Source organism: Streptomyces montanisoli, from assembly GCF_017813245.1.
Taxonomy (GTDB): domain Bacteria; phylum Actinomycetota; class Actinomycetes; order Streptomycetales; family Streptomycetaceae; genus Streptomyces; species Streptomyces montanisoli.
Genome location: NZ_JAGIQL010000016.1, coordinates 1 through 55,616 on the forward strand (window position 1 = coordinate 1; position 55,616 = coordinate 55,616).

Below are 55,616 nucleotides of genomic sequence, written 5' to 3' on the forward strand. Positions count from 1 at the left end.
TCGGCCGCCGCCCCCGACCACCCGAGATACCGCAGGCGGCCTGGATCAACGACCCGGCCAAACGCAGGGAACCCGCACCACAAACCTCATAGCCTCACGACCGTCTCACTGGACTTGAAATCTTCCGGGCCCCCCTGCCTGCTTGGCGTGGGTGGGCCGTCGGGGCCTTCCGTCGAAGGGTTGCCCCCGATGTTCGACACCAGTTTCGCGTTCCCGCCCGCCCTCCTGCGGCCGGTGGCCGGCCCGGGCGGCCGGGTGGTCGTGGTCGGGGCGGGCATCGCGGGTCTGGTGTGCGCCTACGAACTTCAGCGGCGCGGTTTCGACGTGGCTGTCTACGAACGCGGTAACCGGCCGGGTGGGCGCGTGCGCACGCACCGGTTCTGGGACGGCGTCCACGCCGACCTCGGAGCGATGCGTATCCCCGCGAACCACCACTGCGTTCTGCACTACGTTTCGCGGTTCCGTCTGGCGACCAGACCCTTCGTCAACGCCAACCCACAGGCCTACTATCACCTGCGTGGCCATCGGGTCCGGCGTACGCGAGGTCGCGTCGCTGTTTCCCGCCTTCACTCTGCGGCCGGAGGAGCATCTTGAGCCGTCCGTCCTGCTGGAGCGGATCCTCCGCCCCGTCTGGCAGGCCTTGACCGTCGATCAGCAGCGACGCGCACTGGAAGGCGACTGGGACGGACCCGCACTGGAACACGCGGCCTCGCTGTCCTTGTGGCAGTTCGTCCGCGAGCATCTCTCCCAGGACGCCTGGGACCTGTTCGGCCACGCCAGTGGCCTGTTCCACTACGAACACTCCTCCCTGCTGGAGGTCCTCGTCGACTACTTCGGTCTCTTCCACCGCGGGCAGGTCGAACTCGCCGACGGCCTGGACTCCCTCATCCACGCCTTCGCCCGCGCACTGCGACCCGGCACGCTGCGCCTGTCGACCCGGATCGACGAGCTCGCCCTGACACCAGGCGGCGTCCGCGTGCACGGCCGGCGCATCGGAGGCCGGCTCGACGACATCGCCGACTTCGTCGTCTGCTGTGTCCCCGCTCCCGCGCTTGACCAGATCACCCTCACGCCCGGCCTGCCCCACCCGCAGCGCCACGCCGTGCGCGGCATCAGCTACGCCAGCAGCGCCAAGACCGTGCTCCACGTGACCCGCCGCCGCTGGGAGAGCGAGGACGGCATCCACGGCGGCGGCAGCTTCACCGACCTGCCCATCCAGCAGGTCTGGTACCCCTCCGACAACGCCGTCCGCGTCGACGGCAACGTCAACGGCACGGGCACGCCCCGCTGGGGCTCCCACGACCCGCGGCGCTCGGCCGAGCCCGCCGCGCTGCTCGGCGCATACCTGTGGGGAGCCAACGCCCGCCGGTTCGCCGCACTGGAACAGGCCGACCGCGAGACCCTGGTCCTGAAGTGCCTGGAAAAGCTGCACCCCGGCATCACCGCGGACGTCGACGACGTCGTCCACTGCAACTGGGACACGCAGACCGGCATGGGCGGTGGCGCGTTCGCACACCTCACCCCCGGCGAGCACCTTCGCTACCTGTCCGTACTCGGCGCCCCGCACCCGGCCGAGCAGCCACGGATCTTCTTCGCGGGCGAGCACCTGTCCGGCGCACACGCCTGGTGTCAGGGCGCGGCGCAGTCCGCGCTCAGCGCCGTCGGCAAGCTGCTCGAACAGGCCCGGCAGACACGCACCTCAGCGTCGGTGACGACCCGATGAGTCAGCGGAGGCCACTCGACGAAGCAGCCCTGCGTACGCCGCTGACACCGGCCCCGCACGCCGTGGAGCAGGTCGGCGTGGAAGTCGAATGCGCACTGCTCGACCCGGAGACCGGAATCCCGGCCCGCTACCACGGCCGATGCGGCGTACGCGCGGTCCTGAAGGCAGTGCTGCGAGACTGGGGCGGCGAACCCGCGTACGACGCCGGGCAGTTGACTGGCGTCCACCTGCCCGGCGGCGGCAGCGTCACGTTGGAGCACGGCGGCCAGATCGAGTACTCCTCGAGGCCCGCGCCGGGCGTGGGCAGAGCCGTGGACGAAGTGCGGGCGGCGCTGGCCCGGCTCGCCGACCTGGCCGCACGATTCGACCTGGCTCTCGTCCCGGGCGGCAACATGCCCTTCGGACGGCTCGCCGACGTCGATTGGGTACCCATGACGCGCGGAGCCATCATGCGCCAGTACTTCGCCGACCTCGGCCCGTCCGGCGCCCGGGCCCCCCATGTGATGGCGCAGTCGCTGTCCACCCAGGTCACCCTCGACTTCGTCAGCCCCGGGGACTTCACCCACAAACTACGGATGCAGACCGCCGCCGCGCCCGTCGTGTCCGCCCTCCTCGTCAACTCCCCGATCCACGAGGGCCGTCCGTGCGGCCTGCTGTCCCACCGGTCCTGGGCGTGGCTGAGGATGGACCCACGCCGCCATGGCCTGCTGACCCCGGCCCTTCGGCCCGACGTCACCGCCGAAGACATCGTCGACTGGGCCCTTCGCATCCCGCTGATCCACTACCGCACCGACGACGGCAGCTACCACCGCGCTCCCGGCAGCACTTTCGCCGACCTGCTTCGAGACGGCCTGCACGACGGCGCACCCCCCACCCCGGACGACTGGGCCGGCCACCTCGACCAGCTGTGGACGGACACTCGGGTACGCCGCACCCTGGAGCTGCGCGGAGCCGACGGCCCGCCCCAACAGCACATCGCAGCCCTGCCCGCACTGTGGACAGGCCTGACCTACCACCCCGAGTCCTGCCAAGCGGCCTGGGATTTGCTGGCACATCACACCGCTGACGACCACCGAGCAGCCCGCATCGAACTGCCGGCCCGCGGCCTGGACACCCGCCTCGGCAACACCCCGGTCCGCCCCCTGGCCGCCGAACTGCTCCGCCTCGCCCGCGTCGGTCTCAACGCCCGCGTCACCGCCGGCCTGGAACCGCCGCACGTCCCCGCCTACCTCGACCCACTGGACGAGATCGTCACCACAGGCCGCACCTTCGCTGAACAGTGCCTCACTCGCCGGCACGGCGAACTGGACACCAACCCCGCCCGTTACGTCGCCGCTTACCGGATCTGACACCATCCGCCGATCCGACGGACCGCAAGGCACGGTTCCACGGGAGGGAAACCTGAGGGCCCGGCCCGCGGAACGTCCGAGCGGGGACGAGGCAGCGGGAGGTCGTCGCGACATGACGGCCTCAGAGGGTGGTGCCGGCACCACCTCCCGATTCGGGGCCTGCGCCACCTGCTTCCCCGACGGTCGCGGAGGAGGGTTGGTCCCGCACCACCAATCCGGCCGGCAGGCCGGCACCTGCGACGGAGCGAGGAAGCATGATGGCCAGTCACACGCGGCGGAGACTTCTCAAGGGCGCAGCGGTCGCGGCAGCGGGCAGTGTGGTCGGGAGCGGTCTGGGGACCGGGTTCTTCACGGCCGCGGCACAGGCGAGTCCCGTGGCCTCGACGAGCGGCGGGACGGGGGCGACCCCGTTCCTGGACGGGGCCTTCGCGCCGGTCACCGAGGAGCTGACCGCCTTCGACCTCAAGGTCACCGGACGCATCCCGCGTGACCTGGACGGCCGCTACCTGCGTAACGGCCCGAACGCGCTGGCCCTCGAGGATGTACGTGCCCATCACTGGATGATCGGCGACGGGATGGTGCACGGTGTCCGGCTGCGCGGCGGGCGCGCGGAGTGGTACCGCAACCGCTGGGTGCGGTCCTCGCAGGTGACGGCGAAGCTGGGGGAGGCCTACCCGGGCCGGGTACCGCCGGACGACTTCGCGTGCAACACGCACGTGATCCCCTACAAGGGCCGCATCCTGGCGATGCAGGAAGGCGGGCCGCTGCCGTACGAGCTGGACGGCGAACTCGGCACCGTGCGCCCGTACGACTTCCGCTCCACGCTCACGGGCGCTTTCGCCGCGCACACGAAGTACGACGCGGCGGCCGACGAGTTGCACGCGATCGCGTACTACCCCACCTGGGACCACGTGCGCCACATCATGATCGACCGGACCGGCAGGGTGGCGCGGACCACGCGGGTCCCCGTCGCGGACGCGCCGATGATGCACGACTTCGCACTCACCGAGAAGTACGTGGTGATCGTGGACGTGCCGATCACTTTCGACGGTGCCGCCGCGGAGGCGGGCGCGATCGTGCCGTACGTGTGGAACGACAGGCATCCCATGCGCATCGGGCTGTTGCCGCGCGCCGGCGGTACCACGCGCTGGTTCGAGATCGATCCCGTGTACTACTCGCACACCCTCAACGCCTACGACCAGGGTGACACGGTCGTGGTGGAGTACATCGGGTTCCCCGCGCCGTTCTACGCCGCCGGGCGCGGCATGGGCGGGCCCACCGCGACCGGGTCCCCGACGCTGGATCGATGGACGATCGACCTGCGCGCCGACCGCGTCAGCAGCGCTCGGCTGGACGACCGTCCGCAGGAATTCCCCCGCATCAACGAGTCCCTGGTGTCGCGACGGCACCGCTATGCCTACACCGCGAGCGCGGCCGAGATGTGGCGCGCGTACGAGACCGTCGACGGGGTGCCGCCGGACGAGAAGTTCACCAACTACCTGATGAAGCACGACATGCTGCGAGGCAGCAGGCAGGTCCGCCGCTTCGCCGGGGACGCGGCGGTCAGTGAGCCGGTGTTCGTCCCGCGGCGCGGGGCGCGCGACGAGGACGACGGTTACGTCCTCTCGTACGTGAACGACCCCGATCGCGGCGCGACCGACTTGGTGATCCTCGCGGCCCAGGACTTCGCCGGTCACCCGCTGGCCCGCGTTCAGCTGCCCGGCCGGGTACCGCTGGGATTCCACGGCAGCTGGATCGCGGACGCCTAGCCGCCAAGCATCCGAGCCCCTGCCCGAGCTCTGGCACTGTCACATATGCCATTGCGAGCCGGCGAATGAGGGCCGGTCGGTATTCGGCAACGCCGTTCATGTGCCGGCTGCTCTCTGTCCTGTGCGCTGCAGGACGAGCTGTTGCGTCAGGTCGTGCAGGAAGGTGAGGACCACGTTCTGTGCGTCCGCGTCCATGCCGTCGAGGGCGGTTCTGAGGCTGTGTGCCAGCGGTTCGAAGTAGGCGCGGGCCATGTCGGCGGCGGCGGGTTCGTACGTCAGGTGGACGACCCTGCGGTCCTGGCTGTCGCGCGTCCGCCGCACGTGCCCGGCCCTCTCCAGCCTGTCGAGGCATGCGCTGACCGCTCCGGACGTGAGGCTCAGCCGTTCGCGGAGCCTCCCGGGTGTCATGGGGGCGCCGTCCGTGGAAGGCGCGTCCATGATGGCCACCAGCGCCTGCACATCGGTCGGGTGCAGTTCCTGCGCGTGCGCGAAGCCGTGGGCCACCCGATTGAACTCCGCGTTCATCGCGCGTAGTTGCACGGCATAGGCGCGCAGGTCGGGGCCGTTGCCCGGCGAAGGCTCAGCTGGTTCCCGTGGTGGCATGCGGGCAGTCTATAACCTCAATCATTGAGATACTTTATGGTTGAGATATATCGTCGTCTGTCGAGGAGTCGAGGAGCTTCCATGGCCGGTGCACGCTCTCGTCTGCGGTGGCTCGTGCCCGCGCTCCTCGTCGTCGCCTGGCTGGCCGTCGGCGGCACCCTCGGCCCCTACGCGGGAAAGCTCGGCCAGGTGGCGACCAACGATCAGGCCGCCTTCCTCCCCAAGAGCGCGGAGTCGACCAAGGTCCTGCACGCGCAGAAGGCCTTCGACCAGCGCCAGACGCTGCCCGCGATCGCCGTGTGGAGCACCGGCGACTCACCGGTCACCCCGGCGCAGCGGGCCCAGGCGGCTGACGCGCTGTCGGCCATGAGTGACGTCCCCGGTGTCGTGGGGGCGCCGTCGCCGCCGATGCTCTCGAAGGACGGCCGCGCGCTGGAGGGTGTCGTGAACGTCCGTTCCGATCTCGGTGACCGGCTGGCCCCGGCCGTCACGTCCCTGCGGCACCGCGCGGACCACGTCGACGGGGCGCGGGCCGAGATCGCCGGGCCGGCCGCGAGCCAGGCCGACCTGTCCGACGCCTTCGCCGGCATCGACGGGCTGCTGCTCGGTGTCGCCCTCCTCGCGGTCCTGCTGATCCTCGTCCTCGTGTACCGAAGCGTGCTCATGCCGTTCGTCGTGATCATCAGTGCGGTGTTCGCGCTCGGTGTCGCCTCCGCGGTCGTGTACGCGCTCGCCCGGCACGGCGTCGTCCATGTCGACGGGCAGGTGCAGGGCATTCTGTCCATCCTCGTCATCGGTGCGTCGACGGACTACGCACTCCTGCTGACGGCCCGTTTCCGCGAGGAACTCGCCAGAGCCGGAGACCGGTTCGCGGCCGTGCGGGCAGCGGTGCGCAGGTCCGTCGCTGCCATCACCGCCAGCGCGGCGACCGTCGCGCTCGCCCTGCTCGCTCTCCTGCTGAGCGACCTGTCCAACAACCGCGCCCTGGGGCCGGTCGGCGCCATCGGCATCGTCTGCGCGGTGGTGTCCACCCTCACCTTCGTACCCGCCGTACTCGTCCTGCTCGGGCGGGCCGCCTACTGGCCCACCAAACCCCGCGCCGCCTCCACCGGCCGTCGCGGAAGCGGGATCTGGAACCGCGTGGCCGGCCAGGTCGACCGCCACCCACGCCGCATCTGGGCCGGGGCGCTCGTGCTACTGTGCGCCTGCGCCGCCTTCGCGCCCACTCTCGACTCCCGGGGCGTCCCGCTGGACGAGACCTTCACCGGGACCGCGCCGTCCGTGCAGGCACAGAAGACCCTCGACGCCCACTTTCCCGGCGGCTCGGGACAGCCTGCCGTGGTGATCGCCGCTGCCGGCAGCGCGAAGCGGACCACCGCGGCGGCGGCCGCGACGCCCGGCGTGACCGGCGCGGCGCCCGTCTCCGCCGGCGGCCGGCCCGGCGGCACGCCCAAGGTCGTCGGCGGAAAGGTCAGCATCGAGGCGACACTCGCCGCCGCGCCCGACAGCGATGCCGCCAAAGCCACCATCGTGCGGCTGCGCGAGCGCGTCCGCGCCGTGCCCGGCGCGCACGCCCTCGTCGGGGGCTACACGGCCCAGCAGTACGACACCCAGACGACCGCGGAACACGACAGGACACTCATCATCCCGGTGGTGCTCCTGATCATCCTCGTCATCCTCTTCGGGCTGCTCCGCTCCGTACTGCTGCCGCTGCTGCTCGTCGCCACCGTCGCGCTGAACTACGGCGCCACTCTCGGCGTCTCCTCGCTGGTCTTCCAGCACCTTCTCGGCTTCACCGGCACCGACGCGTCCGTCCCGTTGTACGGGTTCGTCTTCCTCGTGGCCCTCGGCGTCGACTACAACATCTTCCTGATGACGCGCGTGCGCGAGGAGTCCCTGCGGCTCGGCTCGCGCGAAGGCGTGCTGCGCGGACTGACCGCGACCGGAGGCGTGATCACCTCAGCGGGAGTCGTCCTGGCCGTCACCTTCGCGGCGCTCGCCGTCATCCCCCTGTCCTTCCTCGTGCAGATCGCGTTCATCGTCGCCTTCGGCGTCCTGCTCGACACCCTGCTGGTCCGCTCGCTGCTCGTGCCGGCGCTCGTACGGGAACTGGGCGATCACGCCTGGTGGCCGGCTCGCCCGCGGACTCGAACGGACGCGCACAACGGGTCGGCCCAGTGACCGGATGCTCCGATTGAGGCAGTATCCAGAAGAAAGGGCTGCTTACATGATCGTTAAGACCCTCCACGAGAACGGGCTGCGCAGCGAGCACTGCTACCTGGCCGCCTTCGCGTCCATCGCGGCGTCCTACGTGGCGTGGGGCATCTCCCAGCAGGCCGAGGACGCCGACGTGGACCGCGCGGACCGTTGGGGCATCTTCATCGGCCACTGGGCCCCCTCGTTCTTCGGCCTCGGCCTCGCCCTCGCGAACTACGAGAAGAAGTAGACGGGCGGCAGTGGAAGGCGCCCGCGGCCACCTCCGCGCCTTCCACCGGCCGGCCGGTGGCTCGGCCGGCCGGTGGCTCGATGAGGGACGGAGGACAATTGGTCGCACGATGACCCGACGGGACATCCTCAACCGTCCGGAAGCATGATGCCCCCACCTTCTGATGACCACACCGCGGGCCAGGGCGCGCTCTTCCCCGCGGAAGCGCTCTCGCCCCACCCGGAGCCCTCACCGCCGTCGTCGGCCGCCGCCCGGTTGTTCGACATCCGCGAGATCTACGCCGAGCCCGACGCCGCGGCTTCTCCCCGCGGCCGCGCCGTCCTGGATCGCTTCCCGGATGCTCGCGTCATCGAAGTGGACTCCCACTGGCGCATTCCTCATCTCCACGGCAATGAGGGCAACGTCGAGCGATGGGTGCGAGTGAAGACGGAGACACTCGTGCTGGGAGTACGCAAAACCCTCACCGTACGCCCCAACGGCCGCTCCGCGGACTGGATCGCCCCCGGCGCCTCCAACGGCTGCGCGATGGCGTGCGCCTACTGCTACGTACCGCGTCGCAAGGGGTACGCCAACCCGATCACGCTGTTCACGAACACCGACCGCATCATCGCCCACCTCGCCAGGCACATCGCCGGCCAAGGCCACAAGGACACGCCGAGTCAGTGCGATCCCAAGGCGTGGGTCTACGACATCGGCGAGAACGGTGACTGCTCCGTCGACGCGCTGATCTGCGACAACACCGCCGACATGATCCGCGCGTTCCGCGGGTGGCCGACGGCGAAGGCATCGTTCGCCACCAAGTTCGTCAACCGCGAGCTGCTCTGCCTCGATCCGCGCGGCCGTACGCGGATCAGGTTCTCGGTGATGCCACCGGAGGACTCCCGGCTGCTCGACATCCGCTCCAGCCCCGTCCCGGAGCGAATCGCCGCCGCCGAGGACTTCCTCGAAGCCGGTTACGAGGTGCACTTCAACCTGTCACCCGTCGTCCTGAGACCCGGCTGGGACAAGGATTGGGCCGTGCTGTTGCGGCACATGGACGACGTCCTGCCGCCCGCGGTCAAGAAACAGGCCGCGGCGGAGGCCATCCTGCTGACGCACAACAAGGCGCTGCACGAGGTCAATCTGGGCTGGCACCCGAGCGCCGAGGAACTGCTGTGGCGACCGGACCTGCAACAGGCCAAGCACTCACAGAACGGCGACACCAACGTCCGCTACCGCACCGGCGTCAAAGGCCCCGCCGTGCAACGGCTGCGCGAACTCATCGCGTCACACGCTCCCTGGCTCACCCTGCGCTACGCCTTCTGAGGACGCGTGCGTGCGGGGTCGCCGAGCCCCAGCGTGGTGGCGACCGCGTGGGCCACCCGGCGGCCCGAGTGGAGCGCGCCCTGGATGGAGCTGGTGTCGCGGTGGTCGCCGCAGACGAACACGTCTCCCGCGCGAGCGGGGCGCGTGAAGGGGTGCGGCGCGGTCATCGCGGGCAGGGCGTGCGGGATGTCGTAGGTGGCGACGAGGTCCCAGTCGCGGGTGGGCTCGCGGTACAGCTCGGCGAGCCTGCGCCGCACCACGGCTTCGGCGGCCGCACCGCGCGGCGCGTCTTCGCGGTGGGCGGTGGACGTGGCGACGAGGGCGCGGCCCGGGGGAGCGTAGCCGGGAGCGGCGGCGCTGATGACGATGGTGTTGTCGACGGGGGAGTCGTCGGCGTCCACGAGGAGTGTCGCACCGGTGGCGGGCGGCACGGCCGTGGAGTGGTACCAGGTGGTCACACCGTGCCAGCGGGGTACCGGCAGTCCCGGCAGCAGCCCGGCGGCGGTGTCGGCGTCCGTCGCGACGATCACCGCGCGCGCCCCGACCGTGCCGCTCTCCGTGACGGCGCTGCCTGCCGTCACCTCCCGTACCGGCGTCGACAGGTGCACCGTGCCGGCGGGGAGCCGTGCGGCGAGGCCGCGGGGCAACGCCGCCATCCCGTCGGCGGGCACGGCGACCTCGCCGCGGACGAACATGCGCAGCATGAGGTCGACGAAGCGTCCCGATGTGGTGGCGTCCGGGTCCAGCGTCAGGCCGGTGAAGAAGGGCCGCAGCAGGCGCTCCACGGTCTCGTCGGCCAGCCCCATGGCGCGCCAGTGGCGGCCGGCCGGCACGTCGTGGCGGTGCAGGATTCCCTCCACCGGCAGGAAGGACGTGCGCAGCGCGTACCGGGCCAGTGCCGCCTTCGCCCGTGGCGTGCCGATGGGCGCGCCGATCAGGCGTGGCAGCGCCAGCGGGGCGCGGCGCGGGTCGGCGAGCGTGGCGCGTGCGCCGTTCGTGTGGAGGGCGAGGGCGCGGGTGAACGGCCGCAGGTCGAGCGAGGGCAGGTCGAGCACCTCCTGAGCCTCGGGATACGGGACGTTCAGCACTTGAAAGCCCCGGTCCAGCAGGTAGCCGTCCTTGCGGTCGGTGGCGACCCTGCCCCCGACGTCGGTGCCCGCCTCCAGGAGGGTGACCTCGGCGCCCCGTCCGGTCAGTTCCAGGGCGGCGGCGAGACCGGCGAGACCGGCGCCGACGACGATCACATCGCAGCGTGCGGGCAGGGTGGCCATGGACGTACCTCCGTGTTCGCCGGCTTCCCCGGCGGTGAGGGCCGGGCGAGCGCCTTTACGTGTACCCCTTCGCGTGCGTGTGCCCCGGCCGCGGTCTCCCGAGGGGTACGGACGCGGGGTACGGACGCGCCTCGGTGTGTTGGCCGGTCGTGCCGCGGCCCGTTTCCTAGTCTGGGTGCCGGGGCTTCGCGCGGGCGTGGCCGGCGGGACGCGACGCGGGTGAGACGGGCCGGTGAGGACGTGCTGGGTGCGAGGGACGGCCGGCCCCCGTTCGCCGGCAGCTATCCGGCCGCCGCCGCCATGGCGCTGCTGGCCCTGTGCCCGTTCCTGGTGCTCACCACGGCCACCACGCTCTTCCAGCAGCAGCTGGAGCACGACCTCGGCGCGGGCATGTTCGGGCTGCAGGTCACCAGCGGCCTGGCCAACGCCGGGTACGCGTTCGGCGCGGTCGTCGCGGCCGACGTCTACCACCGCGTCTCCAGGCGCCGCCTGTACCTGGGTTGCGAGATCGGGTTCGTCTGCAGCTCGCTGCTCGCGCTGAGCGCCCAGGGGATCGTCGCTTTCGCCGTGGGCATGATCTTCCAGGGGGTGGCCACCGGCATGCTGCTGGTCGCCGCGCTGCCTCCGCTCGTGACGACGCACGGCGCCAAGAAGCTGCCGGCCACCGCGGCCATCGTCAACCTGGGCCTCTTCGGTGTCGTGACGCTCGGGCCGCTGGTCGGCGGGCTCGCCGGCTCCTTCCACGGCTGGCGGCCGCTGTATGCCGCGGTGGCCGCGCTGGGCGCCGCGGCCGTGGGGGTCGGCCTGCTGGCCTTCGAGGACAGCGAGCCGCCGGAGCCCGGCATGCGCTTCGACTGGCTGGCGATCCCGCTCGCGTTCGGTGGGACGTTCCTTCCGTTCTTCGGCGTGTCCTGGCTGACGCGCGGCTCGTTCGGCTCGCCGCTGTTCATCGGCCCGGTCGTGGTGGGGGTGGGGTGTGTCACCGCGCTCGTCGTCGCCCAGTACCGCAAGGCGGAGCCGCTCATGCCGGTCAAGCTGATCAGCAACACGCTGCCCGTCACCGGCACCGGCGGGGCGATGCTCGTCGGCGCGGCCTTCACAGCGCTGCTCGAACTGGCCGAGCTCTACCTGATGCAAGGGAAGGGCTACGCGCCGGTGCTGGTGGGCCTGCTCGTCACCGCGCAGCTGCCCGGGATCGCCCTCGCCGCCTGGCTGTTCAAGCGCGCCCTGCCCACCCGGTGGACGCCCTGGCTGGCCCTGTCCGGCCTGCTCGCCGTCATGGCGGGGGCGGCACTGCTGCTGTTCCTCTCGCCGGCGAACGCCCAGGTGATCACGCCGGTCGCCGCTGTCCTCCTCGGCTACGGGGCCGGCGCCGGCGTCGCTCCCGGGCTGTTCATGGCGGGGCTCAGCGTGCCCTCCACGAGCATCGGGCCGACCTTCGCGCTCGTCGAGCTGCTGAGGTCGGAAGCGGCGTTCCTGCTGGCGCCCCTGCTGCTCGCCGTCGCGCAGACGGCCGGCTCGCTCGTGGCAGGCGTGCACCTGGCGGTCGTGATCACCCTGGCGGTCTGCGCCGCGGGAGGCTGCGCGCTGGTCGCCGTGTACCTCCTGGGCGGCGCCCGCCCCCACCCGCCCGATCTGGAAGGCTGGATCGACGGCGACGCCACCGCCTACCACTCACCGCCCCTCGCGGACACCGTCCGCGACACCTGACGGCCGACACCTGAGGGCCGACGGCTGCCGGTTGACTGTCGATGGCCGATGGCTGACGGGCGATGTCCGATGCGTCGTGCGCGTCGAAGCTGACGCGTCCGCCTGTCGATGGCATGGTGGACGTATGGGCCCTTCCCATGGCAGGCCACCGCAGCGACCTTTCGCGAGCCGGACGGCCGGCCTGCTGCTGCGGCTGCCGGCGGGGCTGCTGCTGACCACCTGGCGCTATCTGTGGCGGGTCACAGCACTGCACCGCGCGGAGGAGGAGGGGGACGGCAGCGATCTGCCTCCGCCCCTGCCCGCCGATCTCGCGGACGGTGCCGTGCAGCGCCTCGGCGACGGCTTCGGCCCCCTGCTCCACCGGCGCTTCACCGTCCGTATCGAAGAGGCATCCTCGGATCCCGCGGCGCTGCTGGACACCGTCGCGCACAACCTCGACCGCCCAGCGCCCTTCGGCGTCGCCGAGTTCCGCAAGACGCTCGGCGACGAGGAGGACGCACGGGTGGGGCATGAGTACCGGGTCAAGATGCCGGGACCTTGGGACGGCCCGGTGCGCGTGGTGCACCGCGACGCCACCTCGCTCCGCCTGGCCACGTTGAAGGGGCACCTGGAAGCGGGCCAGGTCGAGTTCCGCACCGCGGCACAGGAAGGGTTCTTGTGCTTCGAGGTGGAGGCGTGGGCGCGGGCCGGTGACCGCCTTGCGGACCTCGTCTACGGCCGGCTGCGGGTCGCCAAAGAGGTGCAGTTCAACATGTGGGTGCACTTCTGCCTGCGCGTGGCGCGTATCGCCGGCGGCCGGCCGCACGGCGGTGTCAGCATCCTGACCCGCGTCGTCGATCCCGAACTGTGCCGCGGCGCGGAGGACCGCTGAGCCGGCCACAGCGGCCACGCGGACACGCGGCTACGCGACCACGGGGACACGCGGAAACGGCTCGCTCGCGCGAGCGTCAGCCGCCGCTGGGAGCGACAGCGATCCTCTCGTCGCTCCTGACGGTTTCGACGGGCAGCGGTGGCGCGCCCCGCAGCTGCGCGTCCACAAGATCACGCAGGCGGCGGATGGCCGCCAGGTAGAACAGGTGCTGCATCGTCCGGCCGAAGAGGACGAAGCCGAGGCGGACCACCGGATTGGCGATGGGGCCCCGGCGGGAATGGCCGCGGACGGCGAACGTCACGTCCCCGGTACGCAGGTGCTTGATCACCTCGTAGATGAGTTCGCCCTGTTCGAGGTGGCCTTCGAGGGTCTGGTAGCCCCAGCCCCACACGCGCCGCGCGTTCGTGCCGGTGCCGCGTGTCTCGTCGATGACGGAGGTAACGCGTACCCCCAGGTCGAAGCGGAGAGCGAGAAAGTGCCCCTCCAGGAGCATGTTGCGGCCCAGGAGCGGGCCGTCGCGCCGGTAGAGGGCGCGCAGGATGCGGCGGTCGGGGAACTGGTAGTCGCGCACCAGCCGGCAGGCGATGTCGAACGCACCACCGGGCACGGGCTGCCCCGGCGCCTCGCGGGCCACGGCGATCCGGCGCGAGTCCAGGTGCCAGTGGTGGTTCCAGTCCGGAGCCGATCCCGGTGGCAGGCGGTAGTTCACATCCAGCGGGGTGAGGGCATCGAGTCGTGCCGCGGCCTTGGCGCCGTGGAGGCGTTCCTTACGCAGCACGACCGGCCCACTGACTGGGAGGGCACGCGCCCGTCTCGATCGCCCTGGTCATCGCTCGTAAGCCTCCACGCTTTGGCCCATCAGCCAGAACATCGGCGGCCAGAGTCCGACGAACAGCGCCCGACGCTCGGCGTTGCCCCGCTCGTCCTGGTCGTAGCCCTTCGCGCGGGCCCAGAAGCCGATGCACAGCGCGACCGATCCGAGGGACGCCAGTTGCAGGTGCGTACTACGGACACCCGACCGGTGAAGTACCTGGCCGACAAGCATCTGACCTCCCGTCGTCACGCGCGCACCATGCGGCGCCGTCCCCAGCGACTACCCGTGCACGCCGCTGATACCGCAGCACGCTCACGACTTCAGCGTATGGCCTGGTCACCCGTGGCGCCCTCCGGGCATCGACGCTCCCGTGGCGTCGGGACGTCACTCGGCTCCCGGCGCCGGGTCTTTTCGTTCGGGTGTGGTCGGCTGGCGCGGGAATGTGCGGCGCGATTGCATGGAAAGCGCGTCCTTCCGCTGTCCCAGGTCAGTCCCCGCGTCTTTGCTTGGTCGTGCGAACGGAGAGTTCGGTGTTTCGACGCTCACTCGTACTGGCGGTGGCCGGGATGACCGTCGCATCGGGCTGCGCGGCGGGCGGGAGTGCGGCGGGCGGGAGCGCTTCCGAGACGGGGCAGCGGGTGGCCGTCGTACGGGTGGGGACGACGGTGCGGGCGCCGATCTGGTCGCCCAAGGCGCATGCCGTGCTCGCTCTCGCCGGTGCGGCATCACGCGTCGTGAGGATCACTCCGGTCGTCTCGGCGTGCCGGGTGAGCGCCCGCACCAGCACCTCGCCTCCAATGCCGCGCCTGGGCGAGAATCTGGCGCCCAGCGTCACAGGTGGGACAGCCGTGTATGTGCCAGAGCCGCGCTCGGACCGAATCGCTGTCGTGAACGCCACGACACTGCGCACGGAGAGGCTCCTGCGAGCCGGGCAGGCACCTGCCTTCGTGTCCGCGGACGCCGGTGCGAAGGTGCTGCTGGCCCTGTCCGAGGACGGTTCCCTCGTGACCGGCCTCGACCTCCAGCGCTCGCCCGGTCAGCAGCAGCGCGTGGTGGTACGCAGGCGCGTGGCACTGGGGCCCGGTCCCGACAGGGAGGTCGACGGCCCGGCGCGCAATCGTGTCATCGAATTCCACACGATCGGGCCCCGCCGCGTTTCCCATTACGAAGGCGATGCCGGTCAGGTGAGGGAAACGGCGAGTATCCCTTTCCAGGCCCGCGCCGCCACCGGCGACCTCGTGAAGGTCAGCCGCTTGTACGCCGCCGAAAAGGGGACGGACCGCCTGGTCGCGATCGATGTGGCGCCCGGGGGCGACGAACTCCGGCTGGTCGCCCAGGCGCGTCTCGGCGAACCGGTGCTGTATCTGGGCGCCGACGAGAATCGGCTCTACGCCGTCACGCGTGATCGCCTGGTGGTGCTGAAGACGAACAGTTTCGAGGGCTTCGAGGGCGGACGGTTCACCGTCCTGGCCACGATCGACTTGCGGACGGCGCTGCGCGGCTCTCGGGTGAGGAACGCGCCGGTCTCGGGCATCGCCGTGGGCCCGGACCGCGTCTACCTGACCGTGCAGGGCCGACCGTACGTACTGAGCATCGCAAAACCGGACCTGTGAGCGCGCCTGTGACGAGACTGGGCAAATGGCCGACGCGCACCCCGCGACCGAGGACGCGCCACGCGCCGTCACCTGGCGCTGTAGCGGGGGTGGCGGGCGACCTGGATGTGCTGTTCACGCACGTCGAGCAGCTACGGCAACTCGCCGAGGACTCAGACGGTGCCGCTGACAGCGCGCGGGTCTACGACTTCAGCATCCGATGGGGGGCCGTCTTGCACGGGCGGCTGCTGCGGCTGACGTACTACGACGACCGAGGTGCGCTCGCGCCGGCCGACCATATCCGGTACACGCACCTGTGCGCCGAGTTGCGGGACGTCGCTGCCTTGGCCGACCGACTCGGCCTGGCGCCGCCGCCCCTGGGGAAGAAACCGACCGCTGAGCAGGGGCGCACGACATCTGGGCGAAGGCACACGACGTGACGACAGGCATGCGGTGGGCCGGAGTCGTTGGACCGCACTGGTTGACCGCTTCAGCGTCGCGGCGCGCCCTGAATGCGGGCATGGGGCGAGCGCCGAGGATGGTCGCGGCCGGTGCCGGCACACTGCCGGGCCGGCCGCTGACGCGTGGTGCGGCGCTCGTCGATCGACGAGCCGCTGCCCGCGCCCGCGAGCAGGGGATGGGTCGTGCTGGACAGTCCCGTATCGGTGCCACGAGGCCGCGCTGAACACGCCGGTGCGCGGGTCCTGGCTGGCGTGCTGCTGCTGATCGATGCGGGTATCCACGCGTACGAGGTCATCGACGCGGACGTGCCGTTCCTCGTCGGCGGCTTCATCGCCACGGCCGTCGGCGCCGTCGCGGGCGCCTATCTGCTGCTGACGAGCGGACCGCGGCTCGGCTGGGTGCTGGGCGGGCTGACCACCCTGCTGACGTCGATCGGCTACATCGTCACCCGGGCCACGCCCGTGCCCACCGACGAGGACGACTACGGCAACTGGCTCGAGCCGCTCGGCCTCACGTCCCTGATCCTCCAGATCGTCGTCGTCGCGCTTGCGGTATGGGCGCTGACCGGCAGGCACGGCCTGCGCCCGGCTCACCTCGTCCAGGAGGGCAAGGCCGTCACGCCCGGCATGAACCCGGACGAGCCCGGGCCGCAACGCGGCTCCGGGGACGGCAGACCGCCGCGGAGCTGACCGGCCGGCGCCTGCCCCTTGTGCAGCGGGGGCACGCGCGAGCCGCCTGCCGGGCCGGTGCCTGGCGCTCACAAGAACTCTCCGCCGCGCAGCACGATGCCGCTGCGGCGTGCCGGGCAGCTGCGGCGGGGACAGGTCACCGCGAGCATGTAGGCGTCCGGCGCCTCGTCCAGGAAGAGGAAGCCCAGGTGCAGCGCGTCGCCGATGGCCAGCCGGCGGCTGTTTCCACAACCGGGGCAGGCGGCACCGTGGCGGCGCAGCACGCTGTGCGCCCGCCTGCGCTGCTCCTCGCTGAGCGGTGTGATCTCGGGCCGGAGCGCGCTCCTCACCGGGACGCCGGACGCCGGCGGACGGGGCGTCACACTTCCACGTCCTTGTCGTAGAAGACGTTGTCCTCGCGCCAGCCGCCCATGCCTTCGCCGATGGCCGAGTAGTCGGAGACCACCTCGATGCTCTCGATCCACTTCGCCATCTTGAAGCCGACTTGTGTCTCCAGCCGCAACCGGAGCGGGGCGCCGTACTTGATCGGCAGCGGGCCGCCGTTCATGTCGTAGGCGAGCAGGCATTGCGGGTGTTGCGCCAGACTCAGGTCGATGACCTCGTAGAACCGGCCGGCGCCCTCCGCGCTCGGCTCGTCCCGGCCGGTGTCCTGCATCGTCATGAAGCACAGGAAGCGGGCCCCGGGCAGTGGCCCGACCAGATCGAGCACCGTCCGCAGCGGCACTCCGCCCCACTCGCCGACGCTGGACCAGCCCTGCACGCAGTTGTGCAGCACCCGCTGAGTGCTTGGTCGGCCGAGTTCCCGCAGGTCCTGAAGGCTGAAGGCCATCGGGCGTTCCACCAGTCCGCCGACGTGCAGCCGCCAGTCGACGAAGCCGTGCACGGCCATCGCCTTGTACCGCAGTGAGCACGGCGGTTTGCCGTTGACACGGTGCTCCACGGACACCGCACGGCGCGGGTAGTGCTGCCGGGACTCAAGCGGCCGCAGAAGGACGCGACGGGCCGCGGTGACGACCGCCCCGAGGGCGCGCTGCACCGTACGCGGCCGCCGCAGACTGACCACCGTCGCCGCGACGTGCAGCAGCGCGATGCCGGCGAGGATGGCGAGGGACGCCCCGATGGCCCAGTTCAGATCCTGCACGTGGCCGAAGATCATCAACGCGTTCAGCTCCGGCCAGCCCCACCAGCCGATCATGATGAGGTGCACGGCGATGAACGCGAGAAAGGCCAGGAGGCCGAGGGAGTGCAGGCTGCGCGCGGCCTGCCGGCCGCCCCACAGCCGGACGTACCACGGGAAGCGGGCCTCGATGGCGGGGGACTGGGCAGCGCCCGTGAAGATCAGGAACGGAGCCAGCAGGAAGATGACGACGGCGTAGGCCAGCTTCTGCACCGCGTCGAGGGGCTGGCCCGGCAGCAGGGGCGGCAGCTCGAAGCTGAGGTAGGTCAGTACGTCCTGCCAGGCCGTGGAGAACAGCGACCAGTCGTAGGGGATGTAGCGATGCCACTGGCCTGTCGCGAACAGCAGGGCGTAGTAGGTGATGCCGGTCAGGATCCAGCCGATGACGCTGATGAAGTGCCAGTGTCTGCCCATGCCCAGCTGCTTGTGGCCGGGCAGCGACACGAGGGACGAATAGCTCTCCTCCTCGTCCAGAGTGTCGTACAGGCGGCTCGCCGGCATCGTCTTGCGGGTGAAACGAGCCCACTCGGTGCCCGGGTGGCTGTCGTTGCGCCAGTAGAGCTTCGGATGGGTGGCGAGGATCTCCACACCGCTGCGCAGCAGCAGCGTGAGGAACAGGACGTTCACCCAGTGCTCGACGCGCAGCCACACGGGAAAGTTCAACTGCTGCATCGAAGCTCCTCACGCGGGGCCGCACGGCCCGGCATCAGTCCCGCCATCCACGGCGGTCGGGCGCGGCCACGTTGAGTCCGGTCAGGACCGAGAAGTGCAGCGCGACGAACAGGCCGGCGAGAATCATCGAGAAGGTGCCGAGCGGGTAGTCCCACCGGCCCGTCAACACGTCGAGACCGGGGAGACCCAGCGTGCGGCTCGCGAGGTACATCCCGATCGAAGCAAGCGACGCCAGGCTGCCCAGCGCCCACGCCATGTGGCCGCCCCGCCGGGACACGCCCGAACCTTCCCGGGCGCCCGTGACCCACCGCGCCCCGATCCCCACCGCGGCGAGCAGAGCACCGGCGGCGAGCAACGCCAGGTACGCACGGAAGTAGGCCGGCAGTGAGTAGCCAGCGGACAGCAGCCACAGATGCACAGCGGCGATCCCGAGCAGCAACGCCAACGACACGGCCGTGATGAGCGCCGGCACATTGAAGGCGAAGTAACGGTAGAGGGAGATGAGCCGCGCGATGCCGGGCCGGCTCATCGCCGCTTCCACGAGGAGCCGGCGCCGCCTGACCACCGCTGATCGATGAGTGACCGCCATGCTACCGAGCGTAGGCGCGGGGGCGGCCTTCGGCACGACGGGGCGCGCACCGCGGCGAGGCTGTGCGGTGAGGCGGTGCGGCGATGCTGTGCGGCGCGGTCGTGCGGCGCGGCGCGGCTATTCGGCGAGGGGGTCGTGGCCCCAGTTCATCAGGGAGTGCCGCCAGCGCGAGTCGCGGACGTCGCCGGACGGCCGCTGCGCGCGATGCCGGCGGACGTAGCCGACCACGTCGCTCATGTGGTCGTAGTCCGCCGGGGACAGGTCGCCCTTCTTCTTGCGCAGGATGGAGACGATCCGCCGTCCCGAGGCATGACCGACGGACTCGCCGTCGCCGTCCTTGTGCTGTCCGGCAGCCTGCGACTCATCGGTGTCCAGCCACTTCTCCAGCTCGGACGGGGTCATGTTGACCAGGTCCCGGAACTCGTCCCACGTCCTGCGCTGCTCGTCACTCGCCACGGCGCTACTTCTTCTTTTTCAGCGCCGACGGCTTGTGCACGGCCGACCGGCCGGACTTGTCACTGCGCACCTGGTACTGCGGGTCCTCAGGAGAGGCATCCACCGTGCGCCCCGCGGCCTTCGTGCGCTTGGTGACCTTGTCCTCCACCTTTCCCGTGGTCTCGCTGCCGTGGCTGCTCCAGGCGACTTTGTCGCCCTTGGCCGGCGCCTTCTTCCGCGAGCTGTCCTTGGCCATGACCGTGTTCCTCCCAGGCAGAGATACAGCCCCTCATCCACTGTCACGGCTCGAACAGGACCTCGCACCTCGGCGCCTCACGCCCGGTCGGTGCTGCTGCCCTCCACGACGCGTTTGATGTTCGCGAGGGTCTGTTCGAGGCCGGCGCGGATACCTGGGCCGTACTCGTCGGCCTCCAGCCAGGCTTCGCCTTTCGGGCGGTACCAGGTGTGCTCGGGACGTACCGGTGGCCATCAGGCCATCAGGCACGGTCGGATTCGCCGGCGCGGGAGGCGGCCTCGCGCTCCGTGGCGGCGTCCCCGGTGCTGAGCCGGCCGCCGGCGGTCTCCAGATGGGCGCGGACGAACCACTGGAACAGCTCGAGGTTGCGCAGCTGGCCGATGAGCATGTCCTGAGTGACGGGGTCGGTCTCCTCGGTGGCGTCCACGACGCTTCGGTGCTCGGTGATGACGCCGGTGTACACGAGGTCGAGCGCTCCCAGATGCTCGATGGCACCGGCGCGTCCGATGTCGTAGTCGTCCCACGTGCGCTCGCTCACCAGCGCGCCCGGCGTGCCGTGCGGTGAGCCGCCCAGGGTCGAGATGCGCTCGGCAGTCTCGTCGACCATTCCGCGCACTGCCTCGACCTGCGGATCGAGCATCTCGTGAACGGCGATGAAGTGCGGACCCACCACGTTCCAGTGCACGTGCTTGAGCGTGAGAGCGAGATCGTTGAGGGCGTGCAGACGCAGATTCAGCAGGCGCGTGACCTCGCCGCCCGTTTCGACGGAGAGTCCGGGGACTGTGTAGGCGGGAGTGGATGAGCTCATGGGTTCCTGACCTTTCGCGTCTTTTCGGAAACGGCTAGTTCGAGTGCATGAACGCGACGAGCGCCTTGCCGGGGCGCAGTCTGACGGCGCTGGACGGATCCCCCTCAGCGGGCTCGAAACCGCCGAAGCCCAGGAGCGTGACGTGCTCTCCCGCTTTGACCGCCTCGGCGATCGAACCTGGCGTCTCCACTGTCCCGAAGAGCGCGTCAATGACGGTTTCGACCGCGTCGGCCGAGATGCCGCCACCCGTCTTCGGCAGGGTGGCTTCGATGAGCTCTTTCTTGTCCACGTGCACATCCATTTCAACAAATCGGTCGGCCTGGGCCCGGCACACGGCTCGAGGATCTGCTGGACTGGTGTACCGGGACCGCCCCGGTTGTAAACGTCTTCCTTTCGTGTCGACCCGTGTGCGTGGCCCTCCGATCGAGGCGGCTACGCCACATGTGTACGGCCCGCTGGACATACCGCGTGAAGCCGGTGCGCCCCTCGGGCCTTCGGGGTACGAATCCGCCTCGTCACGGCAGTCCTCTCACTCTGATCGCCTTTTGAGGCGACTCCTGCTGTGATGTCATGACGCATGCCTGCGAAAAGAGCCGTTCCCGACATCGCGGTGGTCGCGGTCGCCGAGGATGCCGCCGTGAGCCGGTCGTTATGCCGCTTCCTCCATGACGTCGGGCTGGCTCCGGGCGACGACGCCGGGTCCGCGGACATCGCTGTCGTGGTCATATCCGAGTCGTCGGTGGACGACCCCGTGTGGCAGGAACGGGTCGACGGCTGCCAGGGCGCGCGCGTGGTGCCGGTGCGGGTCGACGGCGTACGCAGCAGTCGCGCGCCGAAATGGCTGCGGTCGCTCAACTGGGTCAATCTGGACGTGAATTCGCCGGTCGACGCATTCGGCATGGTGTTCGTCGCCGCCGTCAGCGACCCCCGGCACGTGCGCGAGCTGCGCAACCTGCGCGCCCAGGCGGACGCGTGGACCGGGGCGGAGCGCAGTCCTGAGCGCCTTATCGGGGACCACCGGCAGGCGGCCGAGGCTCGTGAACTCCTCGCCCTGCTGCGGGAGGACGGCTATATCGACACCTCGGGTTCCGTCGGGGACTTCGTGCAGGCGTCCTACCGGCACACCGGCAAGCAACGGCGGCGCACGCGGCGCCGCCGCACGGTGGCGACGGTGTTCGCGGTCGCCATGGCGCTGATCGTGGCCGTGACGCTGCCGCGCATCCTGAAGACCAGAGGCACGGACTTCAACGCGCTCGTCTCCTTCGGGGACCCCGCGGTCAGTCGCGTCATGCCGCAGTGGACCTCGCTGCAATCGGCTTCGCTGCTGCTGCGCGGCAACGCACACCAGAAGTCGCTGGCGCGGCAGTCGCTGGCCTCGCTGCTGTCTCTGCCGTGGTCGCTCGGCGAACCCGTCGTGGAAATCGGCGGGCGCTCCGAGACGATCGACGGCGTGGCGCTCCTGCCCGGTGGCGGGCAGGCGGCCCTGCTCGTGCGCGACGTTCCCACCGGCGTCGACAGCCTCGGCCTCTACGACGTCCACCAGGGCGCGGTCCGCCGGCAGATTCGCCTGGGCGCGGGCTACGCCGACATCGCGGCCGGAGGCGACGGCCGTACGGTCGTGGCTGTCGGAAAGAAGGGCACCGCGGTGATCGACCTCCTGTCGCGGAAGGTACGCCGGTTCGCGCACGTGGAGAGCGGATACGCCGTCGCCGGGATGACCCGGCGGGGTGACGTGGTGGTGGGGCGCCGGCACCAACTCGTCGTCGGCTCCGTCCATGACGGGGCCTTCCGCTCCGTCGGTCCACGCTACGACGAACTGCTGGACGTCAGGCCGACCGGCGACGGCGGCGCTCGCGCCCTGGTGGTTGCGGCACCGGGCCACTACCGCTTGCTGAACGCCCTGACCGGTGCGGTCCTGGCGAGCGCCGACACCGGCAAGCCGCTGATCGCGGCAGGCGCGGTCGCGCCCGACGAGGTCTCCGCGGTCTTCGCCGGAGCCGACCGGCAGCTGTGGCGGCTCGTCCCCGGTCACGCGCCCGCCGCCACCGGCGTCGCGGTGCCCGACCGCACCGAGACGATGGGCCTCCTGCGAGACGGGCGCGTGGTCGTGGGCGGGCAGGACCAGCCGGCGCACGTCGTCCGGCTGGCTGACGGCGGCGACCTCGGGACCGTGTGCAGCGACGTGCCGCAGCTGCGGATCCTCGAGATGTCCCTCTACGGCGATCAACTGGGCTGCTGGGGGCTGTACAACACAACCCTGTGGCAGGCGCCCCCCGGGCCACTTCCCGCGCACACCCCACCCCCCGACGCAGGCCTCAGCACAAAAGCGGGCGCCGACGGTCCGACGGCGACGGTACGCGCCGACGGCGGGCGCATCCTGGTCAAGCCGGCCGGGCGCAACGGCTTCTCCCTTCGCCTCTTCAACGACGCCATTTCCGTCATGGCTCTATCGGCGGACGGCTCCCAACTGGTGGCCGCCACTTCGCGCGGCGAGGTGGCGGTGGTCTCGCTGCGGATGGGTGACGATGTCCCACGCGTGGTGGCGAGCTGGCGCATTCCGGGCGGCCAACCGGCCACGGCTGCCGGGTGGTCCGGCACGTCTCCGTTGGTGAGAGCGGGTGACGGTCTGCTCTGGCGGGTGCCGTCCTGCCCCGGCTGCACCACCGACCAGGGGCTCATAGCCCGCCTGAAGGCGCGGCTGAACGGCTGCTGGATCCCTCGCCAGCTCAAGAACGTGGACGCCGCGACCCGGCGCACGCTCGACGCCCACGAGTGCCGGCCGCTGCCGGAACCGTCCACGCCGGTGGAGGACTGACATGCTGCACAGCGTCTTCATCTCCTACAGCAGGCAGGACAGTTCGTGGGCCGATGCGCTGGTCCGCGACCTGACGGGGCAGGGTGTGCGGTGCTGGATCGACCGTGAGGGCATTCCGTTCTCCGTACCGTGGCGGGACGAGGTCGAGGACGCCGTCCAGGCATGCGACCTCTTCCTCGTCTGCGACTCGGAGCACTGGCGTGCCTCGTCGGCCTGCGCCACCGAGGCGGCATACGCCCTGCGGTACGGCAAGGTGCGGCTGGAGGTCCCCGTCGGACGGGACGTCGACACGGCCGCGCAACAAGTCGCCCGCGCCTGGCGGCAGGCCGCCCGCCGGCACGGGACGGCGACCGAACTGTCCGTGAGGGCGCGGGACTGGGACGCCGACGGCCGGTCGCACAAGGGCCTCGCGCCCTGGCGGCTGCGCCGAAAGTTCGACGCCCTGCGCGGCGAACGCGCTTTGTCCGCAGTGGAGTCGGCCTACATCGCGGCGAGCCGACGGCGCACCAGGCGGCAGACCGCGGCGTCCGGTGCCCTGACTCTTCTGCTGCTCGTCGCCTACGTCTCGGGGCAGGTCGCGCCCGGCGTGGAGAAGGAGGTCAACAAGAGGCTGGCGGCGCAGTCCGACCGCTTCAGCGACACCCGTGCCGCGCTCGCCGTGATCGACGCGGACCCCTACCGGGGGCTGCGACTTGCCTCGGGACTCGGCTCCGACGAGTCGGTGGCGGACGCCCAGATCCTCGAAGCCGCACTCGCGGTGGACCTGCCCGACGACGCGTTCACCCTCCCCGTCGCAGGACGGCGGTTCGCCACCCCGACGGTCGGTGCTCTGGTGCGGGTCACCGCAGAGGACGGCTCGACCTGGGCGCGTGGAGCCGCTGACCGCACGCGGCGCTCGGCAACGCGCTCCGGGGCGGGCGGCGTGGGAGAGAAGCCCTCGGCGGACGGTGCCCCGACCGTGACGTCCCGGGCCGGCTCCGCCCGTCTGGAAGTGCTGTCAGGCGACGGCTCCCTGCGCAGGGTCGTCCTGCCTGCCGCCGCCCGCGGGACCGCCCGGCTCTCACCCGACCAGCGGTGGGTGGCGGTACCCACGGATGCCGGGATCGCCCTCGTCGACATCGGCCGTGGCACCGTACGGGACGTCCTGGCCGGAGCACCGGGGCTTGTCACGGACGTGGCGTGGGCGGCGAAGGGGGACAGGATCTGGGGCCTGGCGGGTTCCTCCGTCGTCTCCTGGAAACTCGCCGACGGGAAGCTGCTGCTGGACGAGCCCGGCTCGTGGTTCCAGGACCTCTTCCCCGCGCAGGACACCGCGCATCTGTGGGTCGCGAGCCGGAACGGCGAACTGCGGCTGCTGGCCGCGCACTCGGGCACAGTCGTCCGGACCCTGAAGGTCCACGGCACGATAAGTTTCGCGGCGTCCGACCGGGGTGGCAAGCACGCGGTCGTGGCGGCCGTGGGGGATGCGGCGGGCCGCGTGCGTGTGGTCGACCTGGCGACGGGCGCGACCACGCCCGTCGCCACACCGTCCGGCTGCACACCGGGCAGACCCGTCTACGCCCGCGACGGCCGCCACTTCTACGTGCCGTGTCTGTACTCCGACATCCTCGTGGTCGACGCCGGCTCGCTGCGGGTGACCGGCCGGATCGATGTGCCTCAGCCAGGCGTCACGGCCGTCGCCCTCGACCCGTCGGGCGACGGCCTCTTCCTCACCACGGTCAAGGGCGACGTCGACAGCGCCGTCCCCGGGTCCGCGCCTGTCCTGCTCCACCGGGTGGGCTGTGCGCCAGGCATCGAGGCCATCGCCACCGCACCCGGCCCCCGCATACTGCCCGTCGGTACCGGAACCGGCGTGTCCGGCTGTACGCAGATCGCTCGCCCCGAGGGCCACGACGGCTACCGGTGGGACACTCTCATGGACGCACCACCGGACTCCGTTCTCGCTCTCGCCGCGGCCTACGACCCGACCGGCGCGGCCTTCGCCATCGGATACAGCGACGGCTCCGTCGTCCTTCACCCGAGCGACAACGCCATGCCACGGCAGGTGCTTTCGCACATTCCCGGTGGCGTGAGGTCCCTGCTCACCCTGCCGGCGGCAGCCGGCTCCGGCTCGCTCTACGTGGCCACGAGGGCCGGGGTGCTCGTGCGCGTACCGTGGTGCCCGAGCTGCCTGAGCAACAAGGCCATGGCAAAGGTGGCAGGCCGGCGTCTGCGGCACGCACAGGACTTGGGCCTTGCGCCCACGGGGGCAACGGCTAAGCCTCGGACGTCCACTTGACCATCCAGGTGTCGTTGAGTACCGAGATGACGTGCTCGCACCGGCTCACCAGTGTGTCCTGCGCCGCCGGACCGTGATCGGCCGACACGTCCCACTCGCAGAGTAGCCGCTCCAACTCGGCGGCCGTACGCAGGAACTCCAGCTCCTGGTATTCGTACTTGGCCGCGGTGGCGTAGGCCACGAGCGCCGCCGCCACGGTGGACACCGCCGCGACCCAGGCCGCCAGCTGTTCGACGTGAAAGGCGCCGCTCCCCGCCGCGAGCAGCACTCCCAGGGCGCCGAGCCCCAGTTCCGCGCGGCGCACTGCCCTCAGCCGGCGGTGCATCCGGGCGGCCCGTGGCCGGTAGTAACCGGTGATCTGGCCGCGCAGCCTGACCTGCACGTAGGAGTCGACATCGCTTACCGCCGGGAGCGGCCTGGACGGGTCGAGGGTCATGCCCGCGATGTGCGGCAGCAGGTCGGCGGCCTCCGCGCGTATGCCGTCGACGGTGCGCTGCAGCAGTGCGGGCGCGTCTGCCGTGCTCCGGTAAGGGCCGACGCCGGCGAGGAAGCGGTAGATCTCGGTCTTGTACGCCTCGCTGATCGATCGCAGCCGTGTCCAGTCCTGCACCTGCGTCCGCCCCACCTGCCGGTTGAGCAACGGTACGGCCCCCGCCGCGACAGCCGCGGCGAAGGCGGCCCACCGTGCCGCGTTCGGATGACCGCTCCCGAGCTGGGCGGCCCCCGCTCCCGACACGGCTGCCAGCACTCCGCACAACAGCGCCCAGGCCCGCACCCGTCCGATGGCTCGTTTCTGCCGGTCGGCAGCCTTCGACCACCCGGCCTGCTGGGCCCAGGAGTCCACGGCGAAGTGTGCTGCACCGGCGGTCTGCATGCCACGAATTATCGTGGTACGCACCGGCGGTTGACCACCGTTCCGCCGCGGAGGAACGCGGTGATGTCGTCGGCGGCGCCCCCGCCGGGGTCAGCCGCTGAGGCTCGGCTCGCCTGTTTCGAGGTGGCCCGTGAAGCGCTGGGACCAGCTGGAGTCCGTACTCGCGGTGACGGTGAAGTCGTACCAGCCGTGGCAGTAGTAGACGGTGTTGAAGAAGTCGCTCGTGGACGAGCCGGGCTGGACGGTGTAGGTCCAGGGGCCGTCGGAGCGGTAGGCGTTGGCGGTGATGGTGAAGGTCGTCGACGTGCTGCCGTTGTTCGCAAGCTTGAAGAAGACGGCGAGCTTGCCCGTGGTCGGGGCGTCGGCGTAGTAGGCGGTCACGGCGAGATCGGTGCCCGGCTTGCCGGCGTCGCCGCGGAAGCGGCGCTGGAAGCGGTTGGGGCCGACGACGGTGAGGTCGTAGGGGCCGTCGCCGAAGGCCGGCCCGCAGTTGAAGAAGTCCTCGGTCGTGGCGTTCGGCGCGAGCGTGTACTGCCAGGGGCCGCCGCCGCGGTAGGCGTTGACGTAGGCGGAGAAGTGGGTCGCCGCGGAGCCGCCGTTGGCCATGGCGATCCAGTACTGGACGGCGCCGTTGGAGCCGAAGGTGAAGCGGTCGAGGTTGGCGCTCGGCTGGTACGGCAGCGCCCGGGCGGGCCGGGTGCCCGGCTCCTGGGCGGGCAGCGCGTTGTCCACGGGCGCGGGGTTGGCCACCGGCGCGCAGACGGCCAGACCGATGGTGGCCGAGGTGTCCGGCAGCGACGGCAGGCCGTAGACGGGGTGGGCGAAGTCGAACGCGCTGGTCAGGTCGCCGCAGACCTGGCGGCGCCAGTCGCTGATGTTCGGGCATGTGGCCGGCTTGCCGATGGCCGCGGTCCACTTCTCCAGGAACCGCAGCACCGAGGTGTGGTCGAAGACCTGGGAGTCGACCCAGCCGCCGCGGCTCCACGGGGAGATGACGATCATCGGGACCCGGAAGCCGAGGCCGATGTTGGTGCCGTTCACGAACTCGCCCGCGGTGCCGGACGGGGCCACGGGAGGCGGGACGTGGTCGAAGAAGCCGTCGTTCTCGTCGTAGTTGAGCAGCATGATGGTCGAGTTGAAGACGTCCTCGTCGGCGGCGAGCGCGTTGATCACCTCGTGCACGAAGTGTGCGCCGTCCTCCGGAGTGGCGTAGGGGTGCTCGGAGGAGGCCTGGTCCGAGACGATCCAGGAGACCTGGGGGAGTGTGCCGGCCTTCACGTCGGCCGCGACGGCCGCGGCGATGTCGTCCGGGGTCCTGCCCGTCCTGCGCGGGACCGAGCCCATGCCCTTGGTGGCGAGCGCGCTGCCGGACGGGGCGTCGGCGAACTGCGTGAAGTACGCGAGGGCGTTGTCCGAGAAGTTGTCGTCGGCGTTCTGGTAGAGCTTCCAGCTCACGCCCGCGTCCTCCAGCGCCTCCGCGTACGTCTGCCAGCGCAGGCCGGACTCCGACCCGCCGTCGATGGCAGGACCTCCCGCCGTACCGGCCGGGTCGATCGTGCCGCTCCAGTGGTAGGTGCGGTTCGGGCCGGTCGCGCTGATGACGGAGGAGTGGTAGGCGTCGCAGATGGTCCACGCGTCGGCGAGCGCGTAGTGGAAGGGGATGTCGTCGCGCGTGAGGTGGCCGAGGGTGCGGACGTTGCCCTTGGCGGCCACCCAGGCGTCGAGCTTGCCGCCGTTCCAGGCCGTGTGCTGGTCGGACCAGCCGTGCGCGAGGTCGCCGCTGCACTGCGCCATCCGCTCGGGGTCCGCGCCCCCGGACGGCGATGTCGCGCTGAACTGCCACGGGTACTGGCGTCCTGAGCCGTTGGGCTGGTTGAAGACGCTGTGGCCGCCGGCGATCCGGATCGCGCTGCGGTCGGCGAAGCCGCGTACGCCCTTGAGCGTGCCGAAGTAGTGGTCGAAGCCGCGGTTCTCCTGCATGACGATCACGATGTGCTTGGCGGCGGTCAGGTCGCCGGCGGTGGACCGGGCCGTCTCGGCCGCGGCGGCGGTGCCCGCGCCCACTGCCGAGGCCCCCGCGACCACCGCACCGGCCGCGCCCGCGGAGAGGGCCACGAACTTGCGCCGCGTCAGTTCGGTCATGGTCCTGTCATCCCTCTTCCCGGGCGGCACCGCGGGTGCCGGAAACACGCGTTGGGGTTTGTGTGCAATTGCGTGCTACGTGGAGCCAGCCGAACAGGTTCGAGCGAAAGATCCCATCGGGCCTCTGCGCTGTCAAGGGCGCCAGGGCCGCTGAAGCGGCGGGGAGGTACTGCCGGTACACCCTTCGGCAGTGACTCGGTACACGTGGCCGAAAAGGGTTACCTGGATGACGTGGTGCTTCCGCGCCGGCCACGGACGAGGGCCGACGCGGGCGCGCCCCGCACGCGACCGCACGCGGCGCCCGCCCAGCGGCGCGCCGCCCGCCCCCGAGCACGAAAAGGTGTCCCTCTGATGCGCGGAGCAGTGATTCACGCACCCGGTGACGTCCGCTTCGAGACGCTGGACGACCCGAAGATCCTCCACCCCACGGACGCGATCATCCGTACCGCCGTGACTTGCGTGTGCGGCTCCGATCTGTGGCCCTGGCGCGGTGTCGAGCCGGTCGACGAACCCCATCCGATGGGGCACGAGTACGTCGGCTTCGTCGAGGAGGTCGGCTCCGGGGTCACCGCGGTCGCGCCCGGCCAGTTCGTGGTCGGCTCGTTCGCGACCTCGGACAACACCTGCGCCAACTGCGAGAACGGCTTCCAGTCCAGTTGTCTGAACCGCGAGTTCATGTCCACGTGCCAGGCCGACTACGTGCGGATCCCCAACGCGCAGGGCAGCCTGGTGGCGACCGACGGCGTGCCCGGCGAGGACCTGTGGCCGTCCCTGCTGGCCGTCTCGGACGTCATGGGCACCGGCTGGTGGGCCGCCGACGCCGCCGAGGTCGGGCCCGGCTCGACCGCCGTGGTGGTGGGGGACGGCGCGGTCGGCCTGTGCGGGGTGATCGCGGCCAGGGCGATGGGCGCCGAGCGGATCATCGCCATGTCACGCCATGAGCCCCGGCAGGAGCTGGCCCGGGAGTTCGGCGCGACCGACGTCGTCACCGAGCGCGGGGACGAGGGCGTCCGGCGGATCAAGGAGCTGACCGGCGGGATCGGCGCCGACAGCGTCCTGGAGTGCGTCGGCACGGACGAATCCATGCGGCAGGCCCTGCACTCCGCACGCCCCGGCGGCAACGTCGGGTTCGTCGGCGTCCCCCACGGCGTCGCCGTGGACGGGCAGGAGCTGTTCTTCTCCCACGCCGGCCTGCGCGGCGGCCCCGCCCCCGTGCGCCGCTACCTCCCCGACCTCATCCGCCTCGTCCAGTCGGGACGCATCGACCCGGGCAGGGTCTTCGACCTCACCCTGCCGCTCGACCAGGTCGCCGAGGGCTACAAGGCGATGGACGAGCGCCGCGCCATCAAGACCCTGCTCACTCCCTGACCGGCTCGCCCGTCCGCGCCGCCGTCCTCAGCAGGAGCGCGAGCGGCGCGGAGGCGACGCTGATCGCGGCGATGACGTAGAACGCGACCCGGTAGCCGTCGACGACGGCCGCGGCGCCGGTCGCGGCGCCGGCCGCCCGGCTGTGGTCGGTGACGGTGGACGCGACGGTGACCAGGACCGCGAGGCCCAGGGCCCCGCTGAGCTGGCGACACATGTTGATCAGGCCCGAGGCCACGCCCGCGTCGCGCGGGGCGACGCCGGCCGTCGCCGCGACGATCGCCGGCATCATCATCATGCTCGTACCGGCGCCGACGACCAGGGTGGGCAGCAGGATGTCGCCCACGTAGCCGGGGTCGGCGGGCAGCCGGGCGAGCCACACCAGACCCGCGGCGGTGACCAGGGCGCCGCCCACCACGAGGCGCCGCGGGCCGATCGCGGGGATCAGCCTCTGCGAGACGAGGACCCCGACGCTGATCACGGCGGCCATCGGCAGCAGCGAGAGTCCGGTGCGCAGCGCGCTGTGCCCCAGCACCTGCTGCAGGTAGAGGGAGAGGAAGAACAGCGGCGTCATGATCACCACGCCCAGGCACAGGGTCAGGACGTTGCCGATCCGCACGTTGTGGAGGGCGAACACCGCGGGCGGGACCAGCGGCTCGGCCGCGCGGCGCTCGATCGCGACGAACGCGGCGAGCAGCACGAGCCCGCCGATCAGCAGCGTGAGGACCTCGGCCGAGCCCCAGCCGTGGTCAGGGGCGATCGACACGCCGTAGACGATCGCGGCGGCCGACAGCGTGATCGTCACGGCGCCCGGCAGGTCCACGGGCCGGTTTGTGCCGGATCCGCGCCCGGCGGAGGCGGACGCGGAGGGCCGCAGGCAGGCCAGGCTCGCGGCGAGCAGACCCGCGCCGATCGGGACGTTGACCAGCATCACCCAGCGCCAGCTCAGCGACGCGGTCAGCAGCCCGCCGAGCACGGTGCCCGCGGCTCCCGCGGAGGAGGCCGCGACGCCCCACCACGTCATCGCGCGCGTACGGGCGGCGGGCTCGGTGTGGCTCGCGGTGATCAGGCTCAGGCTCGACGGCGCGAGCGCGGCGGCGCCCGCGCCCTGGACCAGGCGTGCCGCCAGCAGCATCCAGCCGCCCTGGGCGAGCCCACCGAAGAGACTGGCCGCGGTGAAGACCGCGAGACCTGTCTGGAAGACCCGCCGGCGGCCGAACAGGTCGCCGGCGCGCGCGGCGAGCAGCAGCAGGCCGCCGAACGTGATCAGGTACCCGTTGACGACCCACTGCTGCGCGGTGACCGACAGGCCGAGGCCCGCTTTCATCGACGGGAGCGCGACGTTCACGATGCTGGAGTCGAGCACCACCATGAACTGGGCGACGCACGCGATCGCGGCGACGGCCGCCAGGCGCACGCCCGGCTTGGCGACCTCCTGCGCCGCGGGCCGCGTGGGGGACGTCACCGTCGCCACACTGGGACGTTCGTGAGACATGGGGCAGCTCCTTGACGCATGGCCGGATCGCTGGACGGCCGGATGGCCGGATCGCCTGTCCGGCACGCCTGCGAGAAATGGCGGATAGGCTGTCCGCCAACTGTAGAGCGATACCGGATAGGCTGTCCACCACTGCCGCGATCCGGGTGGCAGGCGCAGAGCGCCAGGAGCGAAGGGACCAGCGACATGGCTTCGGACAAGGCGTCGTTCCCCACCAGGCGGGCCGCCGCCGAACGCAACCGCGACCGGATCCTCGCGGTCGCCCGGGACGCCTTCGCCGGCGGCGGGACGTCCCTCTCCATGGCCGAGATCGCGCGGCGCGCGGGCGTCGGCATGGCGACGCTGTACCGCAACTTCCCCGGGCGCCGTGAGCTGCTCGAAGCGCTCTACGCCGACGAGGTCGACGCGCTCTGCGAGGCAGCGGTCATCGAGGAGGGCCAGGCTCCGGGCGAGGCGCTCACCGTCTGGCTGCGCCGCCAGTTCGACTTCATCCCGCACAAGCGCCTCATCGTGTCCGAGCTGCTGGTCCACGCCGGTGAGGGCGGTGTCCCCAGCCGCCGCGGACGGGCGCTCGACGCCGGACGGCCGCTGCTGGCCGCCGCGCAGGACGCACACGAGATCCGCGACGACCTCACGCTGGAGCAGATCTTCGACCTGATCGTGGCCATCGCGAGGATCGAGGGCTCCCCCGACTACCTCGAACCGATCATCGAGACCATGCTGGACGGGCTCAGGGCGTAAGCGCGGCGAGAGGCCTCACGCCTCCGGCGCGGGCCGGTCGGCGGGGCGCAGGCTGCGTTCCAGGGCTGCGCGCAGCGCCTGCTCCGTCAGGTCGAAGTGGCGCGCTGCCACGCTCGCCGCGGTGTCCCCGTCGCCCGCGACGACCGCGTCCGTCAGCGCGCGGTGGTCGGCCAGCGCGCGCTCGGTCGCGTTGCCCCGGTACGGCTCGATCGGGAAGCCCGCGCTGATGTCACGCAGCAGCTGCCGGCTGTAGAGCGCGAGCGGCTCGTTCTTCGCCGCCCGCGTGATCGCGTGGTGCAGCGCGGCGTCCGACCGCCGGATCCGCGTCCCGGCGGCCGGCCCCGCGCCTGGTCCCGCGCCTGGCCCAGTCGCCGGGGCCGTCGCGGCCTCCGTGTACTCGGCGAGCGCGGCGGTCATCCGCTCGATGTCCCGCGCGTCCCGCCGCTCGGCCGCCGTCCTGGCGATCAGCGACTCGACCAGGCCGCGGGCGTCGAGCAGCGCCTTGGTCTGCTCCCATCGGGGCTCCAGTGTGCGCCGCACGGCGGGGGCCGACTCCTCCCGCCACCCGGAGCGCACGTAGTGGCCGCCCGCCCTGCCGCGCGTGACGTCGAGGCATCCGATGTCGCGCAGCCTCGCCACCGCCGCGCGTACCGTCGGCCGGCTCACGCCCAGGATCGCGGCCAACTCGCGCTCCGCGGGCAGGCGTTCGCCGACGCTGAACTCGCCGAGTGCGATCGCGGTGAGGAGCCGGTCGGCCACCTGGTCCACGGCGCTCGGCACCCGCAGGGTGCCAAGGCCGCCCCGCCCCGGCGACGCGTCCGCGTCCGGCTGCGTACCCGGACGTTCTTCGTGGACCACGCGATCCCCTCCCTCACCGCTGCGCCCTGGCTCAGCCTGCCAGCCCGTCCTCGCCTCGGCGAACTTAAGGTCTTGTTTTCTGACCATTCTTTCATCAGGATGGCCAGGTCTCAGCACGGTCGGCAGGAGGTTCGGCATGGTCCGTAGTGCGCAAGGCGGCGGCAGCGCGCAAGGCAGCGGCCCCGCGTCCGGGGAGCGGGCGCTCGCCGAGTTCGGGTACACCCAGGAGCTCAAGCGCAGCCTCGGCATGAAGGACCTGCTGATCTACGGGCTCGTCTTCATGGTGCCCACCGCGCCGTTCGCCATCTACGGCTCGGTGTTCAACGAGTCCAAGGGCATGGTCGCGCTGACCTACGCCATCGGATGCGTCGCGATGATCTTCACCGCGTTCAGCTACCGCTCGATGTCGCGCGCGTTCCCCGTGGCCGGCTCGGTCTACGCCTACGCGGGGCGCGGGCTCGGCGCGCCCGCCGGCTTCCTGGCCGGCTGGGCGATCCTGCTCGACTACCTGCTGATCCCGACCCTGCTGTACGTCACCGGCGCGGCCGCGCTCGGGTCCGTCGTGCCCGGCGTGCCGCAGTGGGTGTGGGTGGTGATCTTCGTGGCGGTCAACACGGTGGTCAACCTGGCGGGCATCAAGCTGTTCGCGATGGCCAACACCGTCTTCCTGATCGGTGAGGCGCTCGTCCTGGCCCTCTTCATCGTCCTCGGCGTCATCGCGGTCGCCAGGGGTGTCAACGGGGCGCACTGGAGCTGGGATCCGCTGTACAACCCGGACCAGTTCCACGTCAGCTTCGTCTTCGGCGCGATCTCCGTGGCGGCCCTGTCCTTCCTCGGATTCGACGCCATCTCGACGCTGGCCGAGGAGGTCAAGGGCGGCTCGAAGATGGTCGGCCGTGCCACCGTGCTGTCCCTGCTGATGGTGGCGGGACTCTTCGTCGTGCAGACCTTCCTCGCCGGGCTGCTGCTGCCGGGGAAGACGCACTTCGCCGGCGACACCGCCACCAACGACGCCTTCTACACCGTCGCGCGGCTGGTCGGCGGCACCTGGTTCAAGGTCGTGGTCGCGCTGACGGTGGCGCTGTCCGCCGCCCTCGCCAACTCGCTCGCGGCCCAGGCGGCGACATCGCGCCTGCTGTTCTCGATGGCCCGCGACGGGCAGCTGCCGAAGTTCCTCGCGCACGTCGACCCGCGGCGCAAGGTCCCGCAGCGCGCCGTGCTGCTGGTCGGCGCCGTCAGCCTGATCCTCGGCGTCTTCTTCGTCGGCCAGGTCGGTCTCCTGTCCAGTCTGGTCAACTTCGGCGCGCTGTTCTCCTTCCTGATGCTGCACGTCACTGTCGGGGTGTACTACCTGGTCAAGAAGCGGCAGCGCACCTACGGCGTGCACCTGGCCGTGCCGCTGATCGGGTTCGCGATCATCGCCTACGTGCTCTGGAACGCCGACGCCAAGGCCCAGATCGGCGGCCTGATCTGGCTGGCGATCGGGGTGGTGGTCGTCCTGGTGCGCAAGTTCACCGGCCGGCCGGTCGAGCTCACCCAGCCGCAGTGACCGGCCCCGCCCCGGACACGCCTCACCTCGGCGCGGCGCTCGCCGCCCGGCGTGCGGACGGAGGCGTCGTCTTGGTGTGGTGCTCCCGCCTGGACGAACGGGCCGCCTTCACGCACCAGGCGGACCGTACGCACTACGCGGCGAGCCTGATCAAGCCGGCCGTCCTGCGCGCCGCGCACCGGAATCTCGACCTCGGCGAGCGGGTCCTGGTCCACGACCGGTTCCCCTCCGTGGTGCGCGGCCACTACCGCGTACAGCGTGCCGACGACAACGACGAGGTGCCCTGGGAGCGGCTCGGCGCGCACATGACGCTCGGCCGGCTGTGCCATCGGATGATCCGCGCCAGCAGCAACCTCGCCACGAGCCTGGTGGTCGAGGCGGTCGGGCTGCCCGCCGTCGCTGCCTGCGCACCCCCGGGCCTGGTGGTCACCCGTCCCATCGGGGACCGTGCCGCCATCGAGGCCGGGCTCACCAACACCGTCACCGCCGCGGCGGCCGGCGCCCTGCTGGCCGGCGCCGCCGGTGACACCGCCCTGCTCGCCCCGTACCGCGAGCAGGAGTACCGCGACGGGATACCGGCGGCGCTGCCGGCCGGCGTCCAGGTGGCGAACAAGAACGCCTGGGTGGACGGGGTGGAGCACGACGCGGCCCTGATCGAGCCCGCCGACGCGCCCCCGTACGTCCTCGCGGTGTGCACGACCGGCCTGGCGCCGGAGCACGCGCGCGCGGCGATCCACGCCGTCACACGGGCGAGCTGGGCCGACCGGCACTCCCTCGGCCGGCACTCCCTCGGCCCGCCGGCCGGGCAGGCGGGGCCGCCGCTCAGGCCTCGATGAAGGCGAGCAGGTCGGCGTTGACGACGTCGGCCTGGGTGGTGGGCATGCCGTGCGGGAAGCCGGCGTACGTCTTGAGCGTGGCGTTCTGCAGCAGCTCGGCCGTCAGCGGTGCGGAGTCGGCGTAGGGGACGATCTGGTCGTCGTCGCCGTGCATGACCAGCACGGGGATCGAGATGCTCCGCAGGTCGTCGGTGAAGTCCGTCTGGGAGAAGGCGACGATGCCGTCGTAGTGGGCCTTGGCGCCGCCCATCATGCCCTGCCGCCACCAGTTGTCGACGACCGCCTCGACGGGCTCGGCCCCCGGGCGGTTGAACCCGTAGAACGGGCCGGCGGCGAGGTCGCGGTAGAAGGCCGACCGGTACTGCGCCGTCTGGGCCTGGAAGCCGTCGAAGGTGGACTTGGGCAGGCCGCCCGGGTTCGCGTCGGTCCGCAGCATCAGCGGCGGCACGGCGGAGATCAGCGCCGCCTTGGCGGCCCTGCCCGTGCCGTGCCTGGCGAGGTAGCGCACCACCTCGCCGCCGCCGGTCGAGTGGCCGACGTGGACGGCGTCGTGGAGGTCGAGGTGCGCGACCACCGCGGCCAGGTCGTCCGCGTAGTGGTCCATGTCGTGGCCGTCGGCGACCTGCTCGGAGCGTCCGTGGCCGCGCCGGTCGTGGGCGACGACGCGGTAGCCGCGGCCCGCGAAGTACATCATCTGGGCGTCCCAGTCGTCGGACGACAAGGGCCAGCCGTGGCTGAAGACGATCGGCCGGCCCTGCCCCCAGTCCTTGTAGAAGATCTCCGTGCCGTCCGTGGACGTGATGGTGGGCATGACTGACTCCTGTCGGTGGCAGGCGGGTTGGGCGCGAGGCATGGTCTCCGCATTACCTACATGACGTGCGCGGTCCTCGCGGGCGGCGGCCCGCCGGGCTTGGGCCACCTGGGGGACACGCCGTCCCCTCGCCGCGGGCGGGTGGCGACCGCGCCCGGTGCGGGCAGCCTCTTCATGCAGAGTGGACCGGCGAGTGGAGGCGGAAGGGAACACATGACAGCCGTGCAGCGCGTCGACATCTTTCAGCGCAGGCACCGGTGGCTCGGTCTGCCGCTGGCCGTCGTCTACAAGTTCTTCGACGACCAGGGGCCCTACCTCGCCGCGCTCCTCACGTACTACGGCTTCCTCGCGCTCTTCCCCCTGCTGCTCCTGCTCGTGACGGCCCTGAGCGGCCTGCTGCACAACGATCCGCACCTGCAGCACCAGGTGCTGCACTCGGCCCTCAGCCAGTTCCCGGTGATCGGCGGTCAGATCGGCGACAACATCCACTCCTTCCGCAGCAACGGGTTCGCCCTCGCCGGCGGCATCGCGGGCAGCCTCTACGGCGTATCGGGCGTCATGACGGCGGCTCAGAACGCGCTGAACAACATCTGGGCCGTGCCCAGGTGCGAACGGCTCAACCCACTGCGCTCCCGGGTGCGCGGGCTGCTCTTCCTCGTCGTGCCGGTCGCCGGGCTGATCCTCACCTCGGCCCTGTCCGTGGTCGCGTCGGTGCCCCGGATCTTCGGCACCCGCATCGGGACGGGTTCCACGCTCGGGCTGAACGCCGCCGCGATCGTCCTCACCACCGCCATGCTGATGGCGGCCTACCACGTCCTCACCCACCGGGCGCAGCCCGTGCAGCACGTGGCAGGCGGGGCGCTGATCGCGGCCTGCGTCTGGCAGACGGTGCAGTGGGGCGGCAACTACTACGTCCACCACATCCTGCGCGGCGCCACGGCCACCTACGGCCTGTTCGGCATCGTCCTCGGCCTCTTCGCCTGGATCTTCCTCGGCGCCCTGGTCTTCGTGCTCGGAGCGGAGATCAGCACCGTGCGGGCGTTCCGGCTGTGGCCGCGCAGCCTGCTCACCCCGTTCACCGACCGCGTCCTGCTGACGCACGGCGACAGACTCGCCTACACCCGCTACGCCGCCATCCAGAAGCTGAAGGGGTTCGAGGACATCGAGGTGTCCTTCGGGCCCTCACCCCTCGACAAGTAGCGCCATCGATCAAGCAGGCGACCGGACGAGCCAGTTCAGCCGAACAGGCTCTGCGCCACGGCGAAGCCGGCGAAGGCCGCGCCGAGACCCGCCACGACCGAGGCGGCGATGTTCGCCACGGCGAAGAACCGCGCCCCGGTCTCGGCGAGGCGCAGGGTCTCGTAGGAGAACGTCGAGTACGTCGTCAGCGCCCCGCACAGCCCCGTGCCCAGCAGCACCTGGAGGGTGTGGCCCGCCGCCCCCGCCAGGGCCGCGCCGGTCAGGACGCCGAGGATCAGCGAGCCGACGACGTTGGCGGTGAACGTGCCCCAGGGGAAGACCGTGTCGTGGCGCGACTGCACGGCCCGGTCGGTCAGATAGCGCAACGGCGCGCCCACGGCGCCGCCCAGGGCGACGAGGAGGATGTCGCTCACCGCTCGCCCCATTTCGCGACGACGCGGCGGGTGGACCACGCGCCGGCGCTCACCGCCGCCATCGCGGCGACCAGCGTCGCGGCCAGATAGGCCAGCGCCGGCCCGGCGCGCCCGCTGTCGACCAGCCGCACGATGTCCACGCAGTACGTGGAGAAGGTGGTGAAGCCGCCCAGCACGCCGGTGGCGAAGAACGGGCGCAGCAGGCGGTGCGCGGAGAACACCTCGCTCACCACGACGAGGAAGACCCCGATCACCAGGCACCCCACCGCGTTGACGGTCAGCGTCGCCCAGGGGAAGCCGTCCGTGCCCGCCGGCCAGAGCCGGGACGCGCCGTAGCGGGCGACGGCGCCGAGCGCGCCGCCGACGGCGATCACACCGAGGACGGTGTAGTGCGGGAGCCGGGGTTCGCGGCGGCGCGGGGAGGCCGAGAGGCCGGTATCGGGATCGATGGGTTCTGCCGAAGCCGGCGGGCCGGTCCGCTGAGACGGCATGGTTCTCCCTACGCGTGGTGGCACGTCCGCGTGCGCGGAGGCGGTCTTTCACGAGTAGGGACCGTTGGCGGCGGGCTGCCGCGGTTCGGGTACGGCGGGCCCCACCGCCGCGCGGCGCCCGGAGAAGGGCACCACAAGGGCTCCAGGATAGCGGGCCCGCCCGTTCACCCCGCGAGCAGGCCGTACGCCGTCGTCACGAAGGTGTCGCGCAGGCGGCAGCGGCGGGTGCAGGCCGCGGCCAGCGCGGTGGCCGTGTCGGGGACGAAGCCGAGGAAGGTCTGCTGGCCGCTGGTGGCGCCCGCGTGGAAGTAGAGGGGGCCGCGGTCGGTCTCGTGGCGGAACCACGTGAGGGTGTGGACGTGCGCGTGGCCGTGCCCGCGGCGCAGGAGCGGGCGGCGCACCCCGAGCAGGGCCTCGCGCAGCGGCCCGGCCGGGCGCAGGTGGGCATCGAGGAACGACAGCAGGTCGCCGGGGGTGGCGCGGACCGCTCCGGCCGCCTCGAAGCCGCCGATGAGCAGCGGCGGTGTGGGCTTCGTGCCGTCGGCCGTGTGCCCGGTCGCGTCGATGCCGGGGCCCGCGGGGGCCAGCGCCGTCCCGGTGAGACCGAGGGGCGCCAGCACACCGCCGGTCACCAGCTCCGCCCATGGCGTCCCGGTGGCCGCCACGAGCGCCTGGCCGAGGACGGCGACGCCGAAGTTCGAGTAGCGCCACCGGGTGCCCGGGCGGTGGCGCGGGCGCGCCCGCAGGAAGGCGGCGATCACGCGGTCCGCCGTGTAGTGCGCGTACGGGTTGGTCAGCCAGTGCCGCACCGCCCCCGGATACAGGTCCGCGGGCAGCGGCGGGAGCCCGGAGGTGTGGGTGATCAGGTGCGTCAGCGTGACGGGATCGCGGCCGACGGGACGCCCAGGGGCGAGGAGCGCGGCGGCCGGCGTGCCGGGGTCCACGGCCCCGTCCCGCGCCAGCCGCTCCAGCAGCAGCCCCGTGTACGGCTTGGACGCCGACCCCGTCTCGTAGCGCAGTGCCTCACGCGGCTCGGCCGGGGGCGGCGCCGTACCGCCGTGGCGTACGCTCCGCACGCCGTCACGGGAGTACGCGAGGACCGCGTCGGGCGCGTCCATCGCGCGGACGGCCTCGTCCAGCGCCCGGGACGGGTCGCCTGCCGCGTCCAGGACACTCCGCGGCCGGTCCGTCGTGCTCGTCATGGCGCGCAGCCGCTCATGCCGGGTCGCCGGTCAGGCGCGCCATGGCACGCGAGGTGGCGAGCGTGGAGGCGAAGGCGGCGACGAGCGTCGAGTGGTAGACGATGTCGAAGACCTCTTCTGGGCTGCCCTCCGGCATGGTGCGGATGGCCGGCATCGCCCCGTCGGGCTGCTGCGCCGCGGCGAAGGCCTCCCAGGCGCGTGCGTCGAGCGTCGGCTCGGGCAGGCACGCGTCGACGACGAGCAGCTCTCCGAGGAGGTCCCAGCGCTCCAGGTCGAGCCAGTCGTCCAGCCAGGCGGGCAGCCACAGCGCCAGGTAGCCGGCCAGGTCGTCCGGCAGCCCCCGCGGGTTCCTGCCCCAGTCCGTGAGGTGGAAGACCGTGTGCGTGATGTCGTAGCCGATGTGGCCCTCGACGGTCCAGGGCTCCGGCCGGCGCGCCAGCCACGTGTCGCGCAGGGCGGCGCGGAAGTCGGCGTCCGCCTCGTCCATCCGCGCCGTCCGGCCCGCGCCTTCCGGCGCCGCGACAGCCTCGAACCGCCGCCGGAACAAGGCCAGACCGAGCCGCCGTACGGGCTTGACCTCGAAAGCGGCCCAGCCGCGCCACCGCTGGTTCATCAGCACCGCACGCTCGACCTCGGGGTCCGCGTACCCCAGCTCGCGAAACGGCAGGTACACCTCGAACGGGATGGGCGAGACGGGCTCGATGCGCTGTCCCCGTACGAGCAGGTGCCCGCTGTCCAGCGTCTCGTGCCAGACATGGTCGAGCAGCCGCCTGACGAGGTCCGCCTGGCGCGATCCCGCGACGCCCTCGCGGAAGAGGACCGAGCCGATCATGGCGACCTCGCCGACGGGCTTGAACCGTTCGAGGAAGCCCGTCTCCGGGTCGACGTCCGGCTCCAGCCGGAAGCCGTCGCGGTGCGCGTACAGCCACTCCACGGCCTGCGCGCCCACCGAGTGGAGCAGGGAGGTCGCGGCCGTGGCGGCCGCCGGGGTCGTGGTCATGCCGGGGCTCCCTCACTGTCTCGACGGGGGTCGTGCCCGCCCAGCGCGAGCGCGGCGGCGAAGGCGGCCATCAGGGTCGAGTGGTAGCAGTCGGCGAAGCCGCGCCGCTCGGTACGGCCGTGGCGGCCCGGGCCGGTCTCGGGCAGGCCGCCGCCGGTGTCCTGCGCCGCGGCGAGCGCGGACCACGCCCCGTGCAGCAGCGCCGGTGGTGGCGGCTCGGGCAACGCGGCCGCCACGGCGAGGAGTTCGGCGAGCAGGTCCCACTGGTCGTCCTCCGCGCAGGAGTCGAGCCAGGCGGGCAGCCACAGGCCGAGGTACGAGGCGATGTCGCCGGGGACGCGCGAGGCGTCGCCGCCCCAGTCGGTCAGGTGGAAGACCACATGGGTGAGCGTGTAGCCGGAGGCCGTCTCGAACGTCCACGGTTCGGGCAGGCCGCCGAGCCAGGTGGCGCGCAGCGCCCGCTCGGGGGAGCGGTGCTGGGGCAGCCCGACGCGGCGCTCGGAGTTGAGCACGCCCAGGCGGCGGTTGGGCTGCTGCTCCGTCAGCCGCCAGCCGCGCGTGCCCGCCATCGTCGCCGCGAGCTCCTCGAACGGGGCGTGCCGCATGCCCGCCGCGGCGAAGGCGGCGTAGATCTCCAGGGCGTACGTGGAGAAGGGTTCGAGGCGCAGGACGTCGTGGAAGAAGGCGCCCTTGCCCGTCAACGTCCAGGCGTACCGCAGCAGGCCGTCCGCGGTGTCGTGCAGCCGGTCCCCGGGGCCGGTGGCCCGGCGCACGGAGAGGCTGACCTGCGCGAGTTCGCCGAGCGGTTTCCACGTGCGGTTGACGTCCCCGGCCGGGTCGAGCGCGTCCTCGCCGAGCCGGAAGTCCGCGCGGTGGTCCTGGATCCAGCCGAGCGCGGCCTCGCCGACGGCTCTGACCGCCCCCGGGGAGGTCACGCGGTGGTCCCCGCCCGCAGCTCCTGTGCGACGTGGACGTGCAGCGCGACGCGCGCGTCGGGCGCGCCCATCTGCGCGACGAAGGTCAGGCCCGCGTCGAGGCCCAGAGTGTCCGGGGCCCCGCCGGCGACGGAGAGCCACCTTCCGGCGCCCGCGGCCTGCAGCCAGTCGCGGCGGCGCACGGCCCGCACGAAGCCACGTGCGACGTCCACCGGCCTGCGCGCGGCGACACGCGCGACGCCGCTGTCGGCGCCCGGCACGGCGAGCGCGGCGAGCACGGCGAGCTGGTGGGTCAGTGTCTGCCAGGGCGCGTCGTCCAGCCAGCCGGTGCCGGGCTCGGCGGCGGTGGCGCCCACCTCGCCGGCCGGTGCCGCCCCGTCGGCCGCTGCCGCGCCGGGTTCCGCGGCCGGGGGACCGCCCGGCCGTGGGTACGTGCTGACCGCGTCGGTGGTGCCGGCGAGGCGCAGCAGGGTACGCGTCATGGCCCAGTGGCTCCACGCCGAGACGGCGGGGGCGTCCTGCGCCGGCGGGAAGACCGAGACGGCCTGCTGGAAGAGTGCAAGGTCGACCGCGTCGGCGGGGCGGCCGAGCATGGTGCTCGGCAGCAGCACGTCACAGCCGAGTACCCGTACGGCGGCGAGGCCGAGGCCGTCGTCCGCGCCGATGCCGGCGCCCCCGCACACACCGCCGACGTGGTCCCCGCTCCTGAGAGCGGAGACCACCTCGAACGCGAGGTCCTGCACCGCACCCGTCAGGCGGGTGGAGGTGCCTGACTGCTCCGTCATGGAATCCCGTCAGCCCTTCTTCGGCCGCGGAGTCGGAGGCGACAGCAGGATCCCTCCCTGGCCGCCGGCCAGCGCGAGCGCCGCGCACTCACGCGTGTCACGGAAGGTGCCGGCCGCCTCGAGCGGGTTGAGCGCCGCTTCGAGTTCCGTGTCCTGAAGCTCAGTGAGGTCGCGGATCACGGGTTCGACGGAAGCCATCCCCACCATCCCCTTTCGATCGGCTCTTCGCTTGCAGATCCATCGCAACACACACATGGCATATGGGGCAAATGGGGCAAAGCCTCGCGTAACTCTGCATGTTGCAGAGTTCAATCCCCAGACTGTGGTGTCGCTCCCGTCAGCCGATCTGCGCCCCCAGGGCCTTCAACGCCTCGGGGACCGGCTGGAAGTACGTCTCGCCGCCTGACGTGCAGTCGCCGCTGCCGCCCGAGGTCAGGCCCAGCGCCGTGGACGAGTCGAACAGGGGGCCGCCGCTGTCGCCGGGCTCGGCGCACACGTCGGTCTTGATGAGGCCGCTCACCGTGCCCTCCTGGTAGTTGACGGTGGCGTCGAGGCCGGTCACCTTGCCGGTGTGGGTCTTCGTCGTGCTCCCGCTGCGCTCGACGGACTGGCCCACCAGCGGGGTCCCGGCCTCGGTGATCGGCTGGGTCTTGCCGTTGTAGAGGTCCACCTCACTGGGGCGGGCCGTGGTGTCCGTGTACTTCGCGATCGAGTAGTCGTTCGCCGGGAAGCTCACGGTCTCCGTCTGCGCGATCTTCGTCCCGTCCTGCGTGGACGACCAGGTCTTGACGGCCTTTCCGCAGTGACCGGCGGTCAGGAAGTAGGGGGTGCCGTCCTTGACGACGTTGAAGCCCAGGGAGCAGCGGGCGGTGTCACCCCAGATGGCGTCGCCCCCCGCGATGGACAACGACAGCTTGCCCGGGCTCCTTTCGAGCACCGCCCGGCTGCCCAGATCGCCCACGATCTTGTTCAGCCGTGCCAGCCTGTCGTCGTCCACCGTGCGATCGGCCGTCACCACGACCTTGTCCGCCCTCGGGTCGATGACCCAGGCGGTGCCGACGATGTTCGCCTTCGCCTTGAGCGTCGCGGTGGCGGACCTCAGGTCCGCGAGCGAGTTGGACACCAGCCGAGGCGTCGCCCCGCCCGCGCGTACGGTGTCGGCCGCCGACTCGTCCAGGACGTTGACGACCAGTCGCCGGTGCGCGGAGTCGTAGAACGAGCCCTGGGAGGTGGCGTCGAACCGGGCCGCCAGCGACCCGGCGGACGCGGCGGACAGCCCCTGGGGCCCGGGCGCGGCGGGGGCGGCGGCGTGCGCGTTCGACGCGGCGAGTGCGGTGGTGGCGGCCAGGGCGAGGGCGCCGGCACCGGCCAGCCGGGCGCGCCGCGTCGAGATCTGTCTGTAGTACAACTCAGAGCCCTTCGAGGACAGGGGTTCGGCACGGTCGCGCGCGAAGGACGAACCGCTCCGCGTCGCACCCGCGCCCGGTTGCGTCGACTACTTCCCGCCCTGTGCGCGCAGCCGTGTGATCCGCGCCGATTTCGCACGAGCGGGTGCTGTGCTGCGCCAACCGGCCCCGCCGCCGGGCGCGGCCGGCCGCTGCCCGGTAACGCGCGCGCGGCCGCCTACTGTGCGTCTCCCGCGTGTCCCGCCGCTCGTGCCCGCCCCGCGTGCCCCGCCGCTTGTGCTCGCCCCGCGTGCGCCGCGTACTCCGGGTGTGCCGTGTCGTGGAACGTGCGGCGCACGGCGCCGATGCCGTCGCCCTGGCGCGTCGGGTGCACCCGGTTCGTCAGCAGGACGGCGTAGAGGCCGGCGCCGGGGTCGACCCAGACGCTCGTGCCCGTGAACCCCGTGTGCCCGTACGAGGCAGGCCCGAAGGCCGTGCCGACCGGGGAGCCCACCGGGTCGAGCCCCTGCCACGCGAGGCACCTGCGCAGGCCGAGGCCGTCCGTGTGCGGCGCCGTCATCAGCGCGTACGTGCCGGGGCGCAGCACCTCGCGCGCGCCGCCCGCGAGCGACCTCCCGAGCCGCTCCATGTCGTCGAGCGGCGCGAACAGGCCGGCGTGCCCGCACACGCCGCCCAGCACGACCGCGTTCTCGTCGTGCACCTCCCCGGCGACCGTCCTGCCGCGCCACGGGCAGCGCTCCGTCGCCACCGCGCGGGCCCGTCCCGCCGCGTCCGGCGCGAATCCGGTGTCCGCCATGGACAGGGGGCCGGTCACCGCGTCCGCGACCAGCGCGTCCAGCGGCTGCCTCGACGCCGCCTCGGCGATCAGCCCCAGCAGCATGAACCCCTGGGACGAGTAGGCCACCCGGGTGCCGGGCGGGCCGGTGAGCGGGAGCGTGCCGAGCGCTGTCAGCAGCGACTCGCGGGTGGGGTGATCGCGGTACATGGGTACCTGGCCCGGCAACCCCGAGGTGTGGGAGAGCAGTTGCCCGACCGTGAGGTGCGCCTTGTCGGTCGCGGCATACCGGGGCAGGTGCTCGGCCACCGTGTCGGCCAGGGTGAGGAGGCCGCGGTCCACGAGCGCCATCACCGCGAGCCCCACGATCGGCTTGGTCACCGACGCCAGGTCCCACAGCGCGCTGACGTCGACCTCGGGTGCGCCGTCGTCCCAGGCGCGCGTCCCGAGCCACCCGCGGTCCAGCACCTCGTCCGCCGTGCCCACCGACCAGGCCGCGGCCGAGAAGACCCGCTCGGCCCTGCCGCGTTCCAGGATCGCCCGTAGCGCGCTCACGCGCCGCCCCCGTCCGCCACCAGGCCGAGCCTGGGCGCCCCCGACAGGCCGGACGAGACGGTCCGTGCCGCCGCCCGAACCATCGGGCCGAACAGCTCGACGCCCGCCGCGTCCAGGGCGAACGTCAGCCCGCGCACCGCGATCGCGCCCACCGCGCGGCCGTCCGCGCCGACCACGGGCGCGGCCACCGCGCGCGCGTCCTGCTCCTCGAACTCGTCGTCCACCGCGTACCCGCGCCGCGCGCACTCGGCCAACTCGGCCCGCAGCGCGGCCGGATCCGTCAGCGTGTGCGGGGCGCGCGCGGGCAGCGGGCCCGCGCCGTCGAGGACGTCGTTCACCTCGGCGGGCGGCAGCGCCGACAGCATCGCGAGCCCGGCCGCGCTGCAGTACAGCGGCGCGCGGCCGCCTGGACGCGCGCTCATCCGGTACTCCCGCGAGGGCTCGGACAGGGCGAGGAAGACGGCCTCGTCCGCGTCGCGCACCGCGTAGTACGCGAGGAGCCCGGTGCGCTGCCGCAGATCCGCGAGCACGGGACGGGCGAGGTCGAGGCCGGGGCCCGCGTCGAGCGCGGCGGCGGCGAGCCCCAGCAGCCGGGGGCCTGGACGGTAACTGCCGCCCTCGGCCACCTGCGCGAAGCCGTAGTCGGCCATGGTGCGCAGGTGGCGGTGGACGGTCGGTTTCGTCAGGCCGGTGCGGCGGGCGATCTCGCCGAGGCGGTGCGGGCCGCCACCCCCCTCGACCAGTGCTTCGAGCACCTCCATCGCCTTGTCGACCGGGCCCTTGACGGGCTCCTGCTCGCTGCGGCGGGTGTTGACCGGTTTCCCCATGTCGCTTAGCTTAACCCAACCGCATTCCATCTGACGGAACGGATGTGCTGTTCAATGGAACGAATACGGCCGGGACGTGCGCGCCGCGACGGGCCGCCCCGTCGCGACGTGCTGCGCCTCGGGGCCCTCCTCGCGCCGGCGCTCGCCGCGCCCGCCCTGCTCACCGCCTGCGGCGCCGACCCCGCGAGCCGTGTCGGCAACGTCCTGCGGGTCTCCCAGACCGGCGACCCGAAGACGATGGACCCGCAGAAGCAGGGCGACATGACGTCGATGAACGCCCTGATCAACATGTTCGACACGCTCACCACGCGGGGCCCCGACGGCAGGCTGCACCCGCGGCTCGCCCTGACGTGGAAGGTCGTCTCCCCGCTCACCTGGCGCTTCACACTCAGGCCCGGCGTCACCTTCCACAACGGCGAGCCGTGCGACGCCGCCGCCGTCAAGTTCTCCATCGAGCGACTGCTCGATCCCGCCACCAAGTCGCCCATCGTCGAACTGCGGTACGTCAAAGGCGTGTCCGTCGTCGACAAGCACACCGTCGACCTGCACACCTCACTGCACGACCCGATCATTCCCGAGAAGGTCTCCCTCTTCGGCGGTGTCGTCGTGCCACCCCGCTACCTCGCCCGCGTCGGCGACCACGGCTTCGCACAACACCCCGTCGGCACAGGCCCGTTCACGTTCGCCGAATGGCAGCGCGACCACCAGCTGCGCATGAAGGCGTACGCACACCACTGGGCCGGACGCCCGGACGTCGACGAACTCGTCTTCAGCCCGGCGCCCAACGCGTCGTCCTCGCTCGCCGCCCTGCAGAGCGGCGGCGTGGACCTCGTCACCGGCCTCACCCCGGACGCGGCCCAGCAGCTGGACGGGTACACCGGCGTCTCCCTCGACAGCTACACCGGCATCCGCACCTCCTACCTCTCCCTCAACACACTCGACAAGGGGCCGCTGCACGACAAGCGCGTGCGCCAGGCGCTCAACCACGCCGTGGACGTGCCCCTGCTCATCAAGGCCGTGCTCGGCGGCAAGGCCACCGAGGTGCCCGCGATGATCCCGCGCGGCGCCTTCGGCTTCGACCCGGACGTCAAGCCCTTCACCCGCTCCGTCGCCACCGCACGCAGGCTGCTGGCCGAGGCGGGCTACCCGCACGGCTTCACCACCCGGCTCACCGCGTCCAACATCGACTCCAACGTCGCCGAGGCCGTCTCCGGGCTCCTCGCCCGCGCCGGCGTCGACGCCAAGGTCGACCTGATCGACCCCGGCACCTACTCGGACCGGCTGACCTCGAACGACCACGGAGCCCTGGGCCCCATGTACCTCGCCGCGAGCACCGTGTGGACCCTGGACGGCGAGTCCATGCTCCAGTCCAACGTGCGCAGCGACCGCAGGCAGAGCCGCTGGCACAACAAGGAGGCCGACCACCTCGTCGACGTGGAGGAACTCGCCGTCTCGCCGGACGAGCGCCGCCGCGCCTTCTCCGCGCTCCAGCGGCTGATCCAGGACGAGGCGCCCTTCGTGCCGCTCTACCAGATCGACAACATCTACGCCCGCAACCGGCGCCCGCACTGGAAGCCGGGCCCCGCGGGCGTCTTGAAGATGGCGAGCGCGGAGGTGTCCCGATGACGGACGTGACACTGAGCCCCGCCCCCTCCGCGGGGCAGCCGGGCAGCACCGGGCCAGGGGCCGCCGCGCGGCGCGGCGGCGGGGGCCGCGTCCTGCGCATGGTGCTCACCCGCGTCGGCACCGCCCTGCTGGTACTGCTGTGCACAGCAACCGTGTCGTTCTTCCTCGTACGGCTCTCCGGCGACCCCGTCAAGCTGCTGCTGCCGCCCGACGCCACCGCGCACCAGGAAGCCACACTCCGCGCGAGCCTCGGGCTCGACCGGCCCCTGATCACCCAGTACCTGGACTACCTGTGGGGCCTGCCGCGCTTCGACTTCGGCAACTCCCTCTTCTACAACGAGCCCGTCAGCCGCGTGCTGGCCGACCGGCTGCCCGCCACCCTCGAACTCGCCGCCGGAGCCATCGTGGTGACCCTCGGCGTCGCCGTGCCCGCAGGCATCGTCGCGGCGATGCGGCGCGGCCGGGCAGCCGACCGCGGTGTGATGACGGGCGTCCTGCTCGGCCAGTCCACACCGCCGTTCTGGGTCGGCATCCTGCTCATCCTCGTCTTCGCCGTCGGACTGCACGCGCTGCCGGCCTCCGGCTACGGCACGTTCGCCAACCTGGTGCTGCCGTCCGTCACACTCGCCGTCTACTCCGTCGCCGTCGTCGCGAGACTGCTGCGATCGTCGCTGATCGACGTGCTCTCCTCGGACCACATACGCACCGCACGGGCCAAGGGATTCGGACCCTTGAAGATCATCTTCGTGCACGCGCTGCGCAACGCCTCCCTCCCCGTGATCACTGTGGTCGGCCTCGAAGTGGGCAGCCTGCTCGGCGGCGCCATCCTCACCGAACAGGTCTTCTCCTGGCCGGGCGTGGGGCAGCTGACCATCGAGGCCATCTCCAACCGCGACTTCCCGCTCGTGCAGGCCACCGTCATGTTCTTCGCCGCGGTGTTCGTCGTGGTGAACCTGCTCGTCGACCTCTCCTACAGCCTCCTCGACCCGAGAGTGAGGACGTCCCGTTGACCGCCACCTCCGCATCGGCCACCACCGCGCCACCGCAGCGGCGGGCAGGATCGCGCAGCACGAGGGCCATCGCCGTACGCGCCCTGCTGCACAACAAGCTCGCCGTCGCCGCGCTCGCCGTCCTCGCGCTCATGCTGATCGCCGCCCTGTTCGCGCCGCTCATCGCCCCGGACGACCCCAACGCGCAGGACCTCCTCACCCGGCTGCGTCCCCCCGCCTGGGAGCACGGCGGCAGCAGCGCACACCTCCTCGGCACCGACCAGCTCGGTCGCGACATGCTCTCCCGCGTCATCTACGGCTCCCGCGTGTCGCTGCTCGTGGGCGCCAGCGCGGCGCTGCTCGCCGGTGTGATCGGCACCGCGGTCGGGCTCGCGTCCGGATACCTCGGCGGCTGGCTCGACAAGGTGCTGATGCGCCTCGCCGACGTCCAACTCGCCTTCCCCGCCATCCTGCTGGCGCTCGCCATCGTCGGCTTCCTCGGCTCGGGCCTGTGGTACGTGATCCTCGTGCTCGGCTTCACCGGCTGGGTGTCGTACGCTCGCGTCGTACGCTCCGAGGTGCTGTCGCTGCGCACGCGCGACTTCGTCACCGAGGCGCGCGCGATCGGTGTGACCGACGCGGGCATCATGCGCCGCCACCTGCTGCCCAACGTCATGGCGCCGCTCGCCACGATCGGCACCCTGCACGTGGCCGCGGCCATCGTCGCCGAGGCGTCCCTCAGCTACCTCGGCCTCGGCGTGCCGAAGGAGACCGTCACCTGGGGCTCCATGCTCGCCGACGGCCAGCTCTACCTGGGCACGTCCTGGTGGGTCGCGGTCTTCCCCGGCGTGGCCCTGATGCTCACCTCGCTCGCCGTCAACATCACTGGAGACGCCCTGCGGGACGTCGCGGACCCGAAGGCGTACCGCCGATGACACCCACACCGAATCCGGGACACGCCCAGACACCGAAGTCCGCGCCGCGCGCCGAACCCGTCCTGTCCGTCGAGGACCTGAGCGTCGACTTCCGGCTCGACGGCGGCGTCGTGCACGCGGTGCGCGGCGTCAGCTGGCAGGTGGCCGCGGGCGAGACGCTCGCCGTGGTGGGGGAGTCGGGCAGCGGCAAGACCGCGAGCGCCCTGTCCGTGCTGCGGCTCAACCCGGAGCCGCCCTGCGTCTACACGGGCGGCCGCATCCTCTTCGAGGGCGACGACCTGCTGTCCTGCACGGACAAGCGGCTCGGACGCGTCAGGGGCAGCGCGGTGTCCATGGTCTTCCAGGACCCCATGACGAGCCTCGACCCGCTGCAACGCGTGGGCACGCAGGTCGCCGAGGTGCTCAGGCACCACCGCGGTGTGTCGCGCGCCGAGGCGCGGGACGCCGCCGTCGCCGCGCTCGACGAGGTCGGCGTCCCGGACGCCGAACGCCGCTACCGCCAGTACCCGCACGAGCTGTCGGGCGGGCTGCGGCAGCGCGTGATGATCGCCGCCGCGCTCGTCGGCCGGCCCCGCGTGCTGATCGCCGACGAGCCGACGACCGCGCTCGACGTCACCGTGCAGCGCCAGATCCTCGACCTGCTCGTCGCGCTGCGGACGCGGCACGGCATGGCCGTCGTCCTCATCACGCACGACCTGGGCGTCGTCGCGCAGACGGCCGACCGGGTCGCCGTGATGAACCAGGGCGAGATCGTCGAGAGCGGAGACGTCCTCGACGTGTTCGAGCGGCCCGAGGACCCCTACACACGGCGGCTGCTCGCGGCCACGCCGCGATTGGAGCGCACGGCATGAGCGGCGGCACGAGCGATGGCACGAGCGGCGTTCCCCTGCTGGAACTCAAGGGCCTGCACAAGGAGTTCGGCGGCGGCCGGCGCGGGCACAGGGTCGCGGCGGTGTGCGACGTGTCGCTGGCCGTGCACGAGGGCGAGACACTCGCGCTCGTGGGCGAGTCGGGATGCGGCAAGACCACACTGACCCGGCTGCTGCTGCGGCTCACCGAGCCGACGGCCGGCACGGTGTCGTACGACGGACGCGACCTGGCGACCCTGCCGCCCGGCGAACTGCGGCGCATGCGGCGCGAGATGCAGGTCGTCCTGCAGGACCCGTACTCCAGCATGAACCCGCGGCTGCGGGTCGCCGACATCGTCGCGGAACCGCTCGTCACCCACGACCCGGCGATGCGCGGACGGCGCGGCGGCGCGCGCGCCAGGCTCCGCGAGCGCGTGGGTGACCTGCTCGACTCCGTGGGTCTCGACGCCGGGATCCAGGACCGCTACCCGCACGAGTTCTCCGGCGGGCAGCGCCAGCGCATCTCCATCGCGCGCGCCCTGGCACTCGCGCCGCGCCTCGTGGTGCTGGACGAGCCGACGAGCGCGCTCGACGTGTCCGTCCAGGCCTCCGTGCTCGACCTGCTCGCCCGCCTCCAGCGCGAGCACGGCCTGACGTACGTGTTCGTGTCGCACAACCTCGCGGTGGTGCGCCAGGTCGCCGACCGGGTGGCCGTGATGCGGGCGGGGCGGCTCGTGGAGGTGGGGGACGCGGCGGAGGTGTTCCGGTCGCCCCGGCACGCCTACACCAGGGAACTGCTGGCAGCGGTCCCCGACCCCGACCCGCGCGCGGCCCGCAGGCGCAGGGGGGTGGTCGCCGGATGAGGCGGGCACACAGGCGGGGCCGTGTGGCGGGGCCTCCGCCGAACGCTCGCCCAGCGCGCCGCCCTCCGGGCGGAGGCGAAGGGCATCCGAGCTGCCGTGTCCCCCGCAGGACCGATCTCCTCTGCCGGCGGCGAACGTCGATGAAGCCGGAACCCGGCGTGGCGCCTGGCAGCGGTGCGGACCGGCGCCTGACGCCCTCGGGCAGGAGAGGGCGTCACAGGTGCGAGAGCACCAGCCCCGCGCCGCCCAGCAGGGCCACGTCGTCCACCGCGGCCTCGCTGACCACCACGCGCGGCAGCTCCGCGCCCGACGCCGCCACGTCCCGCCGCAGGCGCGTCTCCAGCAGCGCGCGGAAGTGCTCGCCGCCCTCCTTCGCCTCCCCGTGCAGCACGAACAGGCCGGGCGCGAACAACTGCTGCACGTTGACGAGCCCGAGCACCAGGTTCTCCGCGTACTCCGCGACGAGCCGCCCCGCGCGCTCGTCGCCGTCCGGCACCAGCGAGCCCAGCGTGCGGTCCGCGCCGAGCCCGAGCGCGGCGGCGCGCGCCCTGAGCCACCGCGTCGTCGCCACCGTCTTCCAGCACCCCGTGGAACCACACGTGCAGGGCTCGCCGCCCGCCGTCACCGTCATGTGCGCGCCGCTGCGGCCGCCAGGGGGCGCCAGCACCTCGCCGTCGTACAGGATCCCGACGCCCAGCACCTCGCCCGTCGACACCGACGCGAACGTCCGCCTGCCGCGGCCCGCGCCGAACCACCGGTCACCGAGCACCTGCAGCCGCGCCCGGTGCTCCACGCGCACCGGCGCGCCCGTCAGCGCGGCAAGGCGCTCCGTCACCGGGTACCCGTGCAGCGCCGGTACGTCGTTGACCTCGACGATCAGGCCCGCGGCCGGATCCACGATGCCCGCGGCCGCCACACCGATCCCGGTCGGCGCGTGCCCGGCGAACACACCGGCCACCTCGGCCAGCGCCGAGTCCACGGCGCCCCGGCCCGGCGCGTCGGGCGCGTACGCGGTCTCGGCACGCGCCAGCACCTCGCCGGACACACCGAGCACCGCGGCCCGCACCCGGCCGGGCACGAGCTCGACCGCGCCGAGCGTCCTGACCGGCGCGGACGCCGGCGACTCGTCCCGGGGCCCCACCAACCGCAACCGCGTACCTCTCTGCGCCATGCGCCGAACTCTGCCACGTCACCGTTTCCTGGAGACAGCACTGTGAGCCAACGAAAAATGTCCGAGCTGTCCGAGCTGACCTGGCGCGAGGTGCGCGCCGCGGGCGACGGCGGCATCGCCGTGCTGCCCATCGGCTCCCAGGAGCAGCACGCCGCCCACCTGCCGCTCGGCACCGACACCCTCCTCGCACAGGCCGTGCTGGCCCGGGCGCTCGCGATCCTCGCGGACAAGGAGTCCGCGGACGGGGACGAGGCCGGGGACATCGTCACCCTGCCCGCCCTGCCGTACGGGCACAGCCCGCACCACCTTTTCGCCGCCGCCGTCTCGCTCTCCGCCGCGACCCTCACGGCCGTGCTCGACGACATCCTCGCCTCCCTCGTCACGAGCGGCTGCCGCCGGATCATGGTCGTCAACGGGCACGGCGGCAACGACGAGATCATGCGGCTCGCCGTCAAGCGCTTCGCGCTGCGGCCTCAGAGCGAGGGCGTCACGGTCGCCGCCTGCTCGTACTGGACGGTCACCGACACCCCCGAAGGCACCTCGGCCGAGCGGCCCGCCGTCACCCCCGGCCACGCCGGATGGTTCGAGACCTCGCTCATGCTCGCCGCGCACCCCGGCCTCGTCCGCGCCCCCGTACCGGCCCGCACCCCGGTCGAGCCGCCACCCCTGTTCGACAACCCGCCGTACCCCGGGCTCACCACCGAGCGCCACGGCGAGTGGGCCCGCGTCGGCGGGTCCACCGACGACGCGTCCCGCGCCGACGCGGACACCGGGCGCCTGCTGCTCGACGCCCGCGCCCGCGGTCTGGCGAAGGCCATCGCGGCCTTCGACGCCGCCACCCGCCCCGCACACAAGGAGTCCCATGAAGATCACTGACGTCGACGTGCAGGTCGTCAACCTCCCCCTCGTCAACCCGTTCACCAGCTCGTTCGAGACGAAGACGGGGGAGACCCGCACGGTGGTGCGCGTGCGCACCGACGACGGCGTCGAGGGCTGGGGCGAGACGATGTGGGGCAGGCCGGTCGCCGCCATCGTCGAGTCGATCGCCGAAGACCTCATCGGCACCAGTCCGTTCGGCCTGGAGGCGTTCCACCGCAAGCAGCACATGGTGCCGTTCTTCTACGGCTACCTCGGCTACGCGGCGATCGCCGCCCTCGACGTCGCCTGCTGGGACGTCATGGGCAAGGCCACAGGACAGTCGGTCACCGACCTGCTCGGCGGCCCGGTGCGCGACGAGGTGCCCATCACCGCCCTGATCACCCGCGCCGACGCGCCAGGCGCGAGCGCCGCCGCGCTCCCCGCCGAGCTCGCCCGGCACGCGGAACGCGTCGTCGCCGAGGGCGGCTTCCGCGCCGTCAAGCTCAAGGGCACCACGGACGTCGACGGCGACGTGGCGATCCTGCGCGCCCTGCGCGCCGCGCTGCCCGACGTGCAGCTGCGCGTGGACCCGAACGCCGCATGGTCCGTGCCCGACTCGGTCCGCGCGGGCATCGCGCTCGAAGAGCTCGACCTGGAGTACCTGGAGGACCCCTGCACGGGCATCGAGGGGATGAGCCAGGTGCGCTCACGCGTCCGCATACCGCTGTGCACCAACATGTGCGTCGTGCGGTTCGAGGAGTTCGCGCCCGCGATGCGCCTCGGCGCCGTCGACGTCATCCACGGCGACGTCTACAAGTGGGGCGGCATCGCCGCCACCAAGGCGCTCGCCGCGCACTGCGAGACCTTCGGGCTCGGCATGAACCTGCACAGCGGCGGCGAACTGGGCATCGCCACCGCCGCGCACCTCGCGGTCGTCGCGTCCACGCCGGTGCTCTCGCGCGCCATCGACTCCATGTACTACCTGCACGCGGACGACATCATCGAGCCGCTCCACCTCGCCGGCGGCAGGCTCCGCGTACCGACGGGGCCGGGGCTCGGCGTCACGGTCGACAAGGACAAGCTGCGCCACTACGCGGCGGTCAACGCCCGCGAGGGCGACCTCACTGGCTGACTCCCGCGCCCGCCGTGGCGGGGCCGAGCGCGCCGGCCCGTCACGAGCGGGCGCGGTCGTCCACCCGGCGCAGGTGGCCCGCGAACACCCGCTCCGCGTCCGGCGTCAGCGTGCGCAGTGCGACCATCGCCGTCACGATCACGTCGCACAACTCGGCCTGCACGTCGTCCCAGCTGTGCGTGACGCCCTTGCGCGGGTTCTGGCCCGTGGCGCCGATGACGGCCGCCGCGACCTCGCCCGTCTCCTCCGACAGCTTCAGCAGCCGCAGCAGCCGCTCCTGCTCCGCGGGCAGCGCCGAGCGCTCGTCCAGCCACGCGTGCAGCCGCTCGACGGTGGTCCAGGGGGCGCCGGGCCGCGGTGCTGCCTCTTCCTCGTGCTTCATGCCGGAAGTGTGGCACCGTGGCCGGGCCGAAAACCCTGCGGGTAGTTTCGGCCCATGAGGATCGCAATTCTGGACGACTACCAGCACGTCGCGCTCGGCTTCGCCGACTGGGACTCGCTCGGCGCCGACATCGAGACCTTCCACGAGCCCTTCGCCGACGAGGACGCGATCGTGCGCCGGCTCGCCGGGTTCGACGTCGTCGTGGCGATGCGCGAGCGCACCCCGCTGCCCGCCCGGGTGCTGCGCCGCCTGACCGATCTGCGGCTGCTCGTCACCACGGGCGGGGGCAACCGCTCCATCGACATCCCGGTGGCCGGCGAACTCGGCATCACCGTCTGCCACACCGGCTACATGTCCCACCCCACCGCCGAACTGACCTGGGCGCTCATCCTCGCCGCCGTGCGCGGGCTGCCCGCCGAGAACCGCTCCGTGCGCGACGGCGGCTGGCAGACCGGGGTCGGCGGCGACCTGCACGGCAGGACGCTCGGGCTGCTCGGCCTCGGCCGCCTCGGGTCGCGCGTCGCGGCGATCGGCCAGGCCTTCGGCATGGAGACCATCGCCTGGAGCCGGAACCTGACGCAGGAGAAGGCCGCGGAGCACGGCGTGCGGGCGGTCGGCAAGGACGAGCTGTTCGCGTCCGCCGACGTGGTGTCGATCCACCTCGTGCTCAGCGAGCGCAGCAGGGGCCTCGTCGGCGCGGCCGAACTCGCCGCGATGAAGCCGACCGCGCTGCTCGTCAACACCTCGCGCGGGCCCATCGTCGACGAGTACGCGCTGCTCGCCGCGTTGCGCGAGCACCGCATCGGCGGGGCCGCGCTCGACGTGTTCGCGCAGGAGCCGCTGCCCGCCCGCCACCCCCTGCGCGGCCTGGACAACGCGCTCCTGACGCCCCACGTCGGCTACGTCACGCGCGACACC

General features: G+C 72.1%; 55 protein-coding genes (1 of these 55 running past the window's edge). 27 read left to right on the forward strand and 28 right to left on the reverse strand.

The features are described from left to right. Nucleotides 1-189: 189 nt before the first annotated feature. The 4 genes from JFN87_RS06330 to JFN87_RS06345 all read left to right on the forward strand — a co-directional run bounded on the left by JFN87_RS06330 (nt 190) and on the right by JFN87_RS06345 (nt 4,841). Nucleotides 190-594, forward strand: coding sequence for a flavin monoamine oxidase family protein (locus JFN87_RS06330; protein WP_209338896.1), 405 nt, complete (start codon nt 190-192; stop codon nt 592-594). Beyond that, nucleotides 518-1,723 (forward strand): flavin monoamine oxidase family protein, encoded by a 1,206-nt coding sequence (locus JFN87_RS06335; protein ID WP_209338897.1) that lies wholly within the window; start codon nt 518-520, stop codon nt 1,721-1,723. Before JFN87_RS06330 ends, JFN87_RS06335 begins: the two co-directional genes overlap by 77 nt. Further along, nucleotides 1,720-3,072, forward strand: a complete 1,353-nt coding sequence (locus JFN87_RS06340; protein WP_209338898.1) for a glutamate-cysteine ligase family protein — start codon at nt 1,720-1,722, stop codon at nt 3,070-3,072. The genes JFN87_RS06335 and JFN87_RS06340 overlap by 4 nt, the downstream gene beginning before the upstream one ends. A 257-nt stretch (nt 3,073-3,329) precedes the next feature. Continuing rightward, nucleotides 3,330-4,841, forward strand: coding sequence for a carotenoid oxygenase family protein (locus tag JFN87_RS06345; protein ID WP_209338899.1), 1,512 nt, complete (start codon nt 3,330-3,332; stop codon nt 4,839-4,841). A 96-nt stretch (nt 4,842-4,937) separates the two neighbouring features. Here JFN87_RS06345 and JFN87_RS06350 read toward each other — a convergent pair whose 3' ends face one another. Next, the gene (locus tag JFN87_RS06350) at nt 4,938-5,444 is read right to left on the reverse strand and encodes a MarR family winged helix-turn-helix transcriptional regulator (protein WP_209338900.1); all 507 of its coding nucleotides are present in this window, start codon (nt 5,442-5,444) and stop codon (nt 4,938-4,940) included. Between the two features lie 81 nt (nt 5,445-5,525). Between JFN87_RS06350 and JFN87_RS06355 the strand changes: the two genes are divergently transcribed. From JFN87_RS06355 to JFN87_RS06365, 3 genes are all read left to right on the forward strand, one after another. After that, nucleotides 5,526-7,625 carry an MMPL family transporter gene (locus JFN87_RS06355; protein ID WP_209338901.1) on the forward strand — a complete coding sequence of 700 codons (2,100 nt, stop codon included), beginning with the start codon at nt 5,526-5,528 and terminating at the stop codon, nt 7,623-7,625. Nucleotides 7,626-7,671: 46 nt separating this feature from the next. Next, nucleotides 7,672-7,890 (forward strand): hypothetical protein, encoded by a 219-nt coding sequence (locus JFN87_RS06360; protein WP_209338902.1) that lies wholly within the window; start codon nt 7,672-7,674, stop codon nt 7,888-7,890. A 147-nt stretch (nt 7,891-8,037) separates the two neighbouring features. Next, on the forward strand, nt 8,038-9,195 hold the full coding sequence (locus tag JFN87_RS06365) for a spore photoproduct lyase family protein (protein ID WP_209338955.1): 1,158 nt from the start codon (nt 8,038-8,040) through the stop codon (nt 9,193-9,195). On the opposite strand, the gene JFN87_RS06370 is transcribed toward JFN87_RS06365, so the two are convergent. Beyond that, nucleotides 9,183-10,466: an NAD(P)/FAD-dependent oxidoreductase gene (locus JFN87_RS06370; RefSeq protein ID WP_209338903.1), complete on the reverse strand. Its 1,284-nt coding sequence runs from the start codon at nt 10,464-10,466 to the stop codon at nt 9,183-9,185. The two genes, JFN87_RS06365 and JFN87_RS06370, sit on opposite strands and share 13 nt — an antisense overlap. 219 nt (nt 10,467-10,685) lie before the next feature. Here JFN87_RS06370 and JFN87_RS06375 point away from each other — a divergent pair, with 219 nt between their 5' ends. Together JFN87_RS06375 and JFN87_RS06380 are read left to right on the forward strand one after the other, a co-directional pair. Then, a complete protein-coding gene (locus JFN87_RS06375; RefSeq protein ID WP_307865327.1) occupies nt 10,686-12,176 on the forward strand; it encodes an MFS transporter in 1,491 nt (496 codons plus the stop codon). A 124-nt stretch (nt 12,177-12,300) separates the two neighbouring features. After that, complete coding sequence (locus JFN87_RS06380; RefSeq protein WP_209338904.1) at nt 12,301-13,047, forward strand: DUF1990 family protein; 747 nt, start codon at nt 12,301-12,303, stop codon at nt 13,045-13,047. 76 nt (nt 13,048-13,123) lie between these two features. Here the strand turns inward: JFN87_RS06380 and JFN87_RS06385 are convergent, their stop codons facing one another. Next, nucleotides 13,124-13,825 carry a DUF1990 family protein gene (locus JFN87_RS06385; protein WP_209338905.1) on the reverse strand — a complete coding sequence of 234 codons (702 nt, stop codon included), beginning with the start codon at nt 13,823-13,825 and terminating at the stop codon, nt 13,124-13,126. Between the two features lie 48 nt (nt 13,826-13,873). Beyond that, nucleotides 13,874-14,110: a hypothetical protein gene (locus JFN87_RS06390; protein WP_307865328.1), complete on the reverse strand. Its 237-nt coding sequence runs from the start codon at nt 14,108-14,110 to the stop codon at nt 13,874-13,876. Nucleotides 14,111-14,748: 638 nt separating this feature from the next. On the opposite strand from JFN87_RS06390, the gene JFN87_RS06395 reads away from it, so the two are divergent. The 3 genes from JFN87_RS06395 (at nt 14,749) to JFN87_RS06405 (ending at nt 16,604) form a co-directional block, all read left to right on the forward strand. Beyond that, nucleotides 14,749-15,474, forward strand: coding sequence for a hypothetical protein (locus JFN87_RS06395; protein WP_209338906.1), 726 nt, complete (start codon nt 14,749-14,751; stop codon nt 15,472-15,474). Between the two features lie 89 nt (nt 15,475-15,563). Continuing rightward, the gene (locus JFN87_RS06400) at nt 15,564-15,893 is read left to right on the forward strand and encodes a hypothetical protein (protein WP_209338907.1); all 330 of its coding nucleotides are present in this window, start codon (nt 15,564-15,566) and stop codon (nt 15,891-15,893) included. A 273-nt stretch (nt 15,894-16,166) separates the two neighbouring features. Beyond that, nucleotides 16,167-16,604 (forward strand): hypothetical protein, encoded by a 438-nt coding sequence (locus JFN87_RS06405; RefSeq protein ID WP_209338908.1) that lies wholly within the window; start codon nt 16,167-16,169, stop codon nt 16,602-16,604. Between the two features lie 68 nt (nt 16,605-16,672). Here JFN87_RS06405 and JFN87_RS06410 read toward each other — a convergent pair whose 3' ends face one another. From JFN87_RS06410 to JFN87_RS06440, 7 genes are all read right to left on the reverse strand, one after another. After that, on the reverse strand, nt 16,673-16,966 hold the full coding sequence (locus JFN87_RS06410) for a hypothetical protein (RefSeq protein WP_209338909.1): 294 nt from the start codon (nt 16,964-16,966) through the stop codon (nt 16,673-16,675). Further along, the gene (locus tag JFN87_RS06415; RefSeq protein ID WP_209338910.1) at nt 16,963-18,453 is read right to left on the reverse strand and encodes a molybdopterin-dependent oxidoreductase; all 1,491 of its coding nucleotides are present in this window, start codon (nt 18,451-18,453) and stop codon (nt 16,963-16,965) included. Before JFN87_RS06415 ends, JFN87_RS06410 begins: the two co-directional genes overlap by 4 nt. Before the next feature lie 34 nt (nt 18,454-18,487). Then, nucleotides 18,488-18,982: a hypothetical protein gene (locus JFN87_RS06420; RefSeq protein ID WP_209338911.1), complete on the reverse strand. Its 495-nt coding sequence runs from the start codon at nt 18,980-18,982 to the stop codon at nt 18,488-18,490. Nucleotides 18,983-19,159: 177 nt separating this feature from the next. Continuing rightward, on the reverse strand, nt 19,160-19,498 hold the full coding sequence (locus JFN87_RS06425) for a DUF3140 domain-containing protein (RefSeq protein WP_209338912.1): 339 nt from the start codon (nt 19,496-19,498) through the stop codon (nt 19,160-19,162). Between the two features lie 4 nt (nt 19,499-19,502). Further along, nucleotides 19,503-19,733 (reverse strand): hypervirulence associated TUDOR domain-containing protein, encoded by a 231-nt coding sequence (locus JFN87_RS06430; protein ID WP_209338913.1) that lies wholly within the window; start codon nt 19,731-19,733, stop codon nt 19,503-19,505. A gap of 241 nt (nt 19,734-19,974) precedes the next feature. After that, entirely contained in the window at nt 19,975-20,541 is a 567-nt protein-coding gene (locus tag JFN87_RS06435; protein ID WP_209338914.1) for a Dps family protein, read from the reverse strand. A 34-nt stretch (nt 20,542-20,575) separates the two neighbouring features. Next, on the reverse strand, nt 20,576-20,830 hold the full coding sequence (locus tag JFN87_RS06440; RefSeq protein WP_209338915.1) for an HU family DNA-binding protein: 255 nt from the start codon (nt 20,828-20,830) through the stop codon (nt 20,576-20,578). A gap of 288 nt (nt 20,831-21,118) precedes the next feature. Here JFN87_RS06440 and JFN87_RS06445 point away from each other — a divergent pair, with 288 nt between their 5' ends. Further along, nucleotides 21,119-23,356, forward strand: a complete 2,238-nt coding sequence (locus JFN87_RS06445; protein ID WP_209338916.1) for a TIR domain-containing protein — start codon at nt 21,119-21,121, stop codon at nt 23,354-23,356. A 1-nt stretch (nt 23,357) separates the two neighbouring features. Beyond that, nucleotides 23,358-25,634 carry a toll/interleukin-1 receptor domain-containing protein gene (locus JFN87_RS06450; RefSeq protein ID WP_209338917.1) on the forward strand — a complete coding sequence of 759 codons (2,277 nt, stop codon included), beginning with the start codon at nt 23,358-23,360 and terminating at the stop codon, nt 25,632-25,634. On the opposite strand, the gene JFN87_RS06455 is transcribed toward JFN87_RS06450, so the two are convergent. Together JFN87_RS06455 and JFN87_RS06460 are read right to left on the reverse strand one after the other, a co-directional pair. Beyond that, a complete protein-coding gene (locus JFN87_RS06455; RefSeq protein WP_209338918.1) occupies nt 25,612-26,508 on the reverse strand; it encodes a DUF4231 domain-containing protein in 897 nt (298 codons plus the stop codon). The genes JFN87_RS06450 and JFN87_RS06455 overlap by 23 nt on opposite strands. A gap of 90 nt (nt 26,509-26,598) precedes the next feature. Next, nucleotides 26,599-28,650 (reverse strand): phosphocholine-specific phospholipase C, encoded by a 2,052-nt coding sequence (locus tag JFN87_RS06460; RefSeq protein WP_209338919.1) that lies wholly within the window; start codon nt 28,648-28,650, stop codon nt 26,599-26,601. A 351-nt stretch (nt 28,651-29,001) separates the two neighbouring features. Between JFN87_RS06460 and JFN87_RS06465 the strand changes: the two genes are divergently transcribed. Beyond that, nucleotides 29,002-30,018 carry a zinc-dependent alcohol dehydrogenase family protein gene (locus tag JFN87_RS06465; RefSeq protein WP_209338920.1) on the forward strand — a complete coding sequence of 339 codons (1,017 nt, stop codon included), beginning with the start codon at nt 29,002-29,004 and terminating at the stop codon, nt 30,016-30,018. Here JFN87_RS06465 and JFN87_RS06470 read toward each other — a convergent pair. Beyond that, entirely contained in the window at nt 30,008-31,510 is a 1,503-nt protein-coding gene (locus JFN87_RS06470; RefSeq protein WP_209338921.1) for an MFS transporter, read from the reverse strand. The genes JFN87_RS06465 and JFN87_RS06470 overlap by 11 nt on opposite strands. A gap of 186 nt (nt 31,511-31,696) precedes the next feature. On the opposite strand from JFN87_RS06470, the gene JFN87_RS06475 reads away from it, so the two are divergent. Beyond that, the gene (locus JFN87_RS06475) at nt 31,697-32,251 is read left to right on the forward strand and encodes a TetR/AcrR family transcriptional regulator (RefSeq protein ID WP_209338922.1); all 555 of its coding nucleotides are present in this window, start codon (nt 31,697-31,699) and stop codon (nt 32,249-32,251) included. A 15-nt stretch (nt 32,252-32,266) separates the two neighbouring features. On the opposite strand, the gene JFN87_RS06480 is transcribed toward JFN87_RS06475, so the two are convergent. After that, entirely contained in the window at nt 32,267-33,109 is an 843-nt protein-coding gene (locus tag JFN87_RS06480) for a FadR/GntR family transcriptional regulator (protein WP_307865329.1), read from the reverse strand. Between the two features lie 136 nt (nt 33,110-33,245). On the opposite strand from JFN87_RS06480, the gene JFN87_RS06485 reads away from it, so the two are divergent. Next, on the forward strand, nt 33,246-34,658 hold the full coding sequence (locus JFN87_RS06485) for an APC family permease (protein ID WP_209338924.1): 1,413 nt from the start codon (nt 33,246-33,248) through the stop codon (nt 34,656-34,658). Beyond that, complete coding sequence (locus JFN87_RS06490) at nt 34,655-35,494, forward strand: serine hydrolase (protein WP_209338925.1); 840 nt, start codon at nt 34,655-34,657, stop codon at nt 35,492-35,494. Before JFN87_RS06485 ends, JFN87_RS06490 begins: the two co-directional genes overlap by 4 nt. Here the strand turns inward: JFN87_RS06490 and JFN87_RS06495 are convergent. Then, on the reverse strand, nt 35,481-36,305 hold the full coding sequence (locus JFN87_RS06495; RefSeq protein ID WP_209338926.1) for an alpha/beta fold hydrolase: 825 nt from the start codon (nt 36,303-36,305) through the stop codon (nt 35,481-35,483). The genes JFN87_RS06490 and JFN87_RS06495 overlap by 14 nt on opposite strands. A 213-nt stretch (nt 36,306-36,518) precedes the next feature. Between JFN87_RS06495 and JFN87_RS06500 the strand changes: the two genes are divergently transcribed. Continuing rightward, nucleotides 36,519-37,505, forward strand: a complete 987-nt coding sequence (locus JFN87_RS06500; RefSeq protein WP_209338927.1) for a YihY/virulence factor BrkB family protein — start codon at nt 36,519-36,521, stop codon at nt 37,503-37,505. A gap of 35 nt (nt 37,506-37,540) precedes the next feature. Here JFN87_RS06500 and crcB (JFN87_RS06505) read toward each other — a convergent pair whose 3' ends face one another. The 10 genes from crcB (JFN87_RS06505) to JFN87_RS06550 form a co-directional block, all read right to left on the reverse strand. Beyond that, complete coding sequence (gene crcB, locus JFN87_RS06505) at nt 37,541-37,918, reverse strand: fluoride efflux transporter CrcB (protein ID WP_307865330.1); 378 nt, start codon at nt 37,916-37,918, stop codon at nt 37,541-37,543. Beyond that, entirely contained in the window at nt 37,915-38,409 is a 495-nt protein-coding gene (crcB, locus tag JFN87_RS06510; RefSeq protein WP_209338929.1) for a fluoride efflux transporter CrcB, read from the reverse strand. The genes crcB (JFN87_RS06505) and crcB (JFN87_RS06510) overlap by 4 nt, the downstream gene beginning before the upstream one ends. Before the next feature lie 164 nt (nt 38,410-38,573). Further along, nucleotides 38,574-39,611, reverse strand: a complete 1,038-nt coding sequence (locus JFN87_RS06515; protein ID WP_209338930.1) for a serine hydrolase domain-containing protein — start codon at nt 39,609-39,611, stop codon at nt 38,574-38,576. A gap of 13 nt (nt 39,612-39,624) precedes the next feature. Further along, complete coding sequence (locus JFN87_RS06520) at nt 39,625-40,611, reverse strand: DUF6895 family protein (RefSeq protein WP_209338931.1); 987 nt, start codon at nt 40,609-40,611, stop codon at nt 39,625-39,627. Then, the gene (locus JFN87_RS06525) at nt 40,608-41,546 is read right to left on the reverse strand and encodes a DUF6895 family protein (RefSeq protein WP_209338932.1); all 939 of its coding nucleotides are present in this window, start codon (nt 41,544-41,546) and stop codon (nt 40,608-40,610) included. The genes JFN87_RS06520 and JFN87_RS06525 overlap by 4 nt, the downstream gene beginning before the upstream one ends. Then, nucleotides 41,543-42,331, reverse strand: a complete 789-nt coding sequence (locus tag JFN87_RS06530) for a hypothetical protein (protein ID WP_209338933.1) — start codon at nt 42,329-42,331, stop codon at nt 41,543-41,545. The genes JFN87_RS06525 and JFN87_RS06530 overlap by 4 nt, the downstream gene beginning before the upstream one ends. Nucleotides 42,332-42,340: 9 nt before the next feature. Then, nucleotides 42,341-42,529: a hypothetical protein gene (locus JFN87_RS06535; RefSeq protein ID WP_209338934.1), complete on the reverse strand. Its 189-nt coding sequence runs from the start codon at nt 42,527-42,529 to the stop codon at nt 42,341-42,343. 139 nt (nt 42,530-42,668) lie between these two features. After that, complete coding sequence (locus tag JFN87_RS06540; RefSeq protein WP_209338935.1) at nt 42,669-43,739, reverse strand: S1 family peptidase; 1,071 nt, start codon at nt 43,737-43,739, stop codon at nt 42,669-42,671. A 215-nt stretch (nt 43,740-43,954) separates the two neighbouring features. Next, a complete protein-coding gene (locus JFN87_RS06545) occupies nt 43,955-45,067 on the reverse strand; it encodes a serine hydrolase domain-containing protein (RefSeq protein WP_209338936.1) in 1,113 nt (370 codons plus the stop codon). Continuing rightward, nucleotides 45,064-45,894, reverse strand: a complete 831-nt coding sequence (locus tag JFN87_RS06550) for an IclR family transcriptional regulator (RefSeq protein ID WP_209338937.1) — start codon at nt 45,892-45,894, stop codon at nt 45,064-45,066. The genes JFN87_RS06545 and JFN87_RS06550 overlap by 4 nt, the downstream gene beginning before the upstream one ends. Before the next feature lie 54 nt (nt 45,895-45,948). Between JFN87_RS06550 and JFN87_RS06555 the strand changes: the two genes are divergently transcribed. The 5 genes from JFN87_RS06555 to JFN87_RS06575 all read left to right on the forward strand — a co-directional run bounded on the left by JFN87_RS06555 (nt 45,949) and on the right by JFN87_RS06575 (nt 51,155). Beyond that, the gene (locus tag JFN87_RS06555) at nt 45,949-47,520 is read left to right on the forward strand and encodes an ABC transporter substrate-binding protein (protein WP_209338938.1); all 1,572 of its coding nucleotides are present in this window, start codon (nt 45,949-45,951) and stop codon (nt 47,518-47,520) included. After that, nucleotides 47,517-48,530, forward strand: coding sequence for an ABC transporter permease (locus JFN87_RS06560; RefSeq protein WP_209338939.1), 1,014 nt, complete (start codon nt 47,517-47,519; stop codon nt 48,528-48,530). The genes JFN87_RS06555 and JFN87_RS06560 overlap by 4 nt, the downstream gene beginning before the upstream one ends. Nucleotides 48,531-48,598: 68 nt before the next feature. After that, nucleotides 48,599-49,444, forward strand: a complete 846-nt coding sequence (locus JFN87_RS06565; RefSeq protein ID WP_307865332.1) for an ABC transporter permease — start codon at nt 48,599-48,601, stop codon at nt 49,442-49,444. Beyond that, nucleotides 49,441-50,295 (forward strand): ATP-binding cassette domain-containing protein, encoded by an 855-nt coding sequence (locus JFN87_RS06570; RefSeq protein ID WP_209338941.1) that lies wholly within the window; start codon nt 49,441-49,443, stop codon nt 50,293-50,295. The genes JFN87_RS06565 and JFN87_RS06570 overlap by 4 nt, the downstream gene beginning before the upstream one ends. Next, nucleotides 50,292-51,155, forward strand: a complete 864-nt coding sequence (locus JFN87_RS06575) for an ATP-binding cassette domain-containing protein (RefSeq protein WP_209338942.1) — start codon at nt 50,292-50,294, stop codon at nt 51,153-51,155. Before JFN87_RS06570 ends, JFN87_RS06575 begins: the two co-directional genes overlap by 4 nt. A gap of 214 nt (nt 51,156-51,369) precedes the next feature. Here JFN87_RS06575 and JFN87_RS06580 read toward each other — a convergent pair whose 3' ends face one another. Further along, a complete protein-coding gene (locus JFN87_RS06580; protein WP_209338943.1) occupies nt 51,370-52,326 on the reverse strand; it encodes an ROK family protein in 957 nt (318 codons plus the stop codon). A gap of 57 nt (nt 52,327-52,383) precedes the next feature. Here JFN87_RS06580 and JFN87_RS06585 point away from each other — a divergent pair, with 57 nt between their 5' ends. Together JFN87_RS06585 and JFN87_RS06590 are read left to right on the forward strand one after the other, a co-directional pair. Beyond that, nucleotides 52,384-53,202 (forward strand): creatininase family protein, encoded by an 819-nt coding sequence (locus tag JFN87_RS06585; RefSeq protein ID WP_209338944.1) that lies wholly within the window; start codon nt 52,384-52,386, stop codon nt 53,200-53,202. Next, on the forward strand, nt 53,189-54,316 hold the full coding sequence (locus JFN87_RS06590; protein ID WP_209338945.1) for a mandelate racemase/muconate lactonizing enzyme family protein: 1,128 nt from the start codon (nt 53,189-53,191) through the stop codon (nt 54,314-54,316). Before JFN87_RS06585 ends, JFN87_RS06590 begins: the two co-directional genes overlap by 14 nt. A 40-nt stretch (nt 54,317-54,356) precedes the next feature. Here JFN87_RS06590 and JFN87_RS06595 read toward each other — a convergent pair whose 3' ends face one another. Next, a complete protein-coding gene (locus JFN87_RS06595) occupies nt 54,357-54,698 on the reverse strand; it encodes a MazG-like family protein (protein WP_209338946.1) in 342 nt (113 codons plus the stop codon). A gap of 54 nt (nt 54,699-54,752) precedes the next feature. Between JFN87_RS06595 and JFN87_RS06600 the strand changes: the two genes are divergently transcribed. Further along, nucleotides 54,753-55,616, forward strand: partial view of a D-2-hydroxyacid dehydrogenase family protein gene (locus JFN87_RS06600; RefSeq protein WP_209338947.1) — the 5' portion only. Its footprint extends 78 nt past the window's final position; only the first 864 of its 942 coding nucleotides appear in the window; its start codon is at nt 54,753-54,755; its stop codon lies beyond the right edge, outside the window.

Excerpts from the sequence above, each read along its gene's own strand:
- JFN87_RS06595 (WP_209338946.1), bottom strand. The coding sequence starts at position 54,698 with ATGAAGCACGAGGAAGAGGCAGCACCGCGGCCCGGCGCCCCCTGGACC.
- JFN87_RS06575 (WP_209338942.1), top strand. The coding sequence starts at position 50,292 with ATGAGCGGCGGCACGAGCGATGGCACGAGCGGCGTTCCCCTGCTGGAA.
- JFN87_RS06550 (WP_209338937.1), bottom strand. The coding sequence starts at position 45,894 with ATGGGGAAACCGGTCAACACCCGCCGCAGCGAGCAGGAGCCCGTCAAG.
- JFN87_RS06350 (WP_209338900.1), bottom strand. The coding sequence starts at position 5,444 with ATGCCACCACGGGAACCAGCTGAGCCTTCGCCGGGCAACGGCCCCGAC.
- JFN87_RS06340 (WP_209338898.1), top strand. The coding sequence starts at position 1,720 with ATGAGTCAGCGGAGGCCACTCGACGAAGCAGCCCTGCGTACGCCGCTG.
- JFN87_RS06560 (WP_209338939.1), top strand. The coding sequence starts at position 47,517 with ATGACGGACGTGACACTGAGCCCCGCCCCCTCCGCGGGGCAGCCGGGC.
- JFN87_RS06365 (WP_209338955.1), top strand. The coding sequence starts at position 8,038 with ATGCCCCCACCTTCTGATGACCACACCGCGGGCCAGGGCGCGCTCTTC.
- JFN87_RS06415 (WP_209338910.1), bottom strand. The coding sequence starts at position 18,453 with ATGCAGCAGTTGAACTTTCCCGTGTGGCTGCGCGTCGAGCACTGGGTG.
- JFN87_RS06465 (WP_209338920.1), top strand. The coding sequence starts at position 29,002 with ATGCGCGGAGCAGTGATTCACGCACCCGGTGACGTCCGCTTCGAGACG.
- JFN87_RS06475 (WP_209338922.1), top strand. The coding sequence starts at position 31,697 with ATGGCTTCGGACAAGGCGTCGTTCCCCACCAGGCGGGCCGCCGCCGAA.
- JFN87_RS06355 (WP_209338901.1), top strand. The coding sequence starts at position 5,526 with ATGGCCGGTGCACGCTCTCGTCTGCGGTGGCTCGTGCCCGCGCTCCTC.
- JFN87_RS06515 (WP_209338930.1), bottom strand. The coding sequence starts at position 39,611 with ATGACGAGCACGACGGACCGGCCGCGGAGTGTCCTGGACGCGGCAGGC.
- crcB (WP_209338929.1), bottom strand. The coding sequence starts at position 38,409 with ATGCCGTCTCAGCGGACCGGCCCGCCGGCTTCGGCAGAACCCATCGAT.
- JFN87_RS06460 (WP_209338919.1), bottom strand. The coding sequence starts at position 28,650 with ATGACCGAACTGACGCGGCGCAAGTTCGTGGCCCTCTCCGCGGGCGCG.
- JFN87_RS06360 (WP_209338902.1), top strand. The coding sequence starts at position 7,672 with ATGATCGTTAAGACCCTCCACGAGAACGGGCTGCGCAGCGAGCACTGC.
- JFN87_RS06580 (WP_209338943.1), bottom strand. The coding sequence starts at position 52,326 with ATGGCGCAGAGAGGTACGCGGTTGCGGTTGGTGGGGCCCCGGGACGAG.
- JFN87_RS06535 (WP_209338934.1), bottom strand. The coding sequence starts at position 42,529 with ATGGCTTCCGTCGAACCCGTGATCCGCGACCTCACTGAGCTTCAGGAC.
- JFN87_RS06590 (WP_209338945.1), top strand. The coding sequence starts at position 53,189 with ATGAAGATCACTGACGTCGACGTGCAGGTCGTCAACCTCCCCCTCGTC.
- JFN87_RS06485 (WP_209338924.1), top strand. The coding sequence starts at position 33,246 with ATGGTCCGTAGTGCGCAAGGCGGCGGCAGCGCGCAAGGCAGCGGCCCC.
- JFN87_RS06450 (WP_209338917.1), top strand. The coding sequence starts at position 23,358 with ATGCTGCACAGCGTCTTCATCTCCTACAGCAGGCAGGACAGTTCGTGG.
- JFN87_RS06455 (WP_209338918.1), bottom strand. The coding sequence starts at position 26,508 with ATGCAGACCGCCGGTGCAGCACACTTCGCCGTGGACTCCTGGGCCCAG.
- JFN87_RS06470 (WP_209338921.1), bottom strand. The coding sequence starts at position 31,510 with ATGTCTCACGAACGTCCCAGTGTGGCGACGGTGACGTCCCCCACGCGG.
- JFN87_RS06430 (WP_209338913.1), bottom strand. The coding sequence starts at position 19,733 with ATGGCCAAGGACAGCTCGCGGAAGAAGGCGCCGGCCAAGGGCGACAAA.
- JFN87_RS06445 (WP_209338916.1), top strand. The coding sequence starts at position 21,119 with ATGCCTGCGAAAAGAGCCGTTCCCGACATCGCGGTGGTCGCGGTCGCC.
- JFN87_RS06495 (WP_209338926.1), bottom strand. The coding sequence starts at position 36,305 with ATGCCCACCATCACGTCCACGGACGGCACGGAGATCTTCTACAAGGAC.
- JFN87_RS06555 (WP_209338938.1), top strand. The coding sequence starts at position 45,949 with ATGGAACGAATACGGCCGGGACGTGCGCGCCGCGACGGGCCGCCCCGT.
- JFN87_RS06520 (WP_209338931.1), bottom strand. The coding sequence starts at position 40,611 with ATGACCACGACCCCGGCGGCCGCCACGGCCGCGACCTCCCTGCTCCAC.
- JFN87_RS06370 (WP_209338903.1), bottom strand. The coding sequence starts at position 10,466 with ATGGCCACCCTGCCCGCACGCTGCGATGTGATCGTCGTCGGCGCCGGT.
- JFN87_RS06330 (WP_209338896.1), top strand. The coding sequence starts at position 190 with ATGTTCGACACCAGTTTCGCGTTCCCGCCCGCCCTCCTGCGGCCGGTG.
- JFN87_RS06380 (WP_209338904.1), top strand. The coding sequence starts at position 12,301 with ATGGGCCCTTCCCATGGCAGGCCACCGCAGCGACCTTTCGCGAGCCGG.
- JFN87_RS06435 (WP_209338914.1), bottom strand. The coding sequence starts at position 20,541 with ATGAGCTCATCCACTCCCGCCTACACAGTCCCCGGACTCTCCGTCGAA.
- JFN87_RS06345 (WP_209338899.1), top strand. The coding sequence starts at position 3,330 with ATGGCCAGTCACACGCGGCGGAGACTTCTCAAGGGCGCAGCGGTCGCG.
- JFN87_RS06585 (WP_209338944.1), top strand. The coding sequence starts at position 52,384 with ATGTCCGAGCTGTCCGAGCTGACCTGGCGCGAGGTGCGCGCCGCGGGC.
- JFN87_RS06570 (WP_209338941.1), top strand. The coding sequence starts at position 49,441 with ATGACACCCACACCGAATCCGGGACACGCCCAGACACCGAAGTCCGCG.
- JFN87_RS06530 (WP_209338933.1), bottom strand. The coding sequence starts at position 42,331 with ATGACGGAGCAGTCAGGCACCTCCACCCGCCTGACGGGTGCGGTGCAG.
- JFN87_RS06500 (WP_209338927.1), top strand. The coding sequence starts at position 36,519 with ATGACAGCCGTGCAGCGCGTCGACATCTTTCAGCGCAGGCACCGGTGG.
- JFN87_RS06420 (WP_209338911.1), bottom strand. The coding sequence starts at position 18,982 with ATGAGCCGGCCCGGCATCGCGCGGCTCATCTCCCTCTACCGTTACTTC.